This is a genomic window from Micromonospora sp. NPDC047707 (assembly GCF_040704235.1).
GTDB lineage: Bacteria > Actinomycetota > Actinomycetes > Mycobacteriales > Micromonosporaceae > Micromonospora.
In genome coordinates this window covers 112,738-169,066 of sequence record NZ_JBEYSU010000012.1, presented here as the reverse complement: position 1 = coordinate 169,066, position 56,329 = coordinate 112,738, and the positions used below count along the sequence as shown (strand labels likewise).

General features: G+C 75.4%; 49 protein-coding genes and 1 pseudogene (2 of these 50 running past the window's edge). 15 read left to right on the top strand and 35 right to left on the bottom strand.

Going from position 1 to position 56,329, the window contains the following annotated elements:
- On the top strand, positions 1–540 hold the 3' portion of the coding sequence (locus AB0873_RS16305) for a GNAT family N-acetyltransferase (RefSeq protein ID WP_366600551.1). It extends 36 nt beyond the left edge of the window; only the last 540 of its 576 coding nucleotides appear in the window; its start codon lies beyond the left edge, outside the window; the stop codon is at positions 538–540.
- Here the strand turns inward: AB0873_RS16305 and AB0873_RS16300 are convergent.
- The 7 genes from AB0873_RS16300 to AB0873_RS16270 are packed head-to-tail and all read right to left on the bottom strand — an operon-like array spanning position 510 to position 6,111.
- Positions 510–1,199: a dihydrofolate reductase family protein gene (locus AB0873_RS16300; RefSeq protein ID WP_366600550.1), complete on the bottom strand. Its 690-nt coding sequence runs from the start codon at positions 1,197–1,199 to the stop codon at positions 510–512. The genes AB0873_RS16305 and AB0873_RS16300 overlap by 31 nt on opposite strands.
- Positions 1,192–1,848, bottom strand: a complete 657-nt coding sequence (gene ribA, locus AB0873_RS16295) for a GTP cyclohydrolase II (RefSeq protein ID WP_155331790.1) — start codon at positions 1,846–1,848, stop codon at positions 1,192–1,194. The genes AB0873_RS16300 and ribA overlap by 8 nt, the downstream gene beginning before the upstream one ends.
- 11 nt (positions 1,849–1,859) lie before the next feature.
- Positions 1,860–2,825 (bottom strand): lysylphosphatidylglycerol synthase transmembrane domain-containing protein, encoded by a 966-nt coding sequence (locus AB0873_RS16290; protein WP_155331789.1) that lies wholly within the window; start codon positions 2,823–2,825, stop codon positions 1,860–1,862.
- A 49-nt stretch (positions 2,826–2,874) separates the two neighbouring features.
- Entirely contained in the window at positions 2,875–3,699 is an 825-nt protein-coding gene (locus tag AB0873_RS16285) for a methyltransferase domain-containing protein (RefSeq protein ID WP_366600549.1), read from the bottom strand.
- Positions 3,696–4,730, bottom strand: coding sequence for a glycosyltransferase family 4 protein (locus tag AB0873_RS16280; protein WP_366600548.1), 1,035 nt, complete (start codon positions 4,728–4,730; stop codon positions 3,696–3,698). Before AB0873_RS16280 ends, AB0873_RS16285 begins: the two co-directional genes overlap by 4 nt.
- Positions 4,727–5,125, bottom strand: coding sequence for a 6-carboxytetrahydropterin synthase (locus AB0873_RS16275; protein ID WP_366600547.1), 399 nt, complete (start codon positions 5,123–5,125; stop codon positions 4,727–4,729). The genes AB0873_RS16280 and AB0873_RS16275 overlap by 4 nt, the downstream gene beginning before the upstream one ends.
- A complete protein-coding gene (locus AB0873_RS16270) occupies positions 5,095–6,111 on the bottom strand; it encodes a zinc-binding alcohol dehydrogenase (protein ID WP_366600546.1) in 1,017 nt (338 codons plus the stop codon). The genes AB0873_RS16275 and AB0873_RS16270 overlap by 31 nt, the downstream gene beginning before the upstream one ends.
- A gap of 92 nt (positions 6,112–6,203) precedes the next feature.
- Here AB0873_RS16270 and AB0873_RS16265 point away from each other — a divergent pair.
- Both AB0873_RS16265 and AB0873_RS16260 read left to right on the top strand, forming a co-directional pair.
- Positions 6,204–6,890, top strand: a pseudogene (locus AB0873_RS16265) (CDP-alcohol phosphatidyltransferase family protein); the annotation flags it as partial.
- A 150-nt stretch (positions 6,891–7,040) separates the two neighbouring features.
- A complete protein-coding gene (locus tag AB0873_RS16260) occupies positions 7,041–8,783 on the top strand; it encodes a sulfatase (protein WP_366600545.1) in 1,743 nt (580 codons plus the stop codon).
- Between the two features lie 26 nt (positions 8,784–8,809).
- Here the strand turns inward: AB0873_RS16260 and AB0873_RS16255 are convergent, their stop codons facing one another.
- From AB0873_RS16255 to AB0873_RS16245, 3 genes are read right to left on the bottom strand one after another with little or no spacing between them, the layout of a single operon-like run.
- Complete coding sequence (locus tag AB0873_RS16255; RefSeq protein ID WP_366600544.1) at positions 8,810–9,472, bottom strand: class I SAM-dependent methyltransferase; 663 nt, start codon at positions 9,470–9,472, stop codon at positions 8,810–8,812.
- The gene (locus tag AB0873_RS16250) at positions 9,469–10,152 is read right to left on the bottom strand and encodes a DUF2064 domain-containing protein (RefSeq protein ID WP_366600543.1); all 684 of its coding nucleotides are present in this window, start codon (positions 10,150–10,152) and stop codon (positions 9,469–9,471) included. Before AB0873_RS16250 ends, AB0873_RS16255 begins: the two co-directional genes overlap by 4 nt.
- Positions 10,149–10,823 (bottom strand): glycosyltransferase family 2 protein, encoded by a 675-nt coding sequence (locus AB0873_RS16245; RefSeq protein WP_155331781.1) that lies wholly within the window; start codon positions 10,821–10,823, stop codon positions 10,149–10,151. Before AB0873_RS16245 ends, AB0873_RS16250 begins: the two co-directional genes overlap by 4 nt.
- 143 nt (positions 10,824–10,966) lie before the next feature.
- On the opposite strand from AB0873_RS16245, the gene AB0873_RS16240 reads away from it, so the two are divergent.
- A complete protein-coding gene (locus tag AB0873_RS16240; protein WP_366600542.1) occupies positions 10,967–12,430 on the top strand; it encodes a hypothetical protein in 1,464 nt (487 codons plus the stop codon).
- Between the two features lie 91 nt (positions 12,431–12,521).
- Here AB0873_RS16240 and AB0873_RS16235 read toward each other — a convergent pair whose 3' ends face one another.
- Entirely contained in the window at positions 12,522–13,649 is a 1,128-nt protein-coding gene (locus AB0873_RS16235) for an NAD-dependent epimerase/dehydratase family protein (RefSeq protein ID WP_366600541.1), read from the bottom strand.
- A gap of 192 nt (positions 13,650–13,841) precedes the next feature.
- Here AB0873_RS16235 and AB0873_RS16230 point away from each other — a divergent pair, with 192 nt between their 5' ends.
- Together AB0873_RS16230 and AB0873_RS16225 are read left to right on the top strand one after the other, a co-directional pair.
- On the top strand, positions 13,842–15,185 hold the full coding sequence (locus tag AB0873_RS16230; RefSeq protein ID WP_366600540.1) for a molybdopterin-dependent oxidoreductase: 1,344 nt from the start codon (positions 13,842–13,844) through the stop codon (positions 15,183–15,185).
- The gene (locus tag AB0873_RS16225) at positions 15,178–15,630 is read left to right on the top strand and encodes a hypothetical protein (RefSeq protein WP_366600539.1); all 453 of its coding nucleotides are present in this window, start codon (positions 15,178–15,180) and stop codon (positions 15,628–15,630) included. The genes AB0873_RS16230 and AB0873_RS16225 overlap by 8 nt, the downstream gene beginning before the upstream one ends.
- Before the next feature lie 66 nt (positions 15,631–15,696).
- On the opposite strand, the gene AB0873_RS16220 is transcribed toward AB0873_RS16225, so the two are convergent.
- From AB0873_RS16220 to AB0873_RS16205, 4 genes are all read right to left on the bottom strand, one after another.
- The gene (locus AB0873_RS16220) at positions 15,697–16,800 is read right to left on the bottom strand and encodes an FUSC family protein (RefSeq protein WP_366600538.1); all 1,104 of its coding nucleotides are present in this window, start codon (positions 16,798–16,800) and stop codon (positions 15,697–15,699) included.
- Positions 16,801–16,880: 80 nt separating this feature from the next.
- Complete coding sequence (locus AB0873_RS16215) at positions 16,881–17,255, bottom strand: sensory rhodopsin transducer (protein ID WP_366600537.1); 375 nt, start codon at positions 17,253–17,255, stop codon at positions 16,881–16,883.
- A complete protein-coding gene (locus tag AB0873_RS16210) occupies positions 17,255–18,466 on the bottom strand; it encodes a D-arabinono-1,4-lactone oxidase (protein WP_366600536.1) in 1,212 nt (403 codons plus the stop codon). Before AB0873_RS16210 ends, AB0873_RS16215 begins: the two co-directional genes overlap by 1 nt.
- 75 nt (positions 18,467–18,541) lie before the next feature.
- Positions 18,542–19,291, bottom strand: coding sequence for a DNA-formamidopyrimidine glycosylase family protein (locus AB0873_RS16205; protein ID WP_366600535.1), 750 nt, complete (start codon positions 19,289–19,291; stop codon positions 18,542–18,544).
- A 136-nt stretch (positions 19,292–19,427) separates the two neighbouring features.
- Between AB0873_RS16205 and AB0873_RS16200 the strand changes: the two genes are divergently transcribed.
- From AB0873_RS16200 to AB0873_RS16190, 3 genes are read left to right on the top strand one after another with little or no spacing between them, the layout of a single operon-like run.
- On the top strand, positions 19,428–20,189 hold the full coding sequence (locus AB0873_RS16200; RefSeq protein ID WP_366600534.1) for a hypothetical protein: 762 nt from the start codon (positions 19,428–19,430) through the stop codon (positions 20,187–20,189).
- The gene (locus tag AB0873_RS16195; RefSeq protein WP_366600533.1) at positions 20,189–20,818 is read left to right on the top strand and encodes a DUF6529 family protein; all 630 of its coding nucleotides are present in this window, start codon (positions 20,189–20,191) and stop codon (positions 20,816–20,818) included. The genes AB0873_RS16200 and AB0873_RS16195 overlap by 1 nt, the downstream gene beginning before the upstream one ends.
- Positions 20,819–20,847: 29 nt before the next feature.
- Positions 20,848–21,330 (top strand): Rieske (2Fe-2S) protein, encoded by a 483-nt coding sequence (locus AB0873_RS16190; RefSeq protein WP_366600532.1) that lies wholly within the window; start codon positions 20,848–20,850, stop codon positions 21,328–21,330.
- Between the two features lie 11 nt (positions 21,331–21,341).
- On the opposite strand, the gene AB0873_RS16185 is transcribed toward AB0873_RS16190, so the two are convergent.
- Genes AB0873_RS16185 through AB0873_RS16170 form a run of 4 tightly spaced genes read right to left on the bottom strand, consistent with a single transcriptional unit; the run spans position 21,342 to position 26,219 of the window.
- Positions 21,342–22,247, bottom strand: a complete 906-nt coding sequence (locus tag AB0873_RS16185; RefSeq protein ID WP_366600531.1) for a siderophore-interacting protein — start codon at positions 22,245–22,247, stop codon at positions 21,342–21,344.
- 21 nt (positions 22,248–22,268) lie between these two features.
- Entirely contained in the window at positions 22,269–24,368 is a 2,100-nt protein-coding gene (locus AB0873_RS16180; protein WP_366600562.1) for an iron ABC transporter permease, read from the bottom strand.
- 5 nt (positions 24,369–24,373) lie between these two features.
- Positions 24,374–25,357 carry an iron-siderophore ABC transporter substrate-binding protein gene (locus tag AB0873_RS16175; protein ID WP_155331772.1) on the bottom strand — a complete coding sequence of 328 codons (984 nt, stop codon included), beginning with the start codon at positions 25,355–25,357 and terminating at the stop codon, positions 24,374–24,376.
- 28 nt (positions 25,358–25,385) lie between these two features.
- Complete coding sequence (locus AB0873_RS16170) at positions 25,386–26,219, bottom strand: ABC transporter ATP-binding protein (RefSeq protein ID WP_366600530.1); 834 nt, start codon at positions 26,217–26,219, stop codon at positions 25,386–25,388.
- A 216-nt stretch (positions 26,220–26,435) separates the two neighbouring features.
- Here AB0873_RS16170 and AB0873_RS16165 point away from each other — a divergent pair, with 216 nt between their 5' ends.
- On the top strand, positions 26,436–27,902 hold the full coding sequence (locus tag AB0873_RS16165) for a DivIVA domain-containing protein (RefSeq protein ID WP_366600529.1): 1,467 nt from the start codon (positions 26,436–26,438) through the stop codon (positions 27,900–27,902).
- 427 nt (positions 27,903–28,329) lie between these two features.
- Here AB0873_RS16165 and AB0873_RS16160 read toward each other — a convergent pair whose 3' ends face one another.
- On the bottom strand, positions 28,330–28,962 hold the full coding sequence (locus AB0873_RS16160) for a MerR family transcriptional regulator (protein ID WP_155331769.1): 633 nt from the start codon (positions 28,960–28,962) through the stop codon (positions 28,330–28,332).
- A 499-nt stretch (positions 28,963–29,461) separates the two neighbouring features.
- Here AB0873_RS16160 and AB0873_RS16155 point away from each other — a divergent pair, with 499 nt between their 5' ends.
- On the top strand, positions 29,462–30,247 hold the full coding sequence (locus tag AB0873_RS16155) for an AraC family transcriptional regulator (protein ID WP_366600528.1): 786 nt from the start codon (positions 29,462–29,464) through the stop codon (positions 30,245–30,247).
- A gap of 207 nt (positions 30,248–30,454) precedes the next feature.
- Here AB0873_RS16155 and AB0873_RS16150 read toward each other — a convergent pair whose 3' ends face one another.
- From AB0873_RS16150 to AB0873_RS16110, 9 genes are all read right to left on the bottom strand, one after another.
- Positions 30,455–31,813 carry a cytochrome P450 gene (locus AB0873_RS16150; RefSeq protein WP_366600527.1) on the bottom strand — a complete coding sequence of 453 codons (1,359 nt, stop codon included), beginning with the start codon at positions 31,811–31,813 and terminating at the stop codon, positions 30,455–30,457.
- A complete protein-coding gene (locus tag AB0873_RS16145) occupies positions 31,810–32,346 on the bottom strand; it encodes a flavin reductase family protein (protein ID WP_366600526.1) in 537 nt (178 codons plus the stop codon). Before AB0873_RS16145 ends, AB0873_RS16150 begins: the two co-directional genes overlap by 4 nt.
- Entirely contained in the window at positions 32,346–32,810 is a 465-nt protein-coding gene (locus tag AB0873_RS16140) for an acyl-CoA thioesterase (RefSeq protein WP_366600525.1), read from the bottom strand. The genes AB0873_RS16145 and AB0873_RS16140 overlap by 1 nt, the downstream gene beginning before the upstream one ends.
- Positions 32,811–32,816: 6 nt before the next feature.
- Complete coding sequence (locus AB0873_RS16135; protein ID WP_366600524.1) at positions 32,817–38,582, bottom strand: type I polyketide synthase; 5,766 nt, start codon at positions 38,580–38,582, stop codon at positions 32,817–32,819.
- Entirely contained in the window at positions 38,579–39,568 is a 990-nt protein-coding gene (locus tag AB0873_RS16130; protein WP_155331763.1) for an enediyne biosynthesis protein, read from the bottom strand. The genes AB0873_RS16135 and AB0873_RS16130 overlap by 4 nt, the downstream gene beginning before the upstream one ends.
- A gap of 5 nt (positions 39,569–39,573) precedes the next feature.
- On the bottom strand, positions 39,574–41,541 hold the full coding sequence (locus tag AB0873_RS16125) for a CRTAC1 family protein (protein WP_366600523.1): 1,968 nt from the start codon (positions 41,539–41,541) through the stop codon (positions 39,574–39,576).
- A gap of 3 nt (positions 41,542–41,544) precedes the next feature.
- The gene (locus tag AB0873_RS16120) at positions 41,545–42,519 is read right to left on the bottom strand and encodes a DUF1702 family protein (protein ID WP_366600522.1); all 975 of its coding nucleotides are present in this window, start codon (positions 42,517–42,519) and stop codon (positions 41,545–41,547) included.
- Between the two features lie 191 nt (positions 42,520–42,710).
- A complete protein-coding gene (locus tag AB0873_RS16115) occupies positions 42,711–43,688 on the bottom strand; it encodes a DUF1702 family protein (RefSeq protein ID WP_366600521.1) in 978 nt (325 codons plus the stop codon).
- A 61-nt stretch (positions 43,689–43,749) separates the two neighbouring features.
- Positions 43,750–44,826, bottom strand: a complete 1,077-nt coding sequence (locus AB0873_RS16110; protein WP_366600520.1) for a carboxymuconolactone decarboxylase — start codon at positions 44,824–44,826, stop codon at positions 43,750–43,752.
- Positions 44,827–45,066: 240 nt separating this feature from the next.
- On the opposite strand from AB0873_RS16110, the gene AB0873_RS16105 reads away from it, so the two are divergent.
- A complete protein-coding gene (locus tag AB0873_RS16105; RefSeq protein ID WP_366600519.1) occupies positions 45,067–46,131 on the top strand; it encodes an NAD-dependent epimerase/dehydratase family protein in 1,065 nt (354 codons plus the stop codon).
- On the opposite strand, the gene AB0873_RS16100 is transcribed toward AB0873_RS16105, so the two are convergent.
- The 3 genes from AB0873_RS16100 to AB0873_RS16090 all read right to left on the bottom strand — a co-directional run bounded on the left by AB0873_RS16100 (position 46,055) and on the right by AB0873_RS16090 (position 49,437).
- Positions 46,055–47,137: a carboxymuconolactone decarboxylase family protein gene (locus tag AB0873_RS16100; RefSeq protein ID WP_366600518.1), complete on the bottom strand. Its 1,083-nt coding sequence runs from the start codon at positions 47,135–47,137 to the stop codon at positions 46,055–46,057. The two genes, AB0873_RS16105 and AB0873_RS16100, sit on opposite strands and share 77 nt — an antisense overlap.
- A 114-nt stretch (positions 47,138–47,251) precedes the next feature.
- Positions 47,252–48,910: a GMC family oxidoreductase gene (locus AB0873_RS16095; RefSeq protein ID WP_366600517.1), complete on the bottom strand. Its 1,659-nt coding sequence runs from the start codon at positions 48,908–48,910 to the stop codon at positions 47,252–47,254.
- The gene (locus AB0873_RS16090) at positions 48,907–49,437 is read right to left on the bottom strand and encodes a DUF5987 family protein (RefSeq protein WP_366600561.1); all 531 of its coding nucleotides are present in this window, start codon (positions 49,435–49,437) and stop codon (positions 48,907–48,909) included. The genes AB0873_RS16095 and AB0873_RS16090 overlap by 4 nt, the downstream gene beginning before the upstream one ends.
- A gap of 398 nt (positions 49,438–49,835) precedes the next feature.
- On the opposite strand from AB0873_RS16090, the gene AB0873_RS16085 reads away from it, so the two are divergent.
- From AB0873_RS16085 to AB0873_RS16075, 3 genes are read left to right on the top strand one after another with little or no spacing between them, the layout of a single operon-like run.
- Positions 49,836–50,432 (top strand): hypothetical protein, encoded by a 597-nt coding sequence (locus AB0873_RS16085; protein WP_366600516.1) that lies wholly within the window; start codon positions 49,836–49,838, stop codon positions 50,430–50,432.
- Positions 50,432–51,121, top strand: coding sequence for a copper resistance protein CopC (locus AB0873_RS16080; RefSeq protein WP_366600515.1), 690 nt, complete (start codon positions 50,432–50,434; stop codon positions 51,119–51,121). The genes AB0873_RS16085 and AB0873_RS16080 overlap by 1 nt, the downstream gene beginning before the upstream one ends.
- A gap of 20 nt (positions 51,122–51,141) precedes the next feature.
- Positions 51,142–51,927 carry a TIGR03084 family metal-binding protein gene (locus AB0873_RS16075; protein ID WP_366600560.1) on the top strand — a complete coding sequence of 262 codons (786 nt, stop codon included), beginning with the start codon at positions 51,142–51,144 and terminating at the stop codon, positions 51,925–51,927.
- Positions 51,928–52,039: 112 nt separating this feature from the next.
- On the opposite strand, the gene AB0873_RS16070 is transcribed toward AB0873_RS16075, so the two are convergent.
- The 3 genes in view from AB0873_RS16070 to malQ are tightly spaced (each overlapping or abutting the next) and all read right to left on the bottom strand, a layout consistent with a single transcriptional unit that may run on beyond the window.
- Positions 52,040–53,278, bottom strand: a complete 1,239-nt coding sequence (locus AB0873_RS16070) for an MFS transporter (protein ID WP_366600514.1) — start codon at positions 53,276–53,278, stop codon at positions 52,040–52,042.
- Positions 53,275–55,587 carry a malto-oligosyltrehalose synthase gene (treY, locus tag AB0873_RS16065; RefSeq protein WP_366600513.1) on the bottom strand — a complete coding sequence of 771 codons (2,313 nt, stop codon included), beginning with the start codon at positions 55,585–55,587 and terminating at the stop codon, positions 53,275–53,277. Before treY ends, AB0873_RS16070 begins: the two co-directional genes overlap by 4 nt.
- On the bottom strand, positions 55,587–56,329 hold the end of the coding sequence (gene malQ / locus AB0873_RS16060; protein WP_366600559.1) for a 4-alpha-glucanotransferase. 784 nt of this gene lie beyond the right edge of the window; the window shows 743 of its 1,527 coding nt (coding positions 785–1,527); its start codon lies beyond the right edge, outside the window; the stop codon is at positions 55,587–55,589. Before malQ ends, treY begins: the two co-directional genes overlap by 1 nt.

Here is a 56,329-nt window from a genome sequence, read left to right as displayed (position 1 = left end):
TTCGGTCGCGTCGAGCTGCGGCCGGTGGAGCCGGACCGTGACGCGGACCTGATCCACGGCTGGGTCAGCCAGGAACGGGCCCGCTTCTGGGGGATGCGCGACGCCGGCCGGGACCGGGTGGCGGAGATCTACCGGTACCTGGACTCCCTCCCCACCCACCACGCCTGGCTGGCGCACCGGGGCGGGCGGCCGGCGGCGCTGTTCCAGACGTACGAGCCGGCCGCCGACCCGGTCGGCGAGGTGTACGACGTCCGGCCCGGCGACCACGGCGTGCACCTGCTGATCGGCCCGCCGGCCCACCCCGAGCCCGGCTTCACCGGCCACCTGCTCGGGGTGCTGGTCGCGTTCGTGTTCGCCGACCCGGCGCACCGGCGGATCGTCGCCGAGCCGGACGCCCGCAACGACCGGGCGGTGGCCCGCCTGCGTCGCAGCGGGTTCGTGGCGGGTCCGCTGGTCGACCTGCCGGACAAGCGGGCCCGGCTGATGTTCCTCGACCGCGGGACGGCCGCTCAGCCGGCGCAGCGGTCGGAGAGCGCGTAGCGCACCAGCGCGACGTCGCCGATCTGGCGGACCTCGGCGACGCGGGCGCGGCGACCGGCGTGCCAGGGGAAGCAGCCGTCGCCGCCGAAGCGCGGGGCGCGGCTGTCGCCCACGAAGAAGGGCGCGACCACCAGGTGCAGCTCGTCGGCGAGACCGGCGGTGAGGAACTGGGCGTGCACGCTCGCGCCGCCCTCCACCATCAACCGGCGTACGCCCCGGGCGGCGAGGTCCCCCAGCGCCCGGGTCAGGTCGACCGGCTCCCCGGCGTCGACCACGGTGGCCCGGTCGCCGAGGCGCTCGCGGGTCTTCTCGACCGCCGAGGTCGCGCAGTAGATGAACCGGTCGGTGTCACCGACGGTGAAGAACCGGGCCTCCGGGTCGAGGTCGCCGCAGCCGGTGAGCGTCACCCGCACCGGCGAGGCCGGCAGACCCCGGGCGACCCGGTCGGCGCGGCGGGCGGCGGAGCGCACCAGCAGGCGCGGGTCGTCCCGGCGGACCGTGCCCGCGCCGACCAGGATCGCGTCGCACCCGGCCCGCACCTCGTCGATCCGGTCCAGGTCGGCCTCGTTGGACAGCACCAACCGCTGGCCGGTGGCGTCGTCGATGTAGCCGTCGATCGAGGCGGCGCAGCTGAGCAGGACGTACGGCCGCTCAGTCATGGACGAGAGGTAGGTCGAGGGCGTGGTCGCCGCGGGTCACCTTCGCGGCCAGGTAGCCGGCGTTCGCCGGGGAGAGGTACACGCCCGTGGGCACCCGCTCGGTGATGGTGACCCCGAGCCGGTGCAGCTGGGCGGCCTTGTCCGGGTTGTTGCTGAGCAGGGCGACCTGCTCCACGCCGAGCGCGGCGAGCATCTGCGCCGCCACCGTGTAGTCCCGCTCGTCCTCGCGGTGGCCGAGCGCGAGGTTCGCGTCGTACGTGTCGAGGCCGGCCTCCTGGAGCGCGTACGCCTCCAGCTTCGCGTACAGGCCGATGCCGCGGCCCTCCTGCCGCAGGTAGAGCAGGTACCCGCCGCTGTCGGCGATCCGCTCGACGGCCTCCCGCAACTGGGGACCGCAGTCGCAGCGCTGGCTGCCGAACACGTCCCCGGTGAGGCACTCGCTGTGCGGGCGGACCAGCGGCACGGGCCGGCGCGTGCCCGCCGGGTCGAGGGGGTGGGCCCGGTCGCCGAGCCCGAACGCCAGGTGCTCCCGCCCGTCGGCCAGGCCCTCGAAGGAGAAGACCCGCGCCGTGGTGGTGTACCCGTCGGGGAAGCGCAGCGGGACGGTGACCTCGGTACGGATCGTGGTGGCGGGCGGTGCGGAATGCATCGGACTCCTTGTCAGACGGTGCCGGCCGGCACGCGGACACGACGGGCCACCAGGACGGCGGCACCGGGAAGGCTCGCGACGAGCACCAGGGCTCCGTACACCATCGCCGTCGAGACGCCCTCGGCGGCGGAGAGGCCGGCGGCGCCGAACGCCCACGCGGCCACGCCCTCGCGGGGCCCGAAGCCGGCGACGTTCGCCGGCACCCCCATCGCGAGCAGCGCCAGCAGCGTCAACGGCACCAGCAGGGACAGCGGCGCGGTGGAGCCGGCGGTGCGGGCGGCGAGCACGAACGTCGCCAGGTGACCGGCGACCGCGAGCGCGGAGGCGAGCAGCACCCCACACCAGGTGCGGCGGGCCAGCAGCCCGGCACGGACGTCGGCGACCGCGGCGCCGAGCGCCCGCGCGAAGCGGGACGGCTTGGCCACCGGCAGCGCCCGGGCCAGCAGGAACACGCCGAGCCCGAGCGCGGCGAGGGTCGCCGCCACCGCCGGCAGGTACGGCCGGACCGGGGACGGGAACGCGGCGAGCACCACCACCGCCACCGCGGCGAGCACGACCTGTCCGGCGGTTCGCTCCCACACGACGGCACGGATACCCCGCCCGACGTCGCCGGAATCCCGCCCGTGGCGAACCGCGCGGTGCACGTCGCCGAGGATCCCGCCGGGGAGCGTCGCGTTGAGGAACACCGCCCGGTAGCAGTGCGCCACGGCGGTTCGCAGCGGCAGCCGGACCCCGAGCCCGCCGGCGACCAGGCTCCACCGCCACGCGCAGCACACCGTGGTGAGCACGCCGATGGCCAGCGCCGCCGCCAGCGCGGGGGCGTCGATCAGGCGCAGCCCGTCGAGGAACGGGCCGGCGCCGACCCAGCAGAGGAGCCCGCCGAGCATGCCGACACCGCCCAGCGTCCGGACCCATGCCAGGGCCCGCCCCGAGACCCTCCGGCCCGCCGCGGGTGCGGTGGTCACCGCCGTGTCCATCCGGACCTCCCTCACGATCTTTCCCGTGGGTAGGCACGTACGGCGACGCTCACGGGTTCACCGTAGGCAGGGCGAGCAGGTCGCGGTGGTCGATCAGAACGGTCAGCCGGCCGGCCGCGACGGCGGCGCGCCGGCTCCGCGCGTACGCCCCGACCGGGCCGATCAGCTCCGGCCGCTGCTCGCAGGCCGCGTCGAGCCAGCCGGCGAACCACTCCGCGAACAGGTCCGGTTCCTTCGGGCCGAGCCGCCACGGGCTGGGCCGGAGCACGACGTCGGCGCCGTGCCGGACGAACGCGGCGGCCGCCACGTCGACGGCGTCCGGCCCGAGCAGGGCACGGCCGCCGACGGTACGGCGCTGGTGCTCGTCGAACGCCTCCGCGATCTCGGCGTCGAGGGCGTCGACCGGATCGAACCGCACCCGGCCGACGACGGACAGGGCGAACAGGGCCGGCCGGCCGGCGCAGGCGGCGACGACCCGCTCGACCTCGTCGGCGGTGAGCATGTCCAGCAGCGCGGACGCGGTGACCAGGGAGGCGCCGGCCAGGTCGGCGGCGGTGAGCCGGGTCAGGTCACCGGGGCGGGTCTCGACGGTCACCGGGGCACCGTCGGCGGCGGCCGCGGGCAGGTCGGCGGCGGCGCGGGCGAGCAGGCCGGCGTCGGCGTCGTGCAGGATCCAGTGCTGCGGACCGGGCAGCCGCGGGGCGAGCCAGCGGCCCATCGACCCGGTGCCGCAGCCGAGGTCGTGCACGACCAGCGGGGTGCCGGTGAGCCGGGACCGCACCCGGTCGACGAGGTCCGTGGCGCGGGCCGCCGCGTCGGCGGGCTCGCGCAGGGTGAGCCAGTCCGCGAAGCCCGCGGGCAGGTCGACGGTCATGCCGCTCCTTCCAGCGCCGTCGCCAGCGCGGTGGTCGTCGTCGTCCAGTCGTCGAGGGCGGCCCGCCGCTCGCGGGCGGCCCGGCGCAGGCGTCCGCGCAGCGCCGGGTCGGTGAGCCAGCGCCGCAGCACGCCGGCCAGGGCGGCCGGGTCACCGGGGGGCACGAGCAGCCCCGGCGGGGTGCCGTCCGGGGCGCGGCCCAGGGTGTCGGGCAGCCCGCCGGCCGCGGTCGCCAGCACCGGTACGCCACGGGCGAGGGCCTCGGTGACCGCCATGCCGTACGTCTCGATCCGCGACGGCAGCACCAGCAGGTCGGCCGCCGCGTACGCGGCGTCCAGTTCGGCCCCGGGGTACGGGCCGGCCAGGTGCACCCGCCCGGTGAGACCCTGGTCGGCGACGCGCCGCCGCAGCCGGTCGACGAACACCGGGTCCCGGGTGAGCGACCCGGCGCAGACGCAGCGCCAGGGCAGGTCGGCGACCCGGGCGAGCGCGTCGACCAGGGTGTCGTGTCCCTTGAGCGGGCTGACCGCCGCGACGCAGAGCAGTTCCCCGCCGGTCGTCGAGCCGGCCGCCGGGGGTGCCGGGTCGACGCCGGGCGCGGCGACGTGGATCCGCCCGGCGGGCAGCGCGTACCGGTCGATGAGCCACCGCCGCGTCCAGCCGCTGGTGGTGACGACCGCCGCCGCGCACGCCAGTGCCGCGCGCTCGGCGTCGTGGTCCAGCGGCAGGTGCACGAGCACGACCGGGCGCAGCCGTCCGGCACGCGGCGCGAGGATCTCGGGCACGGCCGAGGCGACCAGGCCGTCGAGCAGGGTGACCGCCCCGTCGGGCAGCGCGTCGAGCACCCGGGCGAGACCGGCCCGGTCGGCCGGCTCCGGGTCCGGCCAGCGACCGGGTACCGGGTGCTCGTGCACGGTCCACCCGGCGGCGGCCAGGCCGTCGAGGACGCGCCGGTCGTACCGGTTGCCTCCGCTCGGTGTGGCCGGGTCGTCGATGTCGCCGGGCAGCACCGCGTGGACGGTGCCCGTCACAGCGCCCGTTCGTAGCTGGCCCACGCCACGTGCGACTCGTGCAGGGTCACGGTGATCCCGGCCAGGCCACGCGCACCCTCGCCGAGGTCACCGGCGTGCGCCGCCTCGGCGAGCCGGTCGGCGACGGTGCGGGCGAGCACCTCGGTGGTGGTGTTCACGCCCGCGAACGCCGGCTCGTCGTCGAGGTTGCGGTAGGTCAGTTCGCCCAGCACCGCGCGCAGCCGGTCGGTGGCCCGTCCGATGTCGACCACGATGCCGTCGGCGTCGAGGCCGGCGCGGCGGAAGGTGGCGTCGACGACGAAGGTGGCGCCGTGCAGGCGCTGGGCCGGACCGAACACCTCACCCCGGAAGCTGTGGGCGATCATCATGTGGTCACGGACGGTAACGCTGAACACGATTGGTCCTCTCCGTCGTAGGTGATGAGGTGGCACAGGGCCGGCAGCCGCCCGGCGGCGAGCCGGGGCAGCACGTCGGGCAGGTCGGCGAAGCGGGACTCCCCGGTGAGCAGCACGTCGAACACCGGATCGGCGAGCAGGTCCAGCGCCAGCGCGAGCCGGTCGGGGTAGCTGCGGCTGCTCCGCCGGGCCGGCGCGATCCGGCCCACCTGGCTGCTGCGCAGGGTGAGCCGCCCGGAGTGGAACTCGCCGCCCAGCGGGAGGGTCACCTCGCGGTCGCCGTACCAGCTCAGCTCCAGCACCGTGCCCTCCGGCGCCACCAGCTCCAGGCAGCGCCGCAGGCCGGCGGAGGTGGCGCTGGCGTGCACCACCAGGTCGCGTCCGCCCGCCGCGTCGGCCGGCGCGGCGAACTCGACGCCGAGGGCCGCGGCCAGCGCCGCCCGCGCCGGGTCGACGTCGACGAGCTGCACCCGTACCCCGGGGAAGCGCGCCGCCAGGGCCGCGACGGTGGCACCGACCATGCCGGCGCCGACCACGGTTATCCGGTCGCCGACCAGCGGCGGCGCGTCCCACAGCGCGTTCACCGCGGTCTCCACCGTGCCGGCCAGCACCGCGCGGGCCGCCGGAACGCCGTCGGGTACGACCGCCACCGCGTCGGCCGGGACCACGTACGCGGTCTGGTGCGGGTGCAGGCAGAACACGGTGCGCCCGCGCAGATCCTCCGGCCCCTCCTCGACCACGCCCACGCTGAGGTAGCCGTACTTGACCGGCGCCGGGAAGTCTCCCTCCTGGAACGGGGCGCGCATCGCCGCGTACTGGCCGGTGGGGACGCCGCCGGTGAACACCAGCGTCTCGGTGCCGCGGCTCACGCCGGAGTACCGCGCCCGGACGAGCACCTCGCCGGGGCCGGGGGCGGGCAGCGGCGCCGGCCGGATCTCCCCCTGGCCGGGTGTCCGCAGCCAGAAGGCCCGGGCCGTCCGTGTCACCGGCTGCTCCTTTCCGCGTCCGGGCGAACCGGACCGTCGTTTCGTGCGTACTACCCAGTCAGGGAGTTGTCGATCATAGACACGGAGGCACGGTGGCCACGGTTCGAAACGGTCCGCTGATCGGGCTGGGCGTCCAGATTGTCCTGCTGGCCGGGCTCGCCGGGACGGTCGGTCTCGGCCCCACCGGCTGGTTCGCCGGCCTCGGGTACGGGCTGGCGGTGTGCCTGGCGCTGCTCGTGGGCCTGCACCGGGCGGGGGTGACCGCTCTCGGGCCGGCCGACCGGGTGACCCTGGGCCGGGCGGTGCTCGTCGGCGCGGTCACCGCGCTGGTCGCCGACGGGTTCGCCGGCCGGCCGGTGCCGATCGGGCTGTTCACCGTCCTCACCGCGGTGGCCCTCGCGTTGGACGCCGTGGACGGGTACGTGGCCCGGCGCACCGGCACGGCCAGCGCGCTCGGCGCCCGGTTCGACATGGAGATCGACAGCATCCTCGTCGCCGTGCTCAGCCTGCACGTGGCGCCGGCGGTCGGGGTCTGGGTGCTCGCCCTCGGCGCGATGCGGTACCTGTTCGTCGCCGCCGGCTGGGCGCTGCCCTGGCTGTGCCGGCCGCTGCCACCCCGGTACTGGCGCAAGGTCACCGCGGCGGCGCTGGGCGTGCTGCTGCTGGTCGCCGCGTCGCGGGTGCTGCCGCCGCCGGCCGCGGTGGCGCTGCTCGTCGGGGCGCTGGCGCTCCAGGTGGAGTCGTTCGGTCGGGACGTGCTCTGGCTGTGGCGGCGCCGCTCCGCGCCGGTCCCCACGCCGGCCACGGCACCCGTCGGGCAGCCCGCGCTGCCGGTCGCCGGCGCGCCGCTGCCGGGCGTGCCGGTGGGCGCGGGCCGGCCGGCGGCGCGCCGGGAACTCGTCGCCGTCCACGACTGACCGGGGAGCACCGTGCAGAACGACGAGAACACCGCGCGGCCTGATGAGAGCGTTGCGCGGCCCGACGGGAGCACCGTCCCGGTCGACGAGCCGGGCTCGGGGCGTACCCCGGGGCAGGTGGACCGGCCGGCGCGGTGGCGGCGGTACGCGGGGTGGCTGGCCACCGCGGTGGCCGTGGCGCTGGTGCTGGTCGCCCTGGGCGCGCCGCACCGGCCGGGCCACCTGACGCCCGCCGCGCTGGTCCGGATCCCCCTGGAGGGTCTGGTGCTGGCGGCGGTCCTGCTCGCCCTGCCCACCCGGGCCCGCCGCCCGGTGGCGACGCTGGCCGGGGTGGCGCTCGGGCTGCTGGTGGTCCTCAAGGCCGCCGACCTCGGCTTCGGCTCGGCGCTCGGCCGGCCGTTCGACCTGGTGCTCGACTGGGCGCTGCTCGACGAGGCGTTCACCTTCGTGAGCGGTTCGGTCGGGCGGGCCGGCGCCGTCGCCGCCGCCGTCGGCGCCGTGCTGCTGGCCGTCGGGCTGCTCGCCACCCTGACCTGGGCGACCCGGCGGCTGTGCCGCCTGCTGGCCGGCCACCCGGACCGGTCCCGCCGCGCGCTGGCGGCGCTGGTGGTGCTCTGGCTCGTCGGCGCCGCCGCCGGGGTGCGGATCGCGCCGGCCGGGCCGGTGGCCGACGCCTCCGCGACCGTGCTGGTCAACGCGCACGCCCTGCAGGTGCAGGCGCGGCTGCGCGACCGGGCGGTGTTCGCCGGTGAGGTCGACGCCGACCCGTACGGCGACGCGCCCGGCGACCGGCTGCTCACCGCGCTGCGCGGGAAGGACGTGCTGGTCGCCTTCGTCGAGAGCTACGGGCGCGACGCGGTGCAGGAGGAGGAGTTCGCCAACGTCGGCGTGGTGCTCGACCAGGGGCAACGTCGGCTGTCCGCGGCCGGCTACGGCACCCGCAGCGCGTTCCTCACCTCGCCCACCACCGGCGGCGGCAGCTGGCTGGCCCACGCCACGTTGCTCTCCGGCCTGTGGATCGACAACGACCAACGCCACCGTACGCTGCTGGCCAGCGACCGCAGCACCCTCGGCACCGCCTTCCAGCGGGCCGGCTGGCGGACGGTCGGCGTGATGCCGGCGGCCAACCAGGCGTGGCCCGAGGGGGCGTTCTACGACTACGAGCAGTTCTACGACGAGCACAGCCTCGGCTACCGGGGCCCGCGGTTCAGCTTCGCCCCGATGCCCGACCAGTACACCCTGTCGGTGTTCCACCAGCGGGAACGCACCGCCACGGACCGGCGGCCGGTGATGGCCGAGCTGGCCCTGATCTCCAGCCACTCCCCCTGGACGCACATCCCCCGGCTGCTGGACTGGAACGCGCTCGGCGACGGCAGCGTGTTCCGCGACGCCACCGAGCGCAGCTCGTCCAAGCAGCCCCGGCTGGGTTACCGGCGGTCGATCGAGTACACGCTGGGCGCCCTCACCTCGTACGTCCAGCGGTACGGCGGCGACAACCTGGTGCTGATCGTGGTCGGTGACCACCAGCCCGCGCCGATCGTCACCGGCCCGGACGCCAGCCAGGACGTGCCGATCCACCTCATCACGCGGGACCGGGCGGTGCTCGACCGGATCGCCGGCTGGAACTGGCAGGACGGCCTACGGCCGGGACCCGACGCGCCGGTGTGGCGGATGGACACCTTCCGGGACCGCTTCCTCACCACGTTCTCCCCCGGCCTCGACCCGCGCGCCGCGGCGGCCGGCCCGCCCGGCTGATCCCGGCGCCGGCCCCGTCGTCACCGTCAGGGGCGGCGGAGGACGGCGAACCGGCGGCCGTCCCGGTCGGTCACCTCGTGCACCGCGAGGCCGACCGCGGCGGCCACCGTCGGCAGCGCCCGCTCGTCGAGCCGGGCCCACCGGAACCACGGGCCCCGCCGGGACACGCCGTCGACCGTCCGGTACGCGAGGTGGCTGACGCCGCGCCACAGGCCGGGGCCGGCCGGTTCCACCTCCACCACGACGGTGCCGCGCGGGCGGAGGAGGTCCCGGCAGCGGCGCAGCAGGGCGACCGGGTCGCCGCCGATGCCGATGTTGCCGTCGATCAGCAGCGCGTGCGCCCAGCGCCCCTCGCCGGGCAGCGGGTCGAACACGTCCCGGCGCAGCGCGACCGCGCCGCGGGCCCGGGTACGGCGGACGGCCTCGGCGCACACGTCGAGCCCGACGGCCGTCACACCGGCCTCCACCAGCGCGCGGGTGACCCGGCCCGGCCCGCAGCCGACATCCAGGGTGGGGCCGGCGCAGCGGCGCAGGACCGCCCGCAGCGCCGGCTCCGCCGCCGCGTGCCAGCGGTCGACCGGCAGGCGGGTCCGCCGCCCGTGGGTGTCGACCAGCCAGTGCGTCCCGGTCGGGGTGGTGAGCGCCGCCGCGAATCCGGCGGCGTCCGGGTCGGTGGCGAGGGCGGTCACCGCCGTGTCCCGACCGTCTCCGGGTCCGGCCGGACGGCGTGGACCTGCCGCGCGAACCGGCTGCCCGGCAGCATCGCCGCCACGGCCAGCGCGTCGGTCCACTCGTCGACGTCCCGGAGCACCGGCAGCGGCTGAACGCGCAGGCGGCGCGCGGCCAGTGCCTCGACGGTGCGTCGCCCGGTCAGCGGGGTGGACATGGGTACGTCCCGCAGGGCGGTCGCGTGTCGGGGTTCGCGCAGGCCCAGGCTCCACCAGCCACCGTCGACCGCGGGGCCGAGCAGCGCGTCCGCGCCGGCCAGGCGCCGCGCCGCCGCGCCGAGCAGGACCGGGGACACCTGCGGCGTGTCCATGCCGATCTGGAGCACCGGCCGGCCGGGGTACGCGGCCGCGACGTCCGCGTACGCGGCGGCGAGCCGGTCGCCCAGCCCGGCGCCACGCTGCGGCAGGACCGTCCAGCCGGTGACGGCGGTCCGCAGCGCGTCGGCGGCCACGCCGTCGGCGAGCCGCCCGTGCAGGGCGAGCACCGGGGTCACGCCGGGGGTCGCCGCGACCGCGGCGAGCGTGTCGCGCAGCGCGGCGGCGGCGACCCGGGCCGCCTGGTCGGGGGTGGCGGGCGGGCACAGCCGGGTCTTCACCGCGCCCGGCACCGGCGCCTTCGCCACGACCAGCAGGACGGTCACCGGGTGCCGCCCATGCTGCGCAGCACGCCGGCGAAGTCGCGGGTCGCCCGCAGGGTGCCGCGCACGGAGCCGGAGACCTTCGAGCGGGTGCCGGCGGCGCGCGGCGCGTACGTGACATCCAGTTCCCGGATGCGCCAACCCGCGGCGGCCGCCCGGACCAGCAGTTCGAGCGGGTAGCCGAAGGCCCGGTCGGTGACGCCGAGGCCGAGCAGCGCCTCGCGCCGCGCCACCCGGATCGGGCTCAGGTCGCGCAGCGGGACGCCACGCTGGCGCAGCAGCGCCGCGATCAGCGCGGTGCCGGCGCGGGCGTGCCACGGCCAGGCGGACGCCGACACGGGCCGGCGGCGGCCCACCGCGAGGTCGGCCGAGCCGTCCGCCACCGGGGCCACCAGGGCCGGCAGCTCCGCCGGGTCGAACGAACCGTCCGCGTCCAGGACGCACACCAGCTCGGTCTCGGCGGCGAGGAGCCCGGTGTGGACGGCGGCGCCGTAGCCGCGGCGGGGTTCGTGCACCACCCGGGCGCCGAGCCGGGCGGCCACCTCGGGCGACCCGTCCCGCGACCCGTTGTCCACCACGAGCGCCCGGTACCCGGGCGGCAGCGCGGCGAGGACGCCCGGCAGCGCCGCAGCCTCGTCCAGGCACGGCAGGACCACGTCGATCTGTGTGGACATGCCTCGACGCTAGGGCGGCGGCGGACCCGCGGCGGCCGGAACGTGCTTACAGATCGCTTACCGGGGGACAGATTCTTACCGACCGGTGACGGGACGCCGCTTCGCCTGCGCCACCGCGTCGCAGCCCGTACCGTGCGGTCGTTGTGACGTCCACACCGACACGAACCGCCGCCGCCCCCGCGGCGCCCGCCCGCCGAGGCCGCGCCGACCTGGTGGTGCTCGCCGTGGAGGCGGCGCTGCTGGCGGCCGCCGTGGTGGTGGGCGCGGTGCTCAACGCCCGGGGTTCGGGCCTGCACGCGGACGCCGCTCCGGCCTACGCCACCTGGCGTCCGCACGTCGGCTGGGGTACGCCGGCGGTGGTGCTGGTCGCCGTGGTGGTGCTGGTCTGGGGTGTTCCGTGGGCGCGGACCGCCCGCTGGGGCCGGCTGCTCCTCGCCGGCTGGCTGGCCTCGGTGGCGTGGACGCTCGCGCTGGCCCTGGTGGACGGCTGGTCGGCCGGTCTCGCCGAGCGGCTGACCACGCAGGCGGAGTACCTGCACGAGGTGCCCCGGATCACCGACGTGTCCGCCGTGCTGGCCGGTTTCACCGGGCGGATCCTCGATTTCCAGCCGGACTCGTGGTCGACGCACACGGCCGGGCACCCGCCCGGGGCGCTGCTGGTCTTCGTGTGGCTCGACCGGGTCGGGCTGGGCGGCGGCGCGGCGGCCGGCCTGGTGTGCGTCCTGGCCGGCGCGACGGTTGCGGTGTCGGTGCCGGTGACCCTGCGGGCGCTGGGTGCCGACGGCGCCGCCCGGGCCCTGGTGCCGTTCCTGGTGCTGCTGCCGGGCGCGGTCTGGGTGGGGGCGTCGGCGGACGGGCTGTTCGCCGGGGTGGTGGCCGCCGGCCTGGCGCTGCTCGCGACCGGCGGCCGGTGGACGGCCTTCGCCGGCGGGCTCGTGCTGGGCTTCGCGCTGCACCTGTCGTACGGGTTCGTGCTGGTCGGGTTGCTGGCGGTGGCCGTGCTGGCGGTGCGGGCCCGGGACGGGTGGGCAGCGCTGGCCGCCGCCCTCGCCGGGGTCGCCGCCGTCGTGGTGGCGTTCACCACCGCCGGGTTCTGGTGGTGGGACGGCTACCGCCTGGTGGTCGAGCGCTACTACCAGGGGTGGGCGGCCGATCGCCCGTACGGCTACTGGGTGTGGGCGAACCTGGCCGCGCTGCTGCTGTCCGCCGGGCCGGCGGTGGGGCCGGCGCTGCGCCGGGCGCTGGTGGCCGCCGTCGGGCCGGTTCGTGGCGCGCTCGCGCGGCTCGCGGCCGGGTCGGCCGACGGCGGGGTGATCGCCGGGCCGGCGGGGCGGATCGGGCGTGCCGCGCGGTGGTGGTCGGCGATGGCGGGTGCCGTCCGGGGCGCGGGACCGGTCGTCGTGCTCCCGGTGGCCGCGGCGCTGGCGGTCGTGGCGGCGGACCTGTCCGGGCTGAGCAAGGCGGAGGTGGAGCGGATCTGGCTGCCGTTCGCGGTGTGGCTGCTGGTGGCCGTCGCGCACCTGCCGGCACGTACCCACCGGTGGTGGCTCGCCGGGCAGGCCGTGACCGCCGTGGCGGTCAACCACCTGCTGTTCACGGTCAGCTGACGGTCGCGGCGTCCGGCGGTGTGCGCCGGCTGCGACAGCGCAGGATGCGCCATGCCGTGCCGGCGCCCCGCCCGGGCATCGCGCCGGCCGGTCAGGCCGGCAGGGCGGACGGCTCCGCCGCCACGGCGGGCTCGGACGGGGCGGCCGGGGACGGCCCACCGGCGGGCACGGCGGCCGGTTCCCGCAGCGGGTCGCGGGCGAACGCGGCGACGCCCTCGGCGAAGCCGACCCGGGCGGTGTAGCCGAGGAGGTCGGCGGCGCGGCGCGGGTCGGCGACGACGTGGCGGACGTCGGCGGCGCGGGCACCGCCGACCACGAGGGGCGCGGGACCGCCCATCGCCGCGGCGAGGGTGGTCGCGAGTTCGCCGACGGTGTGCGGCTCGCCGGAGCAGACGTTGACCGGCACCAGGCCCTCCGGCGCCGGGGCGGTCAGCGCCAGCAGGTTGGCCCGCGCCACGTCGGTGACGTGCACGAAGTCGCGGCGCTGGCGGCCGTCCTCCAGCACGCGGGGCGCCCGCCCGGCCGCCAGCGCCGAGCGGAAGATCGAGGCCACGCCCGCGTACGGGGTGTCGCGGGGCATCCGGGGGCCGTAGACGTTGTGGTAGCGCAGCGCCCACACCCCGCCGCCGGTCTGCCGGGCCCAGGCGGCGGCCAGGTGCTCCTGCGCCAGCTTGGTGGCCGCGTACGTGCTGCGGGGATCGAGGGGCGCGTCCTCCGGCACCAGGGCCGGGGTGAGTGGACGGTGGCAGGCGGGGCAGGTCGGGTCGTACCGGCCGGCGGCCAGGTCGGCGGGGCGGCGCGGAGCGGGGCGGACGACGCCGTGGGCGGCGCACCGGTACGTCCCCTCCCCGTAGACGACCATCGAACTGGCCAGCACGAGCCGGGTCACGCCGGCCCGATGCATGGCGGCGAGCAGCACGGCGGTGCCGTGGTCGTTGTGGCTGGCGTACGCCGGGGCGTCGGACGGGTCGAGGCCGTGCCCGACCATGGCGGCCTGGTGGCAGACGGCGTCCACGTCGCGCAGCAGCCGGTCCAGCAGCGCCGCGTCGCGGACGTCGCCGACCACCGGCCGGTGCGTCCGGGACCAGACCGGCAGCCCGGCCCCGTGCGCCTGCGGGAGCAGCGCGTCCAGGCCGACCACGTCGTACCCCTCGGCGACCGCCAGGTCGACGACGTGCGACCCGACGAAGCCGGCCGCGCCGGTGACGAGTATGCGCATTCCGGTCACGCTAGGCCGGCCGGGCGCGGCGGCCCGGGTGTTCGGCCGGACCGTCACGACTTCGTAAGACCGACCCACCGGACGGGGGACCCGCGTCGGCGCGTAAGCGGCTCGTAATGCCGCAACCGGGGCCGGGCCGTCCGCGCCCGGTCTAGCGTCGCGGTGGAGACCCGGCCACAGTGAGGAGCGCCCATGCCCGGGGACGGTGACGGCAGGCCCGCCGGCGAGCGGGGGTACGGCTTTCCCGCGCCGCTGTGGCGTGCCCTCGCCCGGCACCGGCCGCCCGGCGCCGGGGCCGCGACGCGGGGCTGGCGCAGCCCGCTGCGCGGGCCGTGGCTGACGGCCGTGTACGGCGCCGTGCTGCTCGTCGGGCTGCCCCTGGTGTTCCTCACCGGGCTGCTCGATTACCTCGCCTACGGGCCGCAGTTCGGGCAGGCGTTCCCGCGCGACGTGGGCTGGCTGCGGCTGCCCCAGGTCGACTGGCCCACCCGGCCGTCCTGGCTGTTCCGGGTCACCCAGGGGCTGCACGTGACCCTCGGGATCATGCTGATCCCGGTGGTGCTGGCCAAGCTGTGGTCGGTGATCCCGAAGCTGTTCGACTGGCCGCCCGCCCGCTCGGTGGCGCAGGTCCTCGAACGGCTCTCCCTGCTCCTGCTGGTCGGCGGGATCCTCTTCGAGATCGCCACCGGCCTGCTCAACATCCATTACGCGTACCTGTTCGGTTTCGACTTCTACACCGCGCACTACTTCGGCGCGTGGGTGTTCGTCGCGGCCCTGGTGGCGCACGTGTCGCTCAAGTTGCCGAGGATGCTCTCCGCGCTGCGGTCCCGGCGGCCGGCCGACGAGGCGCGGACCGGCACGGCGGCCACCCGGCCGGAGCCACCCGACCCGGACGGCCTGGTGGCCCCGGCGCCCGGCCCGGCGACGGTCAGCCGGCGCGGCGCGGTCGCCCTCGTCGGCGGGGGCGCGCTGCTGCTCGGCGCGCTGACCGTCGGGCAGAGCCTGGACGGCCCGCTGCGGCGCACCGCGCTGCTGCTGCCCCGGGGGCAGGGCTTGGGGAGCGGCCCGAACAGCTTCCCGGTCAACCGCACCGCCGCGGCGGCCGGCATCTCCGCCGAGGACGCCGGCCCGAGCTGGCGGCTGTCCCTGCGCGGTGGTGGCCGCGAGGTCACCCTGGACCGGCCGGCCCTGCTCGCCATGGCCCAGCACACCGCGCGCCTGCCGATCGCCTGTGTGGAAGGGTGGTCCACCCTGCAGACCTGGACCGGTGTGCCGTTGCGGGACCTCGCCGCACTGGTCGGGGTGACCGACCCGGCCGCCGCGCACGTCCGCAGCTTGGAGCAGGGCGGCCTGTTCGACCAGGCCACGCTCCAGGCCAACCAGGTCCTCGACGGGGACTCGCTGCTGGCGCTGCGGGTCAACGGCGTGGACCTGTCCGCCGACCACGGGTACCCGGCCCGGGTCATCGTGCCGGCCCTGCCCGGGGTGCACTGCACCAAGTGGGTCGCCGCCATCGACTTCCGGACCGATGGCTGAGCGGGTGGCGCGGCTCCGCGCGGCGTACGGGGCCGGGGCGCGGCACCTGCTGGTGCTGCTGGCCTGCTTCGCGGTCACCGGCTGGGTGGCGCTGCGGCTGGCCGGCGAGGCGGACGCGGTGCGGATGCTGATCTGGTTCCTCGGCGCCGTCGTGGCCCACGACCTGGTGCTGTTCCCGGTCTACGCCACGGTGGACCGGGCGCTGCGGCGGGTCGTCGGGGCGCGCCGCCGTGCCCTGCTCAACCACGTCCGCGTCCCCGCCCTCGCCTCGGCGCTGGTGTTCCTCGTGTACCTGCCCGGGATCCTCGGCCTCGGCGGCACCACCTACCGGTCGGCGACCGGCCGGGAACCGACCCCGCTGCTCGGCCGTTGGCTGGCCCTGAGCGCGGCGTTCTTCCTGCTCAGCGCCGCCGCGTACGTGGTCACCAGCCGCCGGCGGCGGTAGGGCGCCCAGGGGACGGCCGGCGGCATCCCCCGTGCGCGCCGGGCGGGTCGGCCGCCCGCTGCCGGGTCAGTCGCCGGCCGCGGCCTCGCGAACCAGTCGGCGCGCCTCGTGCCACCGAACGCCGGTGGCCCGCAACAGGTCGTTGGCGATGGTCCGCAGCTGGGAGACCACGATCGTGCCGGAGAACCCGATGTCCTGCCGGCACGCTTCGCCAGCGTGCCGTACCGCCCGCAGCACCCGTTCCCGGGCCCGCACCGGCTCCTCCCCGGCCAGGAACTCGCGGTGCAGCAGCCGCAGCGCCTCCCCGTACTGCTCGACCGCGGCGGGCAGGTCCGGCGGCACCGGTTCGGCGTCGCGCAGGGTCGTGCCGACCCGGCGAACCAGCGTCCGGCTGTTGCGGAACGCCCGCTCCATGTGCTTGACGGCGTGACGGTAGGCGCGCACGGTCCGGCGGCGGCGCCAGCGTAGCGGCGAGAACCGAACCACCTCGTCGGCAGCGGTCACCACCTCGGTGAGCTGGGTCAGCTTGGGCTCCGCATCGCGCATTCGCGCCAGCACCCGCTCGGCGCGGCCGGCGTCACCGCGGCGGAGGGCTTCTGCGCAGGCAGTCATCTCGCGGGCGAACAGGTCCAGGGCGGAGTCGGCGACCCGCCGTACGGTGCGCAGCGGATTCAGTGGCGCGAGGACCAGCATCACGAAGAGCCCGACCGCGCCGCCGACCAGGGCGTTGATCGTGCGTGGTAGCTCCAGGTCGGGACTGCCCGGGGTGAGCGTCGCCACCAGCACCGCGGTGGCGCCGGCCTGTGTCATCAGGAGGCCGGCGCCCCGGACCGTGGCCGCCCCGATGACCGCCAGGAAGACGATCAACCCGGTCTGCCACGGCCCGGTGCCGAGCAGGCCGATGAGCAGGTCACCGGCCGCGATGCCGAGACCGACCCCCACCAGCAGTTCGACGGTCCGCCGGGTCCGGTTGCCGAGCGAGGCGGCGATCACCGCCACCGCCGCGGCCGGGGCGAAGGTGGGTTCCACCGTGCCCAGCACCTCCTGGGCGACCAGCCAGGCAATCGCCGCGGCGAGCCCGGCCTGCACAGCGACGATCAGGTACAACTGCAGCCGCCGCCAACTGTCCCGGCCGATCTGCTCCAGCCGCTTGCGCGGGGAGCCCCCCATTGGGCGCCGACGGCGACCCGGGGCGGCGTTGGACGACATGGCAGCGGTTACCCCCGCCGATGCCGGTCGAACGCGGGGGATCAGGCCGGGTAAGCCATCGTGCCGATCAACGCCACCACACCCGGCAGTCGAGTGTCCTGCCGGAGGAACTGCACGACCACCGGCACCGGCGCGCGCAGCACGCACCCGTACGGCCGGTCGAGGCGGACCGCCTCCGGGTCGATCAGGTCGTTGACCCGCACGTGCCGGATGCGTCGCCCGCCGACCACGATCGGGTACGGCCCCACCGGGTCCGCGTCCTCGTAGTAGAAGTCCAGCGTCAGCTCGACCTCCCGGTGGGTGGCGTTGAGCACGCAGAGCTGGTCGAAGCCGGTGAACTCCGGTTCCGGGCCGTGGCTGGGGAACGGGACCCGCCCGCCCGGCACCACCCAGGTCCGCGCGCCGATGTCCGCCATCACGCCTCCTCGAACAGGCGGGCCAGGTCCGGGCTGAGGAAGACCCCGTCCGGGTCGAGCCGCCGACGCAGTTCCTGGAAGTCGTCCCAGCGCGGGTAGAGCGGGCGCAGCTCCCGCGCGGTCAGCCAGTGCTTCTTGCCCCAGTGCGGCCGGCCGCCGTACTGCCGGAAAACCGCTTCCATGTCCCGGAAGTACGCCTCGTAGGGCAGGGAGGTGTTCTGCAGGCAGGCAATGGTCGCCGTGGAACGGCCGTAGGCGTTGCTGAGCCAGATGTCGTCGGCGGCGATGGTACGCAACAGCACCCGCCAGCCCACGTCCCGACGGTGCCAGTCGCGGATCCGGCGGCGTACCTCAGCGAAGCAGGCTGGCAACGCCTCCGCCGGCAGCATGTACTCGATCTCCTCGAATCGCAGATCCCGCCGGCGAGGAATGGTGCGGTGGGTGGGGCCGACCCGCGTCTCGCGCGGGTCCTCCCACGGCCCGGACCCCGGCACGCGAGGGGTGGGCCACGGACGGTGGGCGCTGCGGTCATCCGCGCGGTTCAGGGTGCGGACCTGGGTGAGGTCGCTGCGCGGGTACCAGTAGAAGTCCATGTTGCGGTTCGTGTGCTGCAACTCCGCGAGGTGGTCGAGGGTCCACTCCACCGGGGCGCACCACGCCCGCCGCCGCAACTCGTACCGGGGTTGTACGTCCAGGGTGAGCTGGGTGACCACGCCGAGCGCCCCGAGCGAGAGGCGGACCGCCGGCAGCAGTTCCGGGTTGCGCTCGGCGGAGACGTCGAGCACCTCGCCCGTCCCCGTGACCAGGCGAACCCCGGCTACCTGGGTGCTGAGGTTCCCGAACCCGATCCCCGTGCCGTGCGTACCGGTGGCGGTGGCTCCGGCGATCGACTGGTAGTCGACGTCGCCGAGATTGTCCATGGCCAGGCCGGCGTCGTACAGCCCCTCCCCCAGCTCCTTGAGTCGGGTCCCCGCCCAGACCGTCGCCAGCTTCCCGTCACCCCGAATCACCCCAGCGAGCCGGTCCAGGCTCAGCAGGATCCCGTCCGTCCGGACGAGCGGGCTGGACGAGTGGCCCGACCCGACCGGCCGGACGGTGGTGCCGGCCTCTCGCGAGCGGAGCACCAGGTCGCAGACCTCGTCCTCGGTGGCAGGCTCGGCCCGCTCGCCCGGCGTGAACGCCAGGCTGCCGGACCAGTTGACGAACCTCACCGCACCTCCCCCGACGCGCCGGCTTACCCGTCATGTCGGCGGGTAAGCCGGCGCCGGGCCGGCTGACCGTCCCGTTCAGCCCGGAGGCTGGTCCACGGGGCAGGCGTACGCGGTGCGGGCGCCCAGCTCCCACACCCGGACCGCCGCCCCGCACCGGCGGCAGGTGTCCCGCTTGTACACCCAGCGCTCGTCCGGCGCGGCCGGGTCGCTCACCACCTGCCCGGCGTCCCGCCCGAGCGCGAGGTGCCGCACCGCGAGCGCCCACAGCTCACCGGCGGTGCGCGGCGGCACGCCCCGCCGGTCCGGGTCGAGACCGGCGAGGAACAGCAGCTCCGCCCGCCAGGCGTTGCCGATGCCGGCCCACACCGCCTGGTCCAGCAGGGCCGCGCCGACCGCTCCGCGGGCCGCCGACAGCCGGCGTACCGCCTGGTCGGGGTCGGCGTCACCGCGCAGCGGGTCGGGGCCGAGCGAGTCCCGCAGGGCCCGCGCCCGCTCCGGCGCGAGCGGTTCGCACCGTACGGGCGCGATCAGGTCGTACGCCGCCCGGTCACCGGCGAGGCGGACCCGGACACCCGGCCGGGGCGGGACGGCGGAATCGTCGTGGCGCAGGAAGAGGCCGCGCATGCCGAGGTGCACGTGCAGGGTGGGTGCGCCGTCGACGTGGTAGAGCAGGTGCTTGCCGTACGCCTCGACCGACCGCAGCGTCCGCCCGTCGTACGGCCGGGGGTCGAACCGGCCCTGCGGGCTGGACACGGCGAGCACCTGCCCGGCGAGCGCGGCGTCCTGCTCGCGCGCGTACCGGTGGACGAGGTGTCCCTCGGGCACGTCAGCGGTCCGGGGCCGATGCTGCGGACATGCCGGCGGATACCCGGCGCGTCGGGGCGGAAACGCCCGGATCATCTCGGCGTGGATTGAACGACCCGGGTCCGGCAGCCGTACGTCCGGGTGGAGGGAGATGCCCATGAAGCGGATGACCCCGATGCTCACCCTGGCGACCGGGACCGTGCTCGCGGCCGTGCTGTTCACGATGAGTGCCCAGGCGGCACCACCGGCACCGGCAGCGGGCGCGGGCGCGGGACAGGCGAACGCCGCCGCGCCACCGGGCGCCGCGCCCGGGGCGGCTCCGGACGCCCCCGGCGCCCCCGGGGCGCCCGCCGACGAGCCCGCCACGCCGGGCGCCCAGCCGGCTGCCACGTCGCCACCGCCGTCCCCGCCCGCCGCGTCGCCGGCACCGGGGACCGCCGCGGTGGACGGCACGTGGACCGGCCACCTCGACGGCGGCGCCACGATCGCCCTGACGGTCCGGCAGGGCAGGGCGGTCGCGTACGTCTGCGACGGCCGCAGCCTGGAGATCTGGCTGCGCGGCACGGTGACGGGCAAGGAGCTGGACCTCACCGGCAAGGACGGCGCACGGCTCACCGGCACGGTCGAGGGTGACCGGGTCCGCGGCGAGGTACGCGTCGGCGACAAGCGGTGGGCGTTCACCGCCACCGCGACCGGTGGCACGTCCCCGGCGCTGTACCGGGCCACGGCGCAGGTCCGCGACGCCGGGGTCGACGGCGGTTGGATCCTGCTCGCCGACGGCACCCAGGTCGGTGTGGTGACGTGGAACGGGAAGCCGGTTGCCGCGCCGCCGCTGGACCCGGCCTTCGGCACCACGATCGTCAACGGCGTCACGATCACCGCCGTACCGGTGTTCCCCGACGCCCCGACGGGCCGGTGATGGCGGACCACCGCCGGGGCGGCACGCACGCGCTGCCCGATCTGGACGACGGTCCGGCCGTCCAGGTGCTGCCGGACCCGTACGCGGACCCGCCCGCCCCCGCGCCGCGCGCCTCGCTCGTCGTGCCGCTGCTGGTCGGCGCGGCGGTCGCGGTGGCGCTCGGCGTCTATGGCCGTACGCACACCCCGACCGGGATCGCGGTCAACGTGGCCGGCTTCTCCGGCCCGCAGACGGTGAAGGTGTGGCTCGGGACCGGCGCGGCGTTCTTCGCCGTGGTGCAGCTGCTGTCGGCGCTGGCGATGTGGGGCCGGCTGGGCCGCGTACCCGCGTCCTGGGCCGGCGGCGCGCACCGCTGGTCCGGGCGGATCGCCTTCCTGCTGGCCGTGCCGGTCGCGGTGCACTGCCTCTACGCGCTCGGCTTCGCCGACCACGACCTGCGCACGCTCGCCCACTCGCTGTTCGGCTGCTTCTTCTTCGGCGCGTTCACCACCAAGATGCTGGCGCTGCCCCGCCGGGGGCTCGCCGGCTGGGTCCTCCCGGTCGTCGGTGGTGTGGTCTTCACCGTGCTGATGCTGGTCTGGTTGACCTCGTCGGTCTGGTACTTCACGACGTTCGGGTTCCAGCGGTGACGCGGGCCCCATCCGGAGAGGACACGCCCATGAACGAGGACGCGGGCACCGCGTCACGGCGGGCCGTGCTGGCGGGCACCGGGGCGGCCGGCGTCACCGCGGTGCTGGCCGGCTGCCAGACGTACGGGGCGGCGTCCGCCCCGGCTCCGGCGGCTCCGGCGGCTCCCGTCGCCCCGGCGGCGACCGGGACGGCGGGGCCGCCCCCGGTGGGCGGGGAGGGTGCCGCTCCCGCGTTGGCCCGCCTGGCCGACATCCCGGTCGGGGGTGGACGCATCTTCGCCGAGCGGGGGGTGGTGCTGACCCAGCCGACGGCCGGCACGGTCAAGGCCTTCTCGGCGACGTGCACGCACGCCGGCTGCACGGTCAGCTCGGTCGCCGACGGCACGATCGTGTGCGCCTGCCACAACAGCCGGTTCGACATCGCCGACGGCTCGGTCCGCGGCGGCCCGGCCGGCTCCCCGCTGCCGCCCGCCGCGGTGACGGTCGACGGCGACGCCGTCCGCCTGGCCTGACCGGCGGCGGCTCAGGCCGGGTCGGCGCGGCCGATCCGCCAGTAGCCCATGAAGGCCACCGCCCGCCGGTCCAGCCCGCGCTCGCTGACCAGGTGCCGGCGCAGCGTACGGATGACGCCGGCCTCACCGGCCAGCCACGCGTACACGGGCACCGGGGCGGCCGGCGTCGGGACCTCCCAGAGGATCTCCGCGTCGACGTCGACGTCGGCGACCGGTTCCTCGGCCCCGCCCGCCGCTCCGGCGAGCAGGTCGGTCGCCGCGGCCGACACCGCCGGCACCAGCCGCGACCCGTACGCGTCGCCACGGCGGGCGAGCCAGCTCACCGTGACACCCGAGGGTGCGGTCACCGGCAGCACGTCGTCGGCCTCGGGCACCTCCAGCAGGACCCGCCCCGCGGCGGTCGCCGGCAACCGTTCCAGGATGGCGCAGATCGCCGGGACGGCCGTCTCGTCGCCGGCCAGCAGCAGGTGCCCGGCGGCGGGCGGGCGGAACTCGATGCCGCCGTGGTCGCCGTCGAAGCCCGCGTCGGGGCCGAGGATCGCGATGCCGTCGCCGGGTCGTACGCGACGCGCCCAGCGGGTCGCCGGGCCGCCGTCGCCGTGCAGGACGAGGTCGACGTCCACCTCGGACAGCTCCGGCCGGACCGCCCGGACGGTGTACGTGCGGATCGGGTTGCGCTCGTGCTCGGGCAGGGCCCGCCACCGCGCGTACCAGTCCGGGCCCTCCGGCAGCCGCGCCCCGCGCTCGCCCGGCAGCGGGAACGCCAGCTTGATCCGCTGGTCGTAGCCGTTGTCGGCGAACCGGTCCAGGTCCGGCCCGGTGAAGGTGACCCGCACGAACGACGGGCTGAGCCGGTGTACCGCGCGGACCTCGACGGTGAACATCCGCCACGGTGCGACGGGCAGGGTCTGGGTCATGGTGCCTCTCTCAAACGGGCGCTACCGCGCGGCGGCGGCGGTGGCACGGGATCGCCACAGCAGCCAGACGAAGTACGGGGTGCCGATGATGGCCGTCACCAGGCCGGCCGGGATCTGGGCGGGGGCGATGACGGTGCGGCCGAGGGTGTCGGCGACGCTGACCAGGACGGCGCCGAGCAGCGCGGCGACCGGCAGCACCCGGGCGTGCCGCCCGCCGACGAGCGCGCGGGCGGCGTGCGGGGCGACCAGGCCGACGAAGCCGATCACACCGACGGCGGAGACGGCGGTCGACGTGAGCAGGGCCGCCGCGCCGAGCGAGACGAGGCGGGTGCGTTCCAGCCGTACGCCGAGCACCCGGGGCGTGTCGTCGTCGAGGGCCAGCAGGTCCAGCTCGCGCCGGGCGGCCACGACCGCCGGGGTGAGCACCAGCAGGGCGATCGCCACCGGAAGCACCTGGGCCGCGGTGCGGCCGTACGTCGAGCCGGAGAGCCAGGTCAGCGCCTTGCCGGTGTTCCACGGGTCGAACGCGACGATCAGGAAGGTGATCACCGCCATGCCGCCCTGCCAGGCGCCGAACCCGATCAGGACCAGCCGGTCGGAGCTGAGCCCGCCGCGCCAGGCGGCGCCGTAGACCAGCGCGAACGCCAGGATCGCGCCGAGGCCCGCGACGCCGGAGACGGCCCACACCCCGGCCAGCGGCACGAAGGTGAGCAGCGCGACCGCGCCGAGCCCGGCCCCGGCGGTGATGCCGAGGATGCCCGGCTCCGCGAGCGGGTTGCGGCAGACCGCCTGCACGGTGGTGCCGGCGACCGCGAGCGCCGCGCCGGCCAGCACCGCCGCGGCGACCCGCGGCCACCGCTGGTCCAGCACGAACGTGTACGCCGGTCCGGTTCGGCCCTGGAACCAGTTGACGATGTCGCCGAACAGCACCCAGGTGTCCCCGGCGAGCATGCCGACGGACACCGCCGCGACGGCGGCCACCGCGGCGACGGCGACGACGGTCCGGTGGAAGGCGCCGGAGCGGACGGCGGCGTGGCCGCCGGGCGGTCGGCGGGTGGGTCCGGCGTCCCGGTGCCGGCGGGCGAGCCAGATGAGGACGGCCGCCCCGAGCAGCGTGGTGACCACGCCGGTGGGGATGTCCACGCCCGCCTGGCCGCCCATGACGGCGCGCAGCAGGACGTCCGAGCCGAGCACGATGACCGCGCCGGCGATGCCGGACAGCGGCAGCAGGGCGCGGTGCCGGTGTACGCCGGGCAGCACCGGCCCGAGCAGGCGGACGATGACCGGGGCGCAGAGGCCGACGAAGCCGACCGGCCCGGTCAGGGTGACCGCGGCGGCGGACAGCAGCACGGCGAGCACGGTGACGACGAGCCGGGTACGCCGCACGTCGAGCCCGAGGACGGTCGCGGTGTCGTCGCCGAGGGCGAGGATGTCGAGGCGGTGGCCGAGCAGCAGCAGTGCGACGACGGCGGCCAGCATCACCGGGGCGAGCTGGGTCAGCGCGACCAGGTCGCTCTGGACGAGCGAGCCGTTGCCCCACGCGAACAGCCCGATGGTGGCCTGCTCGAAGAGGAGCAGCAGGAGCATCGTCAGCGAGCTGAGGGCGAGCGCGGTGGCCGACCCGGCGAGGATGAGCCGGGTGGTGCCGGTCTGCCCGCCCGCTGACATCGCCATCACCAGGGTCGCCGCCGCGAGGCCGCCACCGAAGGCGAGTGCGCCGGCCGGCAGGGCGGGCAGCGCGATGCCGAACGCGGCGACGGAGACGATGGCCAGGTGGGCGCCCGCGTTGACGGCGAGCGTGTCCGGCGAGGCGAGCGGGTTGCGGGCGATCGACTGGAGGGCGGCGCCGGCGAAGCCCAGGGCCACGCCGATGGCGAGCCCGGCGAGCAGCCGTGGGATGCGGGACGCCACCAGCACCCGGGCGGCCTCGTCGTCGCCGCCGGTGACCAGGCGCAGCAGGTCGAGGGCGCCGACGGTGGAGGTGCCCTGGGTGATGTGCACCGCGGCGACCACGAGCAGCAGCAGGGTCGCGGCGGCGAAGGCCCCGGTGAGGCGGGGGACGGAGGGCCGCCCGGCCGGAGCCGGCCGGGTGGCCGGCTCCGGGCGCGGGGGTGCGGACAGCTGGGTCACACCGTGTAGGTCTTCACGAGCTGGTCGATGTACTGCTTGCCGGAGAGCGGCCCGCCGAAGGTCCAGATCCCGTCCGGCATCTTGTGCAGGTTGCCCTTCTGCACGAACGGCAGGGACTTCCAGACGGCGTTGCCGGCGAGGCCGTCGGCGAAGACGTCGGTGCCGTCCGAGGCGTTGTAGAAGAAGTGCAGGTTCGGGTCCTTGAGGACGGTCAGCCCCTCGACGTCGGTCTGGCCCAGGCCCCACACCTCGTCGGTCTTGCCGGTCCAGGCGTTGGTCAGGCCGAGCTGAATGCCGAGCTGGGAGACCAGCGAGCCCTGACCGAACATCCGGATGCTGACCGTGCTGCCCTCCTTCCAGCCGTCCGCGATGGCGAACGGCCGGCCGGCCGCGCCGGCGTCGGCGATCTTCTTCTTGCCGTCGGCGAGGGCGGCGTCGAAGTCGGCGAGCAGCTTCTCCGCCTCGGTGGTCTTGCCGACGGCGGTGGCGATCATGTTCAGGTCCGACCGCATCCGGCCGAGGTTGTCCTTCGCGTCGCTGCCCTTGGTCACGATGACCGGGACGTACTTCTCCAACTGGGCGACGAGGGCACCGCCCCGGTCGTCCTCCATCACGACGAGGTCCGGCTGGAGGGCGACGACGGAGTCGACGCTGGGCTCGGAGCGGGTGCCGACGTCCTTGACCGACGGGTCGAGCTTGGCGGCGGTCACCCAGGTGGCGTAGCCCTTCGTGTCGGCGACGCCGACCGGCATGACGCCGAGGCTGACGAGCATCTCGACCTCACCCCACTCCAGGCCCACGACCTTGGTGGCCGGGGCCTTCAGGGTGACGGCCTTGCCGCGGCTGTCGGTGACGGTGACCGGGCCGGCGGCGGCGGAGCTGGTGGCCGCGGGGGTGGCGGTGTTCTCGGTGGTGCCGCAGGCGCTGAGCAGCAGCGCGGCCGCGGCGGCGAGCAGCGCGGTGACACGGGTACGGGTCATGGAGGTTTCTTTCTCGGGTAGTGACGGTTCAGCCGGGCACCCGGCTGGTGTGCCGGCCGACCGGGCGGGTGGAGAGCAGGCCGGTGACGGGGTCGGTGGTGACCTCGACGCGGATGCCGTAGGTGGCGGTGAGGTCCTCCTCGGTGAGCACGTCGACGGGCGCGCCGGTCGCGCGGACCCGTCCGGCGTGCAGGAGCACCACCTCGTCGGCGACGGCCGCGGCCTGGTTGAGGTCGTGCAGCACCACGCCGACCGCGACGTCGTGCTCGTCGGCGAGGTCCCGGACCAGGTCGAGGATCTCCACCTGGTACCGGAGGTCGAGGAAGGTCGTGGGCTCGTCGAGCAGCAGCACGGGCGTGTCCTGGGCCAGGCAGGTGGCCAGCCACACCCGTTGGAGCTCGCCGCCGGAGAGCTCGTCGACCGGCCGGTCGGCCATCGCGGCGACGCCGGTGACGGTCATGGCGCGGGCGACGGCGGCGGGGCCGTCGGGGTCGTCGGCCCGCCAGCGCCCGCGGTACGGGTGGCGGCCGTAGCCGACCACGTCGCGCACGGTGACCCCGCTGGGCACCGGTCGGCTCTGGGCGAGCAGGGTGACCCGGCGGGCGAACTCCCGGGCGGGCAGGCCGGCGGCGTCCCCGCCGTCGGCCAGCAGCACCTGGCCACCGCCGACCGGGTGCAGCCGGGCCAGTGCGCGCAGCAGTGTGGACTTGCCGCTGCCGTTGGGGCCGACGAGGGCGGTCACCGTGCCGGGGCGGAGCGCGATGGACGCGCCGTGCACCACGGTCGCGCCGTGGTAACCCAGGCTCAGCTCCACGCCGCGAAGGCGGGGCGTTGCGGCGCTCGACCGCACTGCACTCGACATGCGGTTAGGTTAGCCTTACCTGACCAAGTGTCAAGACGCGGGGGGTCGTCGCGGTCCGAACGTCCGGGTCCGGCCGACCACCTCGCCACCTCTGCGTGCCGACAGGTGGGGCAGGGGTTCAACCCGTTCACCGACGGCGGTAGCGTGTCGCCACATCGTTGCCCGTGGGGCGGTCCCTCCCCGGCGTGGCGTTCGCGATCGTACGGAGGATGCAGCATGTCCCACGGCGACGAGCCGTTCGCGGTCCGCGACGACAACACGTCGCGGCCCACCTTCGACACCGCGCTGCGCGGCTACGACAAGCGGCAGGTGGACCGGCACCTCGACCAGCTCGACGGCGAGCTGGCCCGGACGGCGGCCGACCGCGACGAGGCGCGCTCCCGGCTGGACGCCCTGTCCGAGCAGGTCGGGCAGCTGGAGGCGGAGGTCGCCGAGCTGCGCGAACGGCCGGCGCGGGTCGACCGGGCCGCGTTCCGCGACCTCGGCCCGATGGTCGAGCAGATCCTGGCGCTGGCCGAGCGGCAGGCCGAGGTGATCGGGGAGGCTGCCGCGACCCGGGCGGCCGAGCTGGAGGCCGCGGCGGAGAAGGCACTCACCGACGCGCGGGAGCACTCGGCGCGGACCCTCCGCGAGTTCGAGGAGGAGCTGGCCGCGCGCCGCGCCACCCAGGAGAACGTGGACGAGGAGCGGCGCGCCGCCGCCCAGGCCGAGCTGGCCGAGATCCGGGCCGCGGCCGAGCAGCTGCGGGAGGCCGGGGAGGCCGCCCACGAGCGGGCCCGGCAGGAGGCGAACCGCATCGAGGAGCAGAGCGCCCAGAAGATCGAGCAGGCCCGGGCCGAGGCCGAGGCGTTCCTGACCTCCGCGCGGACCCAGATCCAGCAGGAGGTGCAGGCCGCGCGCAGCCGTACGCAGGAGGAGCTGACGCGCTGGCAGGCCACCGTGGAGCGGGAGCTGAACGACCGGCGCACCGCCGCCGAGCAGGAGCTGACCGAGCAGCATGCCGCCGCCGAGCGGGAGCTGGCCGCGCAGCGCACCGCCGCCGAGCAGGAGATCGCCACGCTCATCGCCGAGGCGCAGCAGTACGCCGCCAAGGTCCGCCAGCGCGCCGACGAGCAGGCCACCACCCACCAGCAGCAGCTCGCCACGGTGCAGCAGAGCGTCCGGGACCGCCGGGAGACGCTCACCCGGCTCCAGTCCGAGTTGGAGACCACCCAGCAGCAGCTCGAACAGGTCCGCCAGGAGGGGGACACCACCGAGCGGGAGCTGGTCACGGTGCGCCAGCGTCTCGGCGAGACCCGGCGGGAGCTGGCCGACCAGTTGCACCGGCTGGAGGAGGCCCGACGGGCGGCGGACTCCGCCGAGACGCACGCCAAGGAGGTGCGGGCGCGGGTCAAGCGGGAGGCGAAGCGGGTGGCCGACCTGGCCGCGGCGGCGGTGATGGCGGCCGCCGGCGGTGGCGAGACGGCCGAGTACCCGCAGGTGGTCGCGCGTACCGGCAGCGAACCCGCGCCCGCCGGACGGCTTGCGGGGGACTCCCCTGCCGAGGCGGGTGCCCACCGGGCGCCGGACGAGACCCCGGGACCGGCCGGCGACGAGCCGGCCGGCGCCGAGCGACCGTCCGGGGAGGAGCCGGCGGCGCCGGATCCGGCCGGCGCGAAGGAGACGGTGGCCGCCGGCGGCTGAGCGACGCCGGGCCGCGACGACGTGACCCACCCGAACGGCCGCGCCGGCTTCCGGATCGGCCGTTCGGCTCATGGGGTACGGCGATTGGTGGACCGGCGTACGCCGTTGCGTGCCGGCCGTCTTCGGCCGGACGGTGAGCGGCGGTCCTTTTCCGACGACGCCGGTACGACGGCGAGAATCGCCAACGGCCGGCGCGGAGTTCCACCCTCCCCGACACCGGCCCGGGGAATTCCCCAGCGTTAGCGCCGACCCCACCCGGGGCGGGCGCAGCGGGCGGCCGAGGGCATTTCCCGGGGCGCGGATCGGCCACGAAAAGCGACCCGGCATTCACGCTCGGCGTTCGCCGGCCACCCCGGCGCGACGGCCCGAGCCCTCAAGTCGATCTTCTCTGAGATTGCGCCACTGGTTCGGTATCGAACACGCTCCGCTATGGAAGTTGCGCATCCGAGTGACGACGGTTGCCGGCGTGGTGGGTGAGGGCCATCCGCCGCAGCGCGGTCAACGCCACGTCCAGGAGGACGAGGCGTGCGGTCAGGCGCATGCACGCCTCCGCGTCCGGCGGGTCGGCCGGCACGTCCGTGGCCTCGTACGCACCCAGCTCCCGCGCGGCCTCGGCGTACGCGTCGAACACCTCGACCCCGTCCGACCAGCCGAGCCGCCGCAGCATGGCCAGCACCTGGGCGAGCGTCCGCCGTTCGGCCGCGTCGTCGTCCACCTGCCAGCCCAGCCGCTCGACGTATCCGTCGACCTCGCGGCGCACGTCGTCCTCCCCGTCCACGGCCGGCATCGCCGCCACCGTGGCGTTGATCACCGTACACAGTCCACGGAGTGGACGGCCCCGCGAGTCGATCGCCGCCAGCACCTCGCGCACGTCCGAGATCCCGAGCCGACCGGGGCCGGTGAGGACCTGGATGAACCGCAGGCGGGCGAGGTGTTCCTCGGCGTACTCGGCCTGGTTGCGACCGGTGCGCACGCCGGGCTGGAGTAGCCCCTCACGCAGGTAGAACTTGATTGTCGGGACGGACAGGCCGCTCTGCTTGCTGAGCTCCGAAATGCGCATCTAATTCCATTACACTCGCCGCCGACCTCGCACGCCATAGTGTCCCACAGCGGCCGACCGGCAGCGTGAGCGCCGATCGGAGAGCAACTCTACATGCACACATGGCGACCCGGAAGTGTGTCGTGGACACCAGTGATTACCACTGTCGACCGACCCGTCCGGCGGCCCTGGGATTCTCATTCTTGCCGGTTACGAAGCGTTACCGGCGGCCGGCCGACACCTGGCAGGACGTTGCCGCACACAATCGTCTCGGCTAATATCCATTCCGTTCTGACCTGCCTGTCCATGTGCCTGAGGAGTTTATTGAACGGACGCCGACAGCCATTGAATGACTGACTGAACGTCCAGATCCGCAACCAGGCCGGTCACTCCAGAAACCGCTGGAGAAAGAACGCGCCCCGACATCGGACGATTCGCCCGACCGGCGACCGAAAATGTCGGCACAATGCGTTCGACGGTACTGGGCAACCATTTTCGACAAACCTGGGGGAGACGAAACGTGTCGCACACTGTCGAGAAAGTTGCCGAGCGTGTCATCGAGTTGATGCACAATGATCTGAGCAGGCAACTCACCATTGACGAAATGGCACGCACCGCCATGTTCAGCAAATTCCACTTCTCCCGCATCTTCCAGAAGGCGACCGGGGTGACCCCGGCGCGCTTCCTGTCGGCGCTGCGCCTGCAGCGCGCGAAGCAGCTGCTGGTCTCCACGTCCATGACGGTCGCGGACATCAGCATCCAGGTCGGGTACACCAGCGTGGGGACCTTCAGCTCGCGGTTCAGCCGCAGTGTCGGCCTCTCCCCCACCACCTACCGGCGGCTGGGAGGCTTCACGCCACAGGTACCGGTCATGGACCACGCCCTGCCGGAGTCGGCCACCGGGTCGGTGAGCGGTGCCATCCGGGCCTCGTCGTCCCACGAGCCCGCCCTCATCTTCGCGGGGTTGTTCCCGGACCGGATCCCCGAGGGGCGTCCGGTCCGGTGCGCGATCATGCGGGAGCCCGGCCGGCTGCACCTCGACCGGGTGCCCGAGGGCGAGTGGTACCTGCTCGCCCACTCGGTCGCCGGCAACGATCCGGAGGGCTCCCTGGCCGAGCCGTACCCGGCCTGCGTCGGCAGCGTGGGGCCGTTGACGGTGCGACGTGGCATCGTCACGCGGTCCCGCGACCTCCAGCTCTCGCCGACCCGCTCGGTCGACCCGCCGGTGCTGCTGGCCCTGCTCGACGTCCGCCGCGCGGCGGTGCACGAACAGAGCCGGCGGGAACTGGCCGGAGCGGCCGCCTGAGCGGCCGCGCGACCCGCCTGCCCGACGGGACGCCGGTGGGGTCCACAGGGGACCCGGCCGGCGTCCCGCCGCGTACCCGGCACACCGCCGGGTACGGCGCCGGAGCGCCCGACCGAGCGGCACCACGGCCACGGCGACGTCGTCGCCCGGCCGGCACGCGCGACGGGTGGGCGGGTGCCCGCGCACCCGCCCACCCGTCGCGCCGACTCAGATCGCCGGCTGCACCGTCATCGACAGGCCGCCCCGCACCCGCAGCGACAGCATCGGCTCGGCCACCACCCGCTGCCCGGCCGGGGCCACCAGCGCGAACTCCCGCGACACCATCGCCACCACGAACACGGCCTCCATCAGGCCCAGGTGGTTGCCGACGCAGAACCTCGGCCCGGCACCGAACGGCACGTACGCGTACCGGGGCCGGTCCGCCGTCATCTCCGGGTCGAACCGCGCCGGGTCGAACCGCTCCGGCTCCGGCCAGAACGCCGGGTGCCGGTGCAGGGTGTACGGGCAGATCAGCACGTCCGCGCCGGCCGGCACCCGATACCCGTCCACGACGTCGGCGCCGCGCGCCCGGCGGGACAGCATCCACACCGGCGGGTAGAGCCGCATCGCCTCGCTGACCACCATCTTCGTGTACGTCAGTCGGGCCAGGTCGGCGTACTCGGGAGGCCGGTCGCCGAGCACCTCGACCGCCTCCTCGTGCAGCCGCCGCCGTACCCACGGATGCCGGTCGACCAGGTGGAAGGTCCAGCCGAGCGTGCTCGCGGTGGTCTCGTGACCGGCCAGCAGCAGCGTTACCAGTTCGTCGCGCATCCGCTGCCGGGCCACCCGGGGATCCGGTTCGTCGCGGGTGGAGGCGATCAGCCGGGACAGCGCGTCGTCGGCGCCCGCCACGTCGCCGCGGGCGGTCCGGTCGGCGACCAGCCGGCCGACGATCCGCTCGAGTTCCCGGCGAGCCCGCCGGAACCGCAGCTGCTGCGGCAGCGGCACCCACATCGGCACCATGCTCATCGAGGCCATCTCGAACATGGCCTGGTTCTGCATCTCCTCGAAGGCCGCCCCGACGGTCGTGAACGCGTCGAGGTCGGCGTCGAGCAGCGTCCGGCCGAGGACGCCGAGGGTCAGCGCGGTGAACTCGTCGGTCAGGTTCACCACGCCCGCGCCGCGGCGGGCCCGCAGCCGGGCGATGAGCCGCTCGGCCTCCTCCGCCACCGCGTGGGCCTGGCCGGCGATGCGCTTGGCCTGGAACACCGGCTGGATCACCCGCCGCTGCTTGCGCCACAGCTCGCCCTCGCTGGTCAGCAGGCCGTCGCCGAGCGCCCGCCGGGCGTGCACGAGCCCGAGCCCCTTGGTGTAGTTCTGGCTGTTGTCGGCCAGGACGTGCTTGGCGTGATCGGGATGGTTGAAGAAGTACAGCGCGCGGGGCCCGGCCCCGAGCCGGACGGCGTCGCCGTAGCGGGCGGCGGAGGTCATCAGACCCAGCCGGTCCCGGCCGAGCTGCCACAGCGACCGCAGGAGGGCGGGGCCGGTCGGCCCGGGATAGGTCCGGCCGGCCGCCACCAGCGTCACGTCGCCACCCCGCTCGGCTCGGCCGCGACGCGGCGGAAGCGGCCCCGGAGGAACAGCACCGGATCGTCGTCGCCGCGCCGCTCGGCCGACAGCAGCCGCCCCGTGACGATGCTGTGGTCCCCGCCGTCGTACACCTGCCAGACGGCGCACTCGAACCGGGCCAGCGCGCCGTCGATCAGCGGCGCCCCGGTCACCCGGCCCGGCGTCCACTCCACCGTGTCGAACTGGGCCGCGCCCAGCGGGCGCCGGCGGTCGGCGAAGTGCCGGGCCACCTTCTCCTGGTCGTCGGCGAGGACGGAGACGCCGAAGACCCCGCTGGCGAGGAGCCGGTCGTGCATGACGGCCCGGCGGTCCACGCAGACCAGCACCAGCGGCGGGTCGAGGGAGACCGATGTGAACGAGTTGGCCGTCATGCCGTGCGGCAGCGGGCCACCCACCGACACCACCGTCACCCCGGTCGCGAAGGTCCCGAACGCCCCGCGCAGCCCGTCCGGGTCGGTGGCCGCGACGGGTGTCACCTGGTCGATGCTCATCAGGTCCTCCTGCTTCCGGCCGGTTGCGCCCCGGTCGGGGCGCGGTACGGGCGCAGGGCCCGCACCAGCGCCTCCGGCACGCGCGCCGGCCGGGTCCGGGTGTTCGGTCCCCGCATGCAGGCCACCCGCTGCCGGCCCCGGGCGACGAGCGTGCTGCCGCCGCCCGGGTCGAGCCGGACGTAGTCGAAGCTGAACTCCAGCTGCGTCTGGGCGAGGTCGACCAGCCGCATCCGGATGGACAACTCGTCGAAGGCGGTGATCTCGGCGAAGAACTCGCAGTCGACCTTCAGGGTGAACAGCTTGAGGTCGTCGCGGACGTCGGCGAGCACCTCCGGGGCGCGCTCGTGGAGGAACATCTCCCGGCACCGGCCCTGCCAGCGCAGGTAGTTGACGTAGTAGACGTTGCCGACGAGGTTGGTGTCCTCGAACCCGACGATGTGCCGGTACTCGTAGTAGTCGCCCATCGCGCGTCACCCGTCCTTTCCGGTCAGCACCGCGAAGACCACCGGCGCGGCCTGGTCGCGCAGGGTCGCCGGCGCGGTGGCGATCCGCAGGTCCCCGGAGGCGAGCAGCACCCGCCCGTCGCCGGTGGAGTGCAGCGCCAGCGGCGAGCGCTGCGGCAGCCCCGCCTTCTGGAGGCACTCCGTCGCCGTCCAGACCCGGGTCGCCGCGACGGCGAGATCCTCGCCGGTCTCGGCGGCGACCAGGTCGGCCAGGCCCCGGTTCGGGCCGAGCAGCCCGTCCCACTCCGGTGCCGGGCGGGCCGTCACCGGCTCCACGTCGCAACCGAGCGGGCCGGGGCCGACCACGCAGAAGGTGAGCCCCGCGCCGTGCGCCGCGGACACCTGCCGGTCGCCGTCGACCTCGGGGCGCCCGTCGGGCCGGTACCGCACGTCGACCGCGCGGCCCAGGGCCCGGCCGGCGGCGCGGGCGGTGCGGCCCCGGCCGGCGGCGCCGGCACCGCCGTCGCCGGGGGCGTCGGGCTCGACCGCCACCGCGATCGGGACGCCCAGCAGGTCGCCGAACTCCCGTTCCAGGTACGGCCCGAGCAGCGGCGCCGCCCAGCGCAGGTCGCTGCGCTTGCGGACGGCCTGCAACCGCAGCCCGTCCCAGCGCTCCAGGACCCGCCCGTCGGCGTCCCGCACGGCGATGTCGTAGACGTAGGTGTCCCCGTCGCGGCTGCGTTCGCGGGCGCAGTAGCGCACCTCCCCCGCCGCCGCCAGGGCCGCCCCGCCGGGGTGAACCCGCTCGATGCCGGCGGGCAACAACGTGGCGTGCGGGACGCACACCTGGTTGCCGTGCATCAGCGCGTCCCGCACGCCGGGGTCGCCGAGGATCAGCTCGGCCGGCAGGAAGCCGGCGAACCAGTCCGTGTCGGGGTGCACCGCGAGGTCCGCGTCGACGTCCCGGGCGGCGGCGCGGTGGTAGCGGCGCAGCCGCTGGAACCGCCGCCCCTGGAACAGGACGTCGCCGTACAGGTCCCGGTCCGGCGCCAGCGGGACGTCCGGCAGCCCGGGCCGGACCTGCTCGGGCGGGCCGTCCGGCGCCGGGGCGTCGGTGAAGCGCAGGCGGGCGCGGAAGTGGTCGGCGGCGAAGCCGGTCTCCGCGCTGCGGATGCTCACCTGCACCGTGTCGTCGTCGGTCACGACCGCGGCGATCCGGACGGTGGTGCTGCCGTCCGGCGGCACCACGATCGGCCGGGCGAACTCCGCCGCCTCGATCACCGGGACCGACCGGCGACCGGTCAGTGCGGTCGCGACCTGGGCCATCGCCTCCATGCCGAACACGGCCGGGAAGAGCAGGTTGCCGTCGAGCAGGTGGTCGGGAAGGTAACGGTCGGTGTCCGCGCTGAGCGTGGTCTCGGAGACCAGTTCGACGCCGGGGTAGTGGACCGGCAGCCGGTCGACGAAACGCAGCAGCGGCAGGTCGGGCACGTGGTGCCGGACCGTGTCGATGCCCTGCGTACGGCCGCTGACGACGACGACCGGCGGGGCGTCCGCGTCGACCAGCAACCGGCGCATGATCTCCACGCCCTGGTCGAGCGTGATCGGCGTGACGCCGTCGCGTTCGAGGGCCTCGACCACCGACAGCCGCTCCCCCATCCCGGCCCCCGACCAGACCGACCACTCCAGACAGAGCGTGCGGCACTCCGGGTGGTGGCGGCCGAACTCGGTGGTGAGGTCCGCGAGCCAGTCGTTGGCCATCGCGTAGTGCGCCTCGCCGCGCAGGCCGCTGCGACCGATGATGCTGCCGAACGTGATGAGCGCCTTCAACCGGCCGGTGTCGACCGCGTCCAGCACCGCCCGCAGGCCGTCGATCTTCGGCGCGAACGTCCGCCGGACCGCGTCCCGGTCGAGGTTGGTGAGCGCGGCCGGCTCGTTGCGGCCGGCGCCGTGCAGCACGCCGGTGACCGGGCCGAGCGCGGCCGTCACCTCGGCCACCGCCGCCCGGACCTGCCCGGCGTCGGTGACGTCGGCGCGGGCGTAGTGGACGGTGAGCCCCTGCTCGGTCATCCGTCGCAGGTTCGCGGCCAGCTCCTCGTCGGCGGCCGGGTCGGAGCGCCCGAGCACGGCCAGCCGCGCCCCGGTGTCGCGGGCCACCACGATGGCGCACTCCGCGGTGATGCCCTTGCCGCCGCCGGTGACCAGCAGCACGTCACCGCCGTCCAGCGGCGGCACCGGCCGCGCCGCCCGAACCGGCATGGCCCGCAGGGTCGGGACGAGCCGCCGTCCCTGCTCGTCGTGGTGGACCTCGGCGAACTCCTCGGTGGCGGCGACCTCGGCCAGCACCCGCTCGGCGGCCACGCCGTCGGCCGGGACGTGCACGACGGTCACCCGGAGCTGGGGTGCCTCCAACCGGAGCGTCTTGGCCAGGCCGGCCGCGCCGCGCCCGCGCTCGACGACGACGAACCGGTCGCCGAGCTGACCGGTCAGGACGGCCCGGGCACCCTGGAGGGCGAGGTCCAGGTGTTCCTCCTGGCAGTCGGCGGGCAGGCAGACCAGCACGCCGGAGCCGACCCGGCCGCGTTCGAGGCCACGCCGCACCTTCTCGGCGAGCGGGTCGCCGTCCGGCGCGTACACCCGCCAGTGGCCGTTCTCCTCGGCCGGGCCGCGCGCGGGCAGTGGCACCGGGTCCAGGTCCAGCCGGAACGGCCGGGACCACGGCGCGGCGCCGGCCACCACCGGCCGCTGCTCGGCGTCGGCCGGGCGGGCCGTCCGGTGCAGCTCGTCGAACGCTTCCGCCAGCTCCCGCAGGGTGGCGGTGGCGAAGTTCGTCGGCGTCTCGGCGGCACCGATACCGAGCTGCTGGGCGGCCTGGTTGACCACCTGGCCGACGGTGATCGAGCTGAGGTGCAGGTCGTCGAGGAGCCGGCTGTCGTCGCGCACCATCTCCAGCGGCAGCTCCGCCCGTTCGGCGGCCAGCCGGCGCAGCAGTTCCAGGCCGGACTCGCCACTCCCGGCCGGTGCGGCGGGCTCGGTCTCGACCGGCGCCCCCGCCGCGACGGGGCGGACGTCGACGGTGGGAGCCGCCTCGCACGGGCTGGCGAAGAAGCTGAACTGCTGGCCGAGCTGCACGGGCCGGATGAGCCGGCCGTGGAACAGGCCCGGGTGGACGTCCGCGGCGCCGGTGACGTACGCGGCCGCGACCACCCGCAGCAGGCCGGTCAGCGACTCGTCGTCGGTGTCCAGCGCCACGGCCGGCACGTCGGTCACCGCGGCGGCCAGGCCGCTGAGCACCCGGCCGGGGCCGACCTCGACGAACAGGTCGATGTCCTTCGCGGCGAGAGCGACGGCCTGCGCGAAGAGCACCGGGTCGGTGATCTGCCGGTGCAGCAGCGCCGGGACGTCGGTGTCCGGGGCGAGCACCTCGCCGGTGACGGTGGAGACCACCGGCTCGCGTACCGGTCCGAAGTGTTCCTCGGCCAGCCGCTCGCCGAAGGCCGCGGCGGCGGGTGCCACCAGCGGGGAGTGGAACGCGTGCGACACGGACAGCCGGGTGGCGTTGATGCCGGCGTCCTTCGCGGCCCGGCTCACCGCCTCGACGGCGTCGACCGGTCCGGCGACCACCGTCTGCTGCGGGCCGTTGTAGCCGGCGACGACCACGTCGTGGCCGGGCAGCAGGCCGGCCACCGCGTCCGGCGAGGCGGCCAGGCTGGCCATGGTGCCGGAGGCGCTGTGCTCGGCCATGGTGCGCCCGCGTACGGCGGCGACCCGCAGCAGGGTCGCCCCGTCCATGGCGCCCGCCCAGTGCAGGGCGGACAGCTCGCCGAGGCTGTGCCCGACGGCCACCCGCGCCTCGACCCCCAGGTCGGACAGGACCCGCAGGCCGGCCATGGACCCGGTGACGATGCGGGGCTGGGCGACCGCGGTGGCCACCATGTCGCCGCTGGTCGGGAGGGCGGCCCGCTCGTACACGTCCTCGGCCCGGCCGAACCGGCGGCGCAGGGCGCCGCCGCTGGTGCCGCGGCCGGAACCCTGGCCGGGGAAGAGGAAGCCGATGCGGCCCTCCTCGACCACGTGCCCGCAGAACGCCCGCCCGTCGGCGGTGAGCAGCCGGGTCTCGCCGGCGTCCAGGGCGTCCCGGACGCGCCGCAGCTGGCGCTCCGCGTCCTCCGGCGAGGAGGCCACGACCGCCGCCCGGTAGGGCCGGTCCTGCAGCTCCCGGTGCAGGGTGGCGGCCAGGTCTCCGAGCTGGGCGTACGCCACCTGGGGGACGAAGTCCAGCAGCTGCTGCACCCGGTCGCGCAGCAGGCCGGCCGACTCGGCGTCGACGGCGAGCAGTTCGGCGTCCTGCACCGAGCGGCTCAGGTTGCGGGTGCGGCTGTCCACCCTGGTGCGCCGCTTCGGTTCCCGCTTGTCCAACACCACGTGGGTGTTGATGCCGCCGAAGCCCATCGCGGTGATGCCGGCGCGTACCGGGGTGTCCCCCGGCCAGGGTTCGGCCCGGCGCAGCACCCGCAGCGCGGCGTCGTCGGCGGTGAGCAGCTCGTGCGGGTCGACGCAGCCGATCGCCGGCGGGATCATCTCGTGGTGCACCGCCATGGCGGCCTTGATGAGGCCGGCGACGCCGGCGGCCGCCTTGGTGTGGCCGATCATCCCCTTCACGGAGCTGATCGCGGCCTTCGGAGCGCGCGGGTCGGCCGCCCGGCGGGCCAGCGAGAGGGCCTTCAGCTCGGTGGCGTCGCCGACGGCGGTGCCGGTGCCGTGCCCCTCGAACAGGCCGACGGTGTCGATCCCGAACCCGGCCCGCTCGTACGCGCGGCGCAGCGCGAGCTGGTAGCCGTTGACCTCGGGGCGGGTGATGCCGCCCTTGCCGTCGGAGGAGATGCCCCAGCCGGCGATGGTGGCGTAGACGCGGTGCCCGGCGTCGAGCGCGTCCCGCTCGCGCATCAGCACGATCATCCCGCAGCCCTCGCCCGGCCAGAAGCCGTTGGACCTGCGGTCGTAGACGCGCATCTCGTCGCGGGCCAGCGCGCCGGTCTTGGCGAAGCCGATGATCTCGAAGGGGTCGATCGAGATGTCCACGCCGCCGGCCACCGCCACGTCGACCTCGCCGTCGAGCAGGGTCTTGCAGGCGGTGGCGACGGAGAGCAGCGAGGACGAGCAGGCGCCGTCCACCGTGTACCCGCCGCCGTTGAGGTCGAAGTGGTTGCAGATCCGGCCGGCGATGGTGTTGGACAGGCCACCGGCCAGGGTGTCCTCGTCGATGCCGGGGAACGGCGCCTTGTAGCGGGCCTCGAAGTCGGCCAGGAACGCGGCCAGCTGGTCGTCGTCCCAGTCCTGCTCCTTGAGCGCGGCGGCCACCATGCGCTGCACGTACGGCCACCGCAGCCGCAGCTGGTTGGCGCGGGAGAACTCGCCGGTGAGGCTGTTGCCGACCACGACGCAGGTGCGTTCGCGGGGCAGCCCCTCGGCCATCGGGAAACCGGCGTCGGCGAGGGCCATGGCGGCGACGTCCAGGGCCAGCCAGTGGGTGAGGTCGGTGGACCGGTACGTGCTGCCGGCGATCTTGTAGGCGATCCGGTCGAACTCGTACCCCTCGATGACGGCGGCGGTACGGGCGTAGAAGCGGTCCGGTGTCGCCGGGTCCGGGTCCCAGTAGTCGTCGAGCCGCATCCGCACGTCCGGTAGGCGGCGGAAGGCGCGGCGGCCGGCGACGGCGTTCTCCCACAGCTCGCCGGGGGAGGTGGCGTCGGGGTAACGGTTGGCCATCCCGACGATGGCGATCCTGCTCATGCCGGCACGACCTCCTTGCCGTGTTCGGGGGCGGCGACGACGGGCACGGTCGGCGCCCGGGTGACGGACGGGCCCGCCTGGGCATCGCGGCGTTCGCGGGCCTGGTTGACGAAGTGCAGCGCCCAGTGGAAGCCGCCGCGGGCGAGGCACACCAGGGCGGTGGCGAAGAAGATCCCGTACGCGATGCCGGCGCCGGTGAGGAGGCCGTAGACGACGGCGACGCCGGCGCCGAAGGCGAACTGGGCGGCGGGCGGGGACGGGCTGGTCCCCGGGTCGGTGACCATGTAGTTGGTGAACAGCACGAACGCGGTGCCGGTCATCATGGCGAGCGCCCCGGTGATCGAGACGTCCAGCACGACGCCGCGGATGACGGCCTGGAGGACGAAGAAGGACACCCAGCCCGCGATGAGCCACATGCGACCGGTCAGCTTCCCGTTGATCATGGTGCCGCCGACGATGATGATGGCCGGCACGAACCAGTCCCAGAAGCCGGTGATGTGCTCGGTGAAGTGGTACGGCGGGGCGATGCTGGCCCACGGGAAGAGCAGCAGGATCACCGCGATGCCGAAGTTCGACGGGTTCATGTAGTGCCGCATCCGGCCCTTGAAGGGGGCGCGGAGGACCCACTTGGCGCCGATCGCGACCGCCACGCCGAAGATCAGCACCAGGATCTGGTCGTTGACGTAGATCAGCATGTTCATCGCGAGGCTGGTGATGTGCGCCGGGTAGAGGAACTGGACCAGCCCGCGCAGCCCGTTGCCGAGGTAGCGTGGCCGGCGGCCCTCCGCCCGGGCGCCCACCGCCTCCAGGACGATCTCGATCGAGTAGCCGGTCGCCAGGGCGACGAACGGCCACAGCCAGGGCTGCTCGAAGCCCAGCACGGTGTAGCCGAAGATGTTGAACACCGTGATCGAGATCGCGAAGTTGCGCAGCGCCGTGATCACCTTGGGGTCGTGGCGGGGCGCTGCGGTCGGGGTCGCGGTCATATCGCTCACCTCTCCTGGGCCTGGGAGCCGAGCCGCAGCGTGTGCCAGCCCGGGGTCAACTGAAGTTCCTGCTGCCGGACCTGCCCGGTGCGGTCGCGCCACCGCAGGTCCACCCGGACCGGGCCGGTGACGTCCCGGCCCAGACCGACGTGCGCCTCGTGGCTGCGCTTGCCGGAGTGGCCGCTGCCGCCGTCGACGCGGGTGATGAAGGTCCGCCCGTCGGCGGTGGTCACCCGCACCTGGGCGCCCACCACCGGTGAGCCCGGTGCCGGCAGCCCGGCGTCGGCCGGCGCGGCCGGGCCGTCGTGGATCAGCCGGAGCCCGAGGAACGCGCCGGGCGACGGGCTCTGGTTGTGGTAGAAGACCGGCTCGTCCCACTGCCGGGCCACCGCGAAGTCCAGCCGGCCGTCGCCGTCGGCGTCACCGGTGGCGATGCCGCGGGTGGGCACCGGAATGTCGAGGCCCAGTTCGCCGGCGAGGTTCACGTACCGGCCGTCCGGGCCCTTGGCGAAGAAGTGCAGCCGCTGGCTGCCACCGATGTCGTCGCCGGCGTTGACGTTCGGCCACCACAGCGGGTGCCGCAGCAGCTCGTCGTTGGCGGTGGCCAGCTCCTGGAGCTGGGGCCAGCGGTTCACGTCGCCCTTGACGAAGCCGGTGGTCTGGGCGACGACCAGCTCGCCGCCGTTGTCGAAGTCGGCCAGCTTGGCGTCCCAGCCCCAACCCGACCAGGCGAGGCCGAGCGGCGCGCTCCGGTCGGTGTACGGGGCGCGGCCCGCGGTGAACTGCCGGCGCAGGTCGGCGTCGTCCTTCGCCATGTCGATGAAGGCGAAGTGGCTCTCCTCGATGCCGAAGGAGGTCGTGATGTTGCTGACGAACATGTCGTACCGGCCGTCGCGGTCCAGGTCGCCGAAGTCGACGCCCATGCCCTTGAACGAGTCGACGCCGATCCGCTTGGACCTGGGGACCAGGGCGCGGCCGACCGCGCTCTCCACCAGCGCGAACCTGATGTTGCCCGGGGTGGAACGGTTGTGCAGCAGCCGGTCCGGGCCGAAGTCGTGCGCGACGTACAGCTCGGGCAACTGGTCGCCGTCGAGGTCGTTGGCGCCGGCCGCGAGGGCCCAGCCCTTGGACGCCGCGAACGGCAGGACGTTCTCGACCAGCTCGTAGGTGGCCGTCGGGGTGGCGCCGCCGGTGCCCCCGGTGAAGCGGAGGACGTAGTCCTCGCCGCCGTTGACGCCGTGGGACATCGAGTCGTTCATCTGTACCCCGCCCTTGACGGTGTCGTCGAGGACGGCGCTGTGCGGGAAGTAGTTGCCGACGAAGATGTCCACGTGACCGTCGCCGTCGAAGTCGTCGACCGCGACGGCGTTGGTGTTCCACAGCGGGCCCTCGTACCGGGCGGGGTTGCCGGGCACCAGCTCGGTCGGCTGGTACGCGGCGGCGGAGAGCCCGGTGACGCCGGCCTTCGCGAGGTAGAGGATCGGCGTCCGGCCCCACAGGTAGACCAGCAGGTCCGTCCGGCCGTCCTCGTTGAAGTCCCCGGGTACGCAGCCCATCGGCGCCATCGGCGTGGTCATCGGCAGGGGGTCCGGGCGCAGCGCGAACGGCGCGTACCGGTCGCCGCCGCGGCCGGGAACCGGCGTGACGCTCACCTGGTCGGTGCGGGGGTCGGTGACGCAGAGGTCGTTGGCGAGGCCGTCGCCGTCGAGGTCGTTCATGGCGATCGCGGAGCCGACCGACGAGATCCACGCGTCGATCTTCTTGTAGTCCTGGTTGACCCGGCGGATGGTCTGCTGCGGGAAACCGCCCGGCAGCGAGACCGTCGTCGGCGCGAACCGGTACCGGTCCGCCAGGTCCTCCCGCTCGTCGGCCGAGGCGTACGGCAGCCGGGAGGCGAAGAACAGGCCCACCATCAGCACGAGGGCCAGCACCCCGGCCAGCTGGCGGCGCAGCCATCCCACTGTCATCGACATCTGTCAGTTCCTTCCGATCACGACGAACTCGTCCGCCACCGCCAGCCGCCAGACCTCGTACGCGGGCGGCCCGCCCGGCACCTCGCCGGACGGCCGGCGCAGGTAGGCCAGGTCGGCGGCCTCGGCCACGCTCATGCCGCACAGCGCCCGCGTGGCCACCTCGTTGTGCGGGACCACCAGCCCCGCCCGGACCCGGGCCGACGCGGCGAAGACGCTGCCCTGGGAGACCTGCGTGCGGTGCTCACCGGCGCGCTGCCAGAACGCCCGCAGCTCCTCCTCGTCGGCACCGCCGGCGTACGTGGCCGCCAGGCCGGCGCCGCTGTACAGGTCCGCCCGGCGCTCCGGCGCGAAGCCCTCGATGGTTTCGGTGACCCGCTCGGCGTCGGTGCCGCAGACGAACCACAGCGCCCGGCCGATGCCCTGGTCGATCGCCCGGTCGGCGTAGCCCCGGTGGGCGCCGCCGGGCGGCCACGGGAAGGCCGGCTCCCGGTACTGGCCGTACACGTACCGGTCGGTGGCGAAGTACGCCTGGTGGAAGCCGTAGCCGTCCAGCGCCAGCCAGCGCAGCAGCGGGTCGGGCGCGGTCAGCGTCCGCCAGCGGAACCGGGGCAGCCGGGCCATCGCCCAGCCCACCCCGACGTACGCCATGTACACGTGGGAATCGCCGGGGCCGGTGAGGAACCGCGCCACGTGCCGGCTCCGGCCGGGCATCGCGTCGAGCACCGCCAGAGCCATCGCCGCGCCCTCGTACGCGAACCCGCGAAATCGCGTCGGGATCTGGTCGAGCCGCTGCGACAACGGACCGGGCTCGGGCGTCTCGGCGGCGTATGAATAGCCGGTGAGAAAGGTACGCCCGATCGTTTCGAGCAATTCCCGCGCCGCCGGATCCTTGGCCTTGAATCCGCGCACGTCGAGGTTCGTGGCGGACATGTCGGGCGTGAGAATGCGACGTCTCAGCGTACGCCAGGCACTGGTCACGGTCTCCCCCAACCGAGGACGCGCTCGTCCTCTGACGACTGTGGATGAAATGCTGCCAGCGGTCGACGCGTCATGTCTTCTTCGACTGTGCGAATTGGAGAAACGACCTCTGGCAATTGTTTCGGAAGCGGAAAGTGCCGGTACCCACCAATGCGCGGGCGTCGTCGCCAATGGCGGCGGACGCGGCGCGGTCAACCGCGCGCCGGCGCCGCGTGGAATCGCGCCCGCACCCGGCTCCGCCAGATCTCGTACGGCGGCACCCGCCCCTCGGCGGCACCGGAGACGGCCACCTCGTCGGCGAACTCCGCGGCCGCCTCCACGGTCATCCCGGTCAGCCCGAGCAGGGCCGCGCGGGTGTGCTCCGGGACGCACCCGGACCAGGAGCGGGCCTTCGCCGCGAACACCGCGCCCTGGGCGAGGTCCGGCGCGTGCTCACCGGCGGCACGGTGCAGCGGCCCGGCGTCGCAGCCGCCCGCGAACGTGGCCGCGAGGCCGACGCCGCTCCACAGGTCCGGGTGCCGGCCGGCGGCGAACCGGCCGACCGCCGCCGCCACGTCGGGAACGCGTCCACCGTGGATGAACCACAGGGCACGGCCGATCCCCTGGTCCACCGCGCGGGGGAAGTACTCCGCCGCGCCCTGCCACGGGTACCGGGCGAGCCGCTCCTGCCGGTCGACGACCCGGGCGGTGTCGAAGTAGGCCCGGTCGAAGCCGTACCCGTCGACGGCCAGCCAGCTCATCGTCGGGTGGTACGGGATGCCGGTCAGGTCCGGCAGCACGTTGCGCCAGAGGATCCGCGGGAGCCGGGCCATGGCGAAACCGATGCCGATGTACGCCAGGAACACGTGCGGCCGCCCGGGCCCGAGCAGGAGCGAGCGGGTGCGGTCGGACCGGCCCGGCATGACGTCCAGCACGGTGCACGCCATCGTGGCGCCCTCGTACGCGAAGCCGCGCAGTTCCTCGTCCACCAGTTCCAGGCGCCGTTCGAGCTCCCACTGCTCGCGGGCGTCGACGCCCCACTCGAAGCCGCAGATCACCGCCCGGGGCACCGCCTCCAGCCGCTCGGTGGTCGCCGACGGTGTCGCCGGGAAGCCCCGCCGCCGGAACGAGACCTCGGCCAGGGCCGGCGCCAGCAGCAGGCGGCGCACGGAACCGACTGCGGTTGCCATGGATCCTCCCCGGGATCGGTGGCGGGCGGCGCACCGGGGGCGCCCGCCGTTGCGGAACCGGTCAGCGGCCGGCGAGGCGCGCCCGCGGCACGTGGTGACTGCCCACCCGGCGGGCCGCGACGAAGCTCGCCCACGCGGCGGCCTCCACCAGGCTGCGGTCGTCGGGGTGGTGGGCGCGGAACTCCCCCACCACCTCCTCGTCGACCTGGTAGGAGGCGAGCGCGGTGAGCAGGGCGAGACGGCCGGCGGCACGGTCGGCGGCGGGCAGGTCGGCGACCAGGTCCTCGCACCACTGCCGGCCGAGTCCGGTCTCCTCACCGCGCCAGTCGTCCAGTCGGCGGAGCACCCGGTCGCGCACCGCCGGCGCGAGCGTCCGCTCGCCGGCCGCCTCGAAGGCGGCGTAGGAGCGGGCCACGGCCGCGGCCACCGTCGGGTTGCCGGCGGCCCACCGGGCGTCGGCGGGCAGGTCCGCCGGCGGCAGCAGGGGCAGGGAGCGGCCCGGCGGGTACGGCTCACGCAGCGTCGGCCGGAGCAGCCGGCTGATGCCCTGCTTGAGCCGGCGCCGGGCGGCCGGCCCCAGGCCCGGCGGCAGCAGGAAGTTGGCGAGGAAGACGTTGACCATGCGGGTCAGGTAGTGGAAGGAGACCAGCACGCCGACCAGCTCGGGGCGGTCCGCCTCCCCGAACGGGGCGTCGGCGGCGCCCGGCAGGTCGGCGAGGTGCGCCGACCGGGCCCAGCCCGCCACCTGCCGGACCGCGTCGTCGCGCACCTGCTCGACCCGGTCGGCGACGATCGCCTCGGCGTCACCCGCGTCGCTCAGGTCGTACATGCCGGTGCTGTGCATGTCCGCGCAGTACGGGCAGATGTTCGCCACCGAGACGGCGGCGGCGACCGCCTCCTTCGCCAGGCGGCCGGCACGGCCGGTGGCCAGCAGGGGTTCCCGCATGAGCATCCAGTACGCGGCCAGGACCGGCGGCGCCGGCGAGTGCAGCAGCACCGGAGGACTGACGATGCGCTGCTCCTCGGCGGCCTGGGCGTAGACCGCACCGACCACCCCCGCGGCCTCCGGCGCGGGCACCGGCCGGACGTACCTGACCTGGCGCTGGACGACCGACGAGACCATTCGTCCGGCAACCATTGCCTGCCTCCCCCTGTGTGTCGCCAGCGGGCCACGGCACGGCGGCGCGGCCGCACGGCGACGGTGTGTAACGACGTACTCACCCAAGGATGCGGGATCGTCCCCCCGGTGTGGATATTCCAGATTGCGCAGCCGGTCGACTGTGGACGGTGCTGGTCGAACGCCGCACGTTGCGAGAACACCCGCCACCGTCCGCCCGCCGATAATCGCCGGACGGGCCGCACACCGGAGGAGGTCACGATGACGGTGCTGGTGACCGGGGGTACGGGCTTCGTCGGGTCGCACTCGGTGGCGGCGCTGCTCGCCGCCGGGCACCGGGTGCGCCTGCTGGTCCGGGACCCCGCGCGGGTCCCGGCGGCGTTGGAACCGCTGGGGATCGGGCCGGCGGCGGTCGAGGTGGTCACCGGCGACGTGACCGACCCGGACGCGGTGGCCGCCGCCGTCCGCGGTTGCGCCGCGGCACTGCACGCCGCGTCGGTGTACAGCTTCGACACCCGCGACCACGCCCGGATGCGGGCGGTCAACGTCCGCGGCACCGAGCTGGTCCTCGGGGCCGCCGTCGCCGCCGGTCTGGACCCGGTGGTGCACGTCTCCAGCTTCGGTGCCCTGGTGCCGGCCCACCGGACGCCGATCACCCCCGACGCCGAGGTGGGCGCACCCCGGGAGACGTACCTGGACAGCAAGGCACGGGCCGACCGGGTCGCCCGGCGGCACCAGGCCGAGGGCGCGCCGGTCGTCGTGACGTACCCGCTGGCGGCGCTCGGGCCGCACGACCCGCACCTGGGCGATCAGACCGCCCGGCTGCGCAACGCCCTGCGCGGGCTGATGCCGCTGTGGCCACGGGGCGGCTTCCCGGTCGGCGACGTCCGGGACGTGGCCCGGCTGCACGCGGCGGTGCTGCAGCCGGGGCGGGGCCCGCGCCGGTACCTGGGCCCGGGTCGCTACGTGGACACGCGGGAGTACCTGGACGTGCTCCGCCGGGTCACCGGGCGGGCGCTACCGGCGGTGCGCCTGCCGGCCGCCGCGATGCTGCCGGTGGGCCTGCTGGCCGGGCTGGTGCAGCGCGTCACGCCGGTCCACCTGCCCGCCGAGTACGGCGCCATCTACACCTGCGCGGTGGCCGGGCCGGTGGACACCACCGCCACCGACCGGCTGCTGGACGGCGCGACCGTGCCGTTCGACCGGACCATCGCCGACACGGTGTCCTGGCTGGCCGCGACCGGCCGGATCAGCCCGCGCCAGGCCGGTCGGCTGGCCGCCGCCGCGCCCCCGCCATCCGGGCGCCCAACCGCCGGGCCGCGGTGAGGCTGGCCCAGGCGGTCACGGCGAGCAGGTCGGCGTCGCCCGGCACCCGGCGCCGGTGGTCGTCCACCACGTCGTCGTCGACCTGGTAGGAGGCCATCGCGGTGAGCAGCGCCAGCCGCGCCGTGGGCCGGTACGCCGGCGGCAGCCCGACCACGGCGTCGCCGGCCCAGGCCCGGCTGATGCCCGGCGGGCTCCCGTCCCAGTCGGCGATCCGCTCCCCCACCAGGTCCCGCACCGCGGCCGGAACGGCGGTCGCGGCCAGCTCGTCCACCGCCGCGGACGCCCGCGCGAACGCCGCCGCGACGGTCGGCCCTCCGGCCGCCCAGCCGAGGTCCGGCGGGAGCGGCGCGGGCGGCAGCAGGTCCAGCGCGGCGCCGGGGCGGGGCTCGCGGCGGGCGGTCGGGCCCATCATCGCGCCGAGGAGACGGCGGGCCCCGCCGCGCAGCCGGCCGGGCACGGCCGGCGGCAACGGCGAGCCGTCCAGGAAGACGTTCACCATCCGGTTCAGGTAGTGGAACGTCACCGCGACGCCGACCAGCTCGGGGGCATGGTCGTCGGGGAACGGCGGCGGGTCCCCGGTGGCCGGTCCCCGCGCCCAGCGCACCAGCTCGCGGACGGCGGGGTCGGTGACGGCGTCGACGCGGTCGGCGGCGACGGCGGCGGCGTCCGGCCCGCGGACCAGGCCGTGCAGCGTGGAGGTGTGCACGTCGACGCAGTACGGGCAGGCGTTGCCGAGGGAGACCGCCGCGGCGACCGCCTCCCGGGCGGCGCGGGTGCAGCGGCCCCGGGCCACCAGCGTCTCCCGCAGGATCACCCACGCGGCGGCCAGCGCCCGCGGCTGCGGCGCGTGCAGCGCCACCGGCGGGGCGAGGACGCCGAACTCGCGCTCCAGCGGGTCGTACACCCGGCGGACGGCGGGCGGCGCCGACGCAGGGGCGACCGGACGGACGTACCGGACCCGCCCCAGCGAGCGGCGGACGGCGGCCCGGGCGAACCTGTTGACCACGGTGGCCCTCCTCGTTGTCGTCGCCCGCCGCTGCCGGCGGCTCGGCGGGGCGCGGCGCAGCGTCGAGGCACGGTCGGCGGGGTCGGGGACAGCGACCCCGCCGACCCCGCCGGCCTACCCGGCGGCCCGGCCGCCGACGACCAGGGGCAGCACCGCGTCCCGGGCGGTGGTCGCGCCGTCCGGGGCGGGCGCGCCGTACCGCACCGCGACGCCGCGCTGCCGGGCCGCCTCGACGATGGCGGGGACCGCCCGCTCGGCCAGCGCGGCGATGGTCATCGCCGGGTTCACCGTCAGCGCACCCGGCACCGCCGAGCCGTCGGTGACGAAGACGCCGGGGTGGCCGCGCAGCTCGTGCCGGTCGTCCAGGGCCGAGGTGGCCGGGTCGTCGCCGATGCGGCAGGACGCCAGCGGGTGCACGGTGTACGCGCCGACCACGTCGTTGGTCCACGGCATGACGCGGGCCAGGCCGTCGCGTTCGAGGATGTCCCGCACCTCCGCGTCGGAGGCGGCCCACCCGCGCAGCGTGTTCTCCGTGGGCCGGTAGCGCAGCGCCCCCCGGCCCAGCATCTGCTGGGAGACCCGGACGGCGTTGCCGGTGGGCGGCGGCGGGCCGAAGACGCCCTCGTTGTCGTCCTCGCTCATCGTGAAGATGGTCAACCAGGACTTCCAGTGGCGCAGCAGTTCCTTCTTCTCCGCGCCGAACCAGGTGGGCCCGGTCGCGTCCGGCACCTGGGCGAGGATGGTGCCGAAGCCGGGCGGGAAGTAGAGCTGCTCCAGCGAGTAGCGGAGGTACTCCGGCAGCGACCCGTCGAGCCGGTCCCAGGTGGCCACGCAGGGCCCCTTGCCGATCTGGTACGCCTCGTACGGCACCCCGTCGGAGCGGCTGAGCCCCAGCACCGCACGCACCCGGTCCTCGTCGACGACCGCCGTGTTCAGCCGCTCCCCGTTGCCGGAGAAGTAGCGGCCGACGGCGGCCGGCATCGGGCCGAGCGTGTCGGCGGAGCGTTGCAGGATCACCGGGGTTGCCCCGGCGCCCGCGGCGAGCACCACGATCTTCGCGTCGATCGCGCCGCCGCCCACCTCGACCCGGTAGTCGACGTCGTCGACCACGGTGTAGTGCAGGCGGTAGCCGCCGTCGTCGGTCCGCTCCAGCCGCTGCACCTCGTGCAGCGGCCGGATCCGGGCGCCGTGCGCGATCGCAGCCGGCAGGTAGTTGAGCAGCAGCGAGCGCTTGGCGTCGAACCGGCAGCCGGACATCATCCAGTTGCAGTTGACACACCGTTCGTTGTCGATCGCCACCGGCACCGGGTTGGCGGTACGCCCGGCGTGGTGGCAGGCCGCCGCCCACAGGCCGCCCGCGTACGGCACGTCCGGCCAGTCCTGCCGGGTGACGGGCAGCGCCTCGGCGACCCGGTCGTACCAGGGTTCGAGGGTGTCGCGGCTGATGGCGGCGGGCCACATCCGCCGGCCGATGCTGCCGTGCCGCTCGAAGACGAAACGCGGCGCGCGCGGCATCGCGGCGAAGTAGACGACGCTGCCGCCGCCGACGCAGTTGCCGGCCAGCACGCTCATGCCGTCGCCGATGGTGAAGTCGAAGGCCCGGGTGGAGGACGCGCCGAACTTGAAGTCCTGGTCGAAGTCCTGCCCGGTCAGCCACGGCCCGCGCTCCAGCACCACCACGCGGGCGCCGCCGGCGGCCAGGTGGTACGCGGTGATCGCGCCGCCGAACCCGCTGCCGACCACCACGACGTCGGTGCTCTCGATGGCCGTCATGCCGGGCTCCCTGAGGGTGTCGTGTCGGGGTGGGGGTGGGCGAGCTGCCGGCCGTAGGAGAACTCCGGGAAGCGCCACAGGCCGTCCGCCTGCGGCGGCTTGAAGCCCATCGTCGTCATCCCGGGATGCCCGGCGGCGAGCGCGTCGACGGTGTGCAGGTGCGCCGCGGCGTCGAAGGCGATCGTGCTGAACATCGCCACGCTGACCCAGATGTCCCGCTCGGGATGGGTGGGTGCGGTCAGCCGCGCGACGAGTTCGGTGCGGTCGGGGAAGGAGAGCGCGACGAACGGCGGCACCGCGGGGTCGAGGCTCAGACCACACTCGGCCGCGTACCCGCCGGCGTGCCCGTTGAGCGCCTCGGCGAGGTTGTCCAGCGCGGGAGCCATGCCGCCCTCGTCGGTGCGGAGCACCGCGACGGCCCCGGAGGCGACCGCGCCGCCACCGATGGCCGCGCCGGCCACGGTGACGTCACCGGGGAAGCGCTTCTCCCCCGGCAGAATGGTGTCGGCGAATGCTTCGAACGTCATTGTCGTCACGTCGTCCTGGGCGCTGTCGTGCACGGGTCATCCCTCCTTTCACATGCGTCGGGATCAGGCGACGGGAGAACCGGTCCGGGTGGCCGGACAGCGCCGGGGCGGAACGTGACTGGCGGCCGGGAGCAGCACGGCCGATTCCGCGCCCACGGCACCGTTCTCCGCGGCTACAGCTTGCGCCCGCCGCTCGTGGGACGCATCTTCGGACGTGCGCAGCCGGCGGTCGCCCGGGCCCACCGAAAGGCTCCCGGGGCTCGTGACGAACCGGCGGAAATTGCGATGGGAATTGCGCGGCGACCGTTGCGGGAAACTGCGCAAATTCGAAGAAGAACCGGTTCGTAAGCGTCGATAGCCTGGCCGGGAAAGCACTAGCCAGGAGGGACGGATTCCGCATGACCACCGTCAGCAGCACCTCGCGTCGGGAGGGTCTCATCCACCGGCTCAACGGGCGGCACCACCGGGCGGCGCTCACCGCGTACCTGGCCATCGTGATCGGACACTGGGCCGAGCACCTGGTGCAGGCGTACCAGATCTGGGTGCTGGGCATGCCCCGGCCACAGTCCCGCGGCGTCCTCGGGCAGTGGTTCCCGTGGCTGGTGAGCTCGGAATGGCTGCACTACGGCTACGCGCTGGTCATGCTGGTCGGCCTGTTCCTGCTGCGGCCCGGCTTCACCGGCCGCTCACGCACCTGGTGGACGGTGGCGCTGGCGCTCCAGTTCTGGCACCACATCGAGCACCTGCTGCTGTTCGCGCAGGCGCAGACCGGGACGTACCTGTTCGGCCAGGCGGTGCCCACCAGCGTCGTTCAACTGCTCGTCGGCCGGGTCGAGCTGCACCTGTTCTACAACAGCGTGGTCTTCATCCCGATGGTGATCGCGATGTACCGGCACCTGCGCCCGTCCGACCCGGAGCTGCACGCTGCGTCGTGCAGTTGCCTGGCGGCGCAGAAGCGCGCCCTGGGCGTGCCGGCGGCGCCGGCCCCGGCCTGATGGGCCGGGTCACGCGCGTCCTGGCGGTCGTCGCCGTGGCCGCGCTCGCCGTCCCGGCGACACCGGGAGCCGCCCGCGCCGACGAGCGGCTCGCCGGCCCGGCTGACGCCCGCACCGACGAGCGGCTCGCCGGCAGCGACCCGGCCGCCGGGGCGGCTCTCGCGACGGCGCCGGCGGCGGTCGAGCTGACCTTCGCCGGCGAGCCGGACCTCGCCGACTCCCACGTCACGGTCCTCGACGGCGACGCGGCGGTGGTGAGCACCGGGGAACCGCAGCGGGCGGAGCGGCGGACACTACGGCAGCCGCTCGCCGCCGGGCTGACCGGAGACCTGACCGTCGCCTGGCACGTCGGCCTCCGCGACGGCGGCCAGAGCCGCGGGACGCTGCGCTTCAGCGTCGGAACCGGTCGCCCGCCGGCGCCGGCCGGGCCGGCGCTCGACCGGGCCACGGCCGAACTCCTGGACACCCACGCGCACCGCATCGACCCGCTCAGCGCGGTGCTGCTCCTCGTCAACGCGGTGGTGGTCCTGGTCGCCGTCACCCTTTTGGCGGTCCGTGACCCGCGCCGCCCGCGGGCCTGGCGCCTGCCGGCCGAGTTCGGCGGGCCGCCGACCAGCCCAGGGGCGGAGCCGGGCGAGCCCGGGCCCGCCCACCTCGACAGCCGGACGACCGGAAGGGGTACGACGTGACCGATCAGCAGCAGGACGTGATGGCCGCCCTGGTGGCCGAGGGTAGGGAGGTCGACGGGCTGGTGGCCGGGCTGGCCCCCGAGCGGTGGGCGTTGCCGACCCCGGCTCCGGGGTGGACGGTCGCGCACCAGATCGCCCATCTGGCGGCCACCTTCCGCCTGGCCGGGATGGCGGCGGCCCAGCCGGACGCCTTCACGGCGGTGGTGTCCCGGCTCAGCGGCGACTTCAACGGCAACGTGGAGGCGGCCCTGTCGGAGTACCTGGCCGACCCGCCGGAGGTGCTGCTGGAGCGGTGGCGTGCCGAGCGGACCACCGCCGAGAAGGCCCTCGCCGCGGTGCCGCCCACCCAGTTGGTGCCGTGGCTGGTGCGGCCGCTGCCGCCGGCTGTCCTCGCCGCCGCGGGGATGATGGAGCTGTTCGGGCACGGGCAGGACATCGCCGACGCGCTCCAGGTCCGCCGCACGCCGACCGACCGGATCGGGCACCTGGTCGGCTTCGCCGCCCGCACCTGGGACTTCGGCTACCTGGCCCGGGGGCTCACACCACCGGAGGCGGCCCTGCGCTTCGAGCTGACCGCGCCGTCGGGTCGGGTGTGGACCTTCGGCCCGGAGGACGCGACGGAGACGGTGACCGGCCCGGCGTGGGACTTCTGCCTGCTGGTCTGCCGACGCCGCCACCGGGACGACCTGGCGCTGCGGGCGACCGGCGCGGTCGCCGACCACTGGCTGGACATCGCCCAGGCCTACCGCGGGCCGGCCGGCCCGGGCCGGGAGCCGGGCCAGTTCGCCGAGCTGGACCGGCGCTGACCGGGCCCGGCGCAGGAGGGTGGGGCGGCCCGGCCACGGGCGGGCCGCCCCGACCCGCCGGCCCGGCCACGGGTGGTGGCGCCCCGGCCCGCCGGGCCACGGGTGGCGGCGATCAGCGGCGGGCGGCGGAGGGCCGCTCGACCAGGCCCGCCGACGGCTCGGGCGACCGGCGTAGCGCGCGCAGCAGCAGCGGCACCGGCAGCACCGCCACCACACCGGTGGCCACGGCGAGCACCGCGAAGCCGCCGGCCGCCAGCACGGCGCCCGCCGCCACGCTGGCCACCGCCGAGGCGGTCCAGACCACGGCGTCGACGCCGCCCTGCACCCGGGTCCGGTACGCCGGATCGAGCGCGCCGGTGAGCTGGCTGCTGCCACCGACGAACGTGAGGTTCCAGCCGAGCCCGAGCAGGAAGAGAGCCACGTTCAACCGGGCCAGCCCCGGAGCCGGGCCGAGGGACGCGAGCAGCACCGACACGACGAGCACGCCGACGCCGGTCAGCGACGCCACCAGCCCGCCGAACCGGTCGGCCAGCTGCCCGCTCAGCGGGGCGAGCCCGAACATGCCGACCAGGTGGAAGGTGAGCACGAGCCCGACGGCGCCCAGACCGTGGTGGTGGTCGTGCATGTACAGCGGGGTCATCGTCATCAGCGTCACCATGGCCACCTGGCCCGCCACCATCGCGCTCAGCGCGGTCACCACGGCCGGCTGCCGCCACACGGTGCCGGGGACCCGGCCGGCCGGCCGGCTCCGGGCCACGATCCGCAGCCGGGGCAGGGCCGCCGAGGCGGCCAGCGCGCCGGCCGCGGCCACCATGGCGACCAGGAACGGCCCGGTCAGCGCGGGCAGTCCGGCGGCGGCCGCGCCCGCGCTGCTGGGCTGCATCAGGTTCGGGCCGATGATGGCGCCGACCGTGCCGATCCAGACGACCAGGCCGACCACGAACCCCCGGCGGTGCGGCGGGTACAGCTCCGCCGCGCAGTAGCGGGACAGTTGCGCGCCCCCGTTGCCCACGCCGAGCAGCACCATGCCGAGCAGGAACGGGACCATCGCGCCGGCGACGACGGCGTACCCGGCGACAGCGGCGCCGAGCAGCGCCACCGCGTACCCGGCGGTGAGGGCGAGGCGGGTGCCGCGCCGGCTCATCAACGCGGCCAGCCCCAGCGTGCCGGCGGCGGTGCCGACCACGCCGGCGGCGTTGGGTACGCCGCTCCAGGCGGCGCTGAGGCGGTCCGCGCCGATCAACGTGGCGACCGTGCTCGCCCCCACCATGGAGGTGTTGGTGATGGCGACCCCACCGATCAGCGCCGCCGTCGACCGCCCGCGTGCGGTGATGTCCGTCGATCCGCTCATGACTGCCTACCTTGCACCAGGAGGGCGACCGGCAGCCACCCCAGGACGTCCGACACGCGCGGGTGCGGCGTGTCGTGGCGCTGCCCGGTGAGCACGTCGGTCCATCCGGCGCCGGGCAGCGTGAGCAGGGTGTCGCGCCAGCCGCCGGCCGCCGCGAGACCCACCGACAGCCGGGTGGCGACCGCCGCCAGGCCGGGCGCCCGGTGGAAGCCGACCAGATGCGCCCGGGCCGGCCCCTCGGCGCTCACCGGGCGGTAGCCGCGGAACAGCTCCGGGCGGGACCGGCGCAGCCCCAGGGCCCGGGCGGTGAGCAGCAGCTTGGCCGCCCCCGTCTCGTCCACCGGCGGCAACCAGCCCGCCTCGATCCGGTCGAGCAGCCGCCGCCGCAGCGCGAAGTCGACCGGCCGGCGGTTGTCCGGGTCGACCAGGGAGTGGTCCCACAGTTCGGTGCCCTGGTAGATGTCGGGAACACCGGGGCCGGCGAGCTGGAGCAGCTTCTGCCCCAGGGCGTTGGACCAGCCGGGCGGGGCGATCCGGCCCACGAACTCGGCCACCTCGGCCAGCAGCTCCCGGTGGGCGACGACCCGGCGCGGCCAGTCCCGGACCAGCCCCTCGTACGCCGGGTCCGGACGCAGCCAGTCGGTGCGTGTCCGCATCTCCCGGACGACCTTGAGCAGGTGGTCGGCGAGCCGGTCCACGCCGATCGGCCACGCCCCGACCAGGGTCTGCCAGGCCAGCGGCTCGACCGCCGGGTCGCCGACCGGACAGCGGGCGGACCAGCGCCGGACCCGTCCGGCCCACTCGCCGGGCAGCTCGCTGAGGACGGCCAGCCGTGCGCGCACGTCCTCGGCGCGCTTGGTGTCGTGGGTGGACAGCGTCGTCATCGTCGCGGGCCGGGCCGCCTCCCGGGCGGCGTTGGCGGCGTGGAACTCCGCCGGGGGCACGCCGAACCGGTCCGGGTCGCCGCCGACCTCGCCGAGCGCCACGAGCGCCTGGTGCCGGTAGAAGGCGGTGTCCTCGACGCCCTTGGCGCTCACCGCGCCGGTGCTCTGCTGGAAGCGGACCGCCAGCGGGCCCGCCGGGCGGGCCACCATCTCGTCGCGCAGGCGCCGGGCCGGCCCGGCCAGCCGGGGGTGCTCCCGGGCCACCGTGGTGACCGCCTCGTCCAGCGTCCAGCGGTGCGCGGGCAGGTAGGCGCGGTACGCCGGCATCGCGACCAGCAGCTCGCGGACCAGGTCGGTCACCGCCTCGGCGGGCTGCTCCGGCAGCACCGCCCGGGCCGCCGCCACGATCCGGTGGGTCTCCGCCACGAGGAGGGTGTCGACGACGTGCCGGCGGGCCGCCCGCGCCACCGCCGGGAACCGGGTCCGGCCGGCGGGCCCCGCGGCGGCGGCCAGGCCGTCGCGCCCGCCCGGGTCGACGAACACCCCGCAGATCTCCCGCAGCGCCTCGTACCCGGTCGTGCCGTCGACCGGCCAGGTCGCCGGCAGGTCCTCGCCGACCGCGACCACCTTCTCCACCACGATCCAGGCGTGCGGGGCGGCCGCCCGCAGCCGGCGCAGGTACCCGGTCGGGTCGGCCAGCCCGTCCGGGTGGTCGATCCGCAGCCCGGTGACCTCCCCGTCGGCGATCCAGCGCAGCGGCAGCGCGTGCACCGCGTCGAACACCTCGTCCCGCTCGGTACGCAGGCAGGCCAGCGTGTCGATGTTGAAGAACCGGCGGTACGTCAGCTCGGCGACCCCCCGGCGCCAGCCGACGAGGCGGTAGTGCTGCCGCGCGTGCACCTCCCCGACCGGACCGGTCCCGGTGCCGGGGGCGAGCGGGAACCGGTGCTCGTGGTAGGTCAGGGTGTCGTCGACGACCTTCAGGTCCCGCTCGGCGGCCGCCCCGCCGTCGCCGTCGTCGGCGAGGACCGGCAGCAGCAGCGGCCCGGCCGACCAGTCGACGTCGAAGTACCCGGCGTACGGGGAGCCGGGCCCGCGCCGCAGCACGTCCCACCACCACGGGTTCGCGGCGGCGTCGGCGACGCCCATGTGGTTGCACACCACGTCCACGACCAGGCCGAGCCCGGCCCGGCGGAGCCGGTCGACGAGTTCGCGCCGGCCGGCCTCACCACCCCGGTCTGGGTCCACTTCGAAGGGGTCGGTGAGGTCGTACCCGTGGTCGGAGCCCGGCGTGGCGGCCAGCAGCGGCGACGTGTAGACGGCGCCGACGCCGAGCCGGTCCAGGTAGTCGACCAGGCCGGCGGCGTCGGTCAGGGTGAACCGGGGCGAGACCTGCAGTCGGTAGGTGCTGGTCGGCGCGGCCATCAGCCGGTGAACCCGCTCGGCCGCCGGCTGGCCGCCCGCCGGTCCCGCCCGTACGTCTCGGTGAGCCGGCGCAGCCGGAACTCCAGCCCGGGGCTGAGCGCCCGGGGTGGCAGCCGCCACGTCCAGTTGCCGTCGGCGCGGCCGGGAACGTTGAGACGCGCCTCCGAGCCGAGTTCCAGCAGGTCCTGCACCGGCAGCACGGCGAGGTACGCCACCGAGCCGAACACCGCCCGCGCCATCGACCAGCAGATGCCGTCGGCGATGCCGCCGAGGTAGCGCTCCACGCGGGACCGCTCGTCGGCGCTGCGCTCGGCCCACCAGCCCAGCGTGGTGTCGTTGTCGTGGGTGCCCGGGTAGGCGACGCAGTCGACCGGGTGGTGGTGCGGCAGGTGCTGGTTCTCGTCGCCGCCGAACGCGAACTGGACCAGGCGCATGCCGGGGATGCCGGCGTCGACGCGCAGGTGCTGCACCTCGGCGGAGGCGGGCCCGAGGTCCTCGGCCAGCAGGGTCACCTCACCGAGGTCCTTGCGGAGCCGCTGGAACAGCGCCAGGCCCGGCCCGTCGCGCCAGGACCCGTCGCCGGCCCGGCCGGGCACCGGGACGGCCCAGTAGCGCAGGAAACCCCGGAAGTGGTCCAGCCGCACCATGTCGTACCACTCGGTCATCCGCCGGACCCGCGCCACCCACCAGGCGAAGTCGTCGGCGGCCATCCGGTCCCACCGGTAGAGCGCGTTGCCCCAGA

Coding starts and splice junctions, on each gene's coding strand:
- AB0873_RS16135 (WP_366600524.1), bottom strand. CDS start 38,582: ATGAGCAGGATCGCCATCGTCGGGATGGCCAACCGTTACCCCGACGCC.
- AB0873_RS16190 (WP_366600532.1), top strand. CDS start 20,848: ATGAACGAGGACGCGGGCACCGCGTCACGGCGGGCCGTGCTGGCGGGC.
- AB0873_RS16130 (WP_155331763.1), bottom strand. CDS start 39,568: ATGACCGCGACCCCGACCGCAGCGCCCCGCCACGACCCCAAGGTGATC.
- AB0873_RS16165 (WP_366600529.1), top strand. CDS start 26,436: ATGTCCCACGGCGACGAGCCGTTCGCGGTCCGCGACGACAACACGTCG.
- AB0873_RS16175 (WP_155331772.1), bottom strand. CDS start 25,357: ATGACCCGTACCCGTGTCACCGCGCTGCTCGCCGCCGCGGCCGCGCTG.
- AB0873_RS16235 (WP_366600541.1), bottom strand. CDS start 13,649: ATGCGCATACTCGTCACCGGCGCGGCCGGCTTCGTCGGGTCGCACGTC.
- AB0873_RS16075 (WP_366600560.1), top strand. CDS start 51,142: ATGGCCGCCCTGGTGGCCGAGGGTAGGGAGGTCGACGGGCTGGTGGCC.
- AB0873_RS16185 (WP_366600531.1), bottom strand. CDS start 22,247: ATGACCCAGACCCTGCCCGTCGCACCGTGGCGGATGTTCACCGTCGAG.
- AB0873_RS16105 (WP_366600519.1), top strand. CDS start 45,067: ATGACGGTGCTGGTGACCGGGGGTACGGGCTTCGTCGGGTCGCACTCG.
- AB0873_RS16300 (WP_366600550.1), bottom strand. CDS start 1,199: ATGACTGAGCGGCCGTACGTCCTGCTCAGCTGCGCCGCCTCGATCGAC.
- AB0873_RS16195 (WP_366600533.1), top strand. CDS start 20,189: ATGGCGGACCACCGCCGGGGCGGCACGCACGCGCTGCCCGATCTGGAC.
- AB0873_RS16110 (WP_366600520.1), bottom strand. CDS start 44,826: ATGGTTGCCGGACGAATGGTCTCGTCGGTCGTCCAGCGCCAGGTCAGG.
- AB0873_RS16115 (WP_366600521.1), bottom strand. CDS start 43,688: ATGGCAACCGCAGTCGGTTCCGTGCGCCGCCTGCTGCTGGCGCCGGCC.
- AB0873_RS16125 (WP_366600523.1), bottom strand. CDS start 41,541: ATGTCGATGACAGTGGGATGGCTGCGCCGCCAGCTGGCCGGGGTGCTG.
- AB0873_RS16140 (WP_366600525.1), bottom strand. CDS start 32,810: ATGGGCGACTACTACGAGTACCGGCACATCGTCGGGTTCGAGGACACC.
- AB0873_RS16225 (WP_366600539.1), top strand. CDS start 15,178: ATGGCTGAGCGGGTGGCGCGGCTCCGCGCGGCGTACGGGGCCGGGGCG.
- AB0873_RS16160 (WP_155331769.1), bottom strand. CDS start 28,962: ATGCGCATTTCGGAGCTCAGCAAGCAGAGCGGCCTGTCCGTCCCGACA.
- AB0873_RS16170 (WP_366600530.1), bottom strand. CDS start 26,219: ATGTCGAGTGCAGTGCGGTCGAGCGCCGCAACGCCCCGCCTTCGCGGC.
- AB0873_RS16245 (WP_155331781.1), bottom strand. CDS start 10,823: ATGTCCACACAGATCGACGTGGTCCTGCCGTGCCTGGACGAGGCTGCG.
- AB0873_RS16085 (WP_366600516.1), top strand. CDS start 49,836: ATGACCACCGTCAGCAGCACCTCGCGTCGGGAGGGTCTCATCCACCGG.
- AB0873_RS16285 (WP_366600549.1), bottom strand. CDS start 3,699: ATGACCGTCGACCTGCCCGCGGGCTTCGCGGACTGGCTCACCCTGCGC.
- AB0873_RS16220 (WP_366600538.1), bottom strand. CDS start 16,800: ATGGGGGGCTCCCCGCGCAAGCGGCTGGAGCAGATCGGCCGGGACAGT.
- ribA (WP_155331790.1), bottom strand. CDS start 1,848: ATGCATTCCGCACCGCCCGCCACCACGATCCGTACCGAGGTCACCGTC.
- AB0873_RS16145 (WP_366600526.1), bottom strand. CDS start 32,346: ATGAGCATCGACCAGGTGACACCCGTCGCGGCCACCGACCCGGACGGG.
- AB0873_RS16080 (WP_366600515.1), top strand. CDS start 50,432: ATGGGCCGGGTCACGCGCGTCCTGGCGGTCGTCGCCGTGGCCGCGCTC.
- AB0873_RS16290 (WP_155331789.1), bottom strand. CDS start 2,825: ATGGACACGGCGGTGACCACCGCACCCGCGGCGGGCCGGAGGGTCTCG.
- AB0873_RS16095 (WP_366600517.1), bottom strand. CDS start 48,910: ATGACGGCCATCGAGAGCACCGACGTCGTGGTGGTCGGCAGCGGGTTC.
- AB0873_RS16090 (WP_366600561.1), bottom strand. CDS start 49,437: ATGACGTTCGAAGCATTCGCCGACACCATTCTGCCGGGGGAGAAGCGC.
- AB0873_RS16200 (WP_366600534.1), top strand. CDS start 19,428: ATGAAGCGGATGACCCCGATGCTCACCCTGGCGACCGGGACCGTGCTC.
- AB0873_RS16230 (WP_366600540.1), top strand. CDS start 13,842: ATGCCCGGGGACGGTGACGGCAGGCCCGCCGGCGAGCGGGGGTACGGC.
- AB0873_RS16215 (WP_366600537.1), bottom strand. CDS start 17,255: ATGGCGGACATCGGCGCGCGGACCTGGGTGGTGCCGGGCGGGCGGGTC.
- treY (WP_366600513.1), bottom strand. CDS start 55,587: ATGGCCGCGCCGACCAGCACCTACCGACTGCAGGTCTCGCCCCGGTTC.
- AB0873_RS16070 (WP_366600514.1), bottom strand. CDS start 53,278: ATGAGCGGATCGACGGACATCACCGCACGCGGGCGGTCGACGGCGGCG.